56 protein-coding genes, 4 pseudogenes and 1 riboswitch are annotated in these 55,515 nt (G+C 39.2%); of the genes and pseudogenes, 2 read left to right on the plus strand and 58 right to left on the minus strand.

Annotated features, from left to right (window positions below; translation table 11 throughout):
* Positions 1-104 precede the first annotated feature (104 nt).
* The 52 genes and pseudogenes from glpK to K1I56_RS07845 form a co-directional block, all read right to left on the minus strand.
* Positions 105-1,613 (minus strand): glycerol kinase GlpK, encoded by a 1,509-nt coding sequence (glpK, locus tag K1I56_RS07590; protein WP_223325661.1) that lies wholly within the window; start codon positions 1,611-1,613, stop codon positions 105-107.
* Between the two features lie 187 nt (positions 1,614-1,800).
* Positions 1,801-2,472 carry an ankyrin repeat domain-containing protein gene (locus K1I56_RS07595; protein WP_070665947.1) on the minus strand — a complete coding sequence of 224 codons (672 nt, stop codon included), beginning with the start codon at positions 2,470-2,472 and terminating at the stop codon, positions 1,801-1,803.
* Positions 2,473-2,630: 158 nt separating this feature from the next.
* Complete coding sequence (locus tag K1I56_RS07600; RefSeq protein WP_223325662.1) at positions 2,631-3,386, minus strand: CPBP family intramembrane glutamic endopeptidase; 756 nt, start codon at positions 3,384-3,386, stop codon at positions 2,631-2,633.
* On the minus strand, positions 3,383-4,138 hold the full coding sequence (locus tag K1I56_RS07605) for a CPBP family intramembrane glutamic endopeptidase (RefSeq protein ID WP_223325663.1): 756 nt from the start codon (positions 4,136-4,138) through the stop codon (positions 3,383-3,385). The genes K1I56_RS07600 and K1I56_RS07605 overlap by 4 nt, the downstream gene beginning before the upstream one ends.
* 61 nt (positions 4,139-4,199) lie before the next feature.
* Positions 4,200-5,051, minus strand: a pseudogene (locus K1I56_RS07610) (CbrC family protein).
* Positions 5,052-5,118: 67 nt separating this feature from the next.
* Complete coding sequence (locus K1I56_RS07615; protein WP_223325664.1) at positions 5,119-5,532, minus strand: hypothetical protein; 414 nt, start codon at positions 5,530-5,532, stop codon at positions 5,119-5,121.
* A gap of 3 nt (positions 5,533-5,535) precedes the next feature.
* Positions 5,536-6,423 carry a DUF4300 family protein gene (locus K1I56_RS07620; RefSeq protein WP_223325665.1) on the minus strand — a complete coding sequence of 296 codons (888 nt, stop codon included), beginning with the start codon at positions 6,421-6,423 and terminating at the stop codon, positions 5,536-5,538.
* Between the two features lie 201 nt (positions 6,424-6,624).
* Positions 6,625-7,347, minus strand: coding sequence for an Ltp family lipoprotein (locus K1I56_RS07625; protein WP_223325666.1), 723 nt, complete (start codon positions 7,345-7,347; stop codon positions 6,625-6,627).
* Between the two features lie 158 nt (positions 7,348-7,505).
* Entirely contained in the window at positions 7,506-7,778 is a 273-nt protein-coding gene (locus K1I56_RS07630; protein ID WP_223325702.1) for a hypothetical protein, read from the minus strand.
* 107 nt (positions 7,779-7,885) lie between these two features.
* Positions 7,886-8,608, minus strand: a complete 723-nt coding sequence (locus K1I56_RS07635; protein ID WP_223325667.1) for an Ltp family lipoprotein — start codon at positions 8,606-8,608, stop codon at positions 7,886-7,888.
* Positions 8,609-8,759: 151 nt separating this feature from the next.
* On the minus strand, positions 8,760-9,071 hold the full coding sequence (locus K1I56_RS07640) for a hypothetical protein (RefSeq protein ID WP_223325668.1): 312 nt from the start codon (positions 9,069-9,071) through the stop codon (positions 8,760-8,762).
* A gap of 150 nt (positions 9,072-9,221) precedes the next feature.
* Positions 9,222-10,082, minus strand: coding sequence for a MerR family transcriptional regulator (locus tag K1I56_RS07645; protein WP_155199502.1), 861 nt, complete (start codon positions 10,080-10,082; stop codon positions 9,222-9,224).
* Positions 10,083-10,303: 221 nt separating this feature from the next.
* Complete coding sequence (locus tag K1I56_RS07650; protein ID WP_223325669.1) at positions 10,304-10,747, minus strand: 8-oxo-dGTP diphosphatase; 444 nt, start codon at positions 10,745-10,747, stop codon at positions 10,304-10,306.
* Between the two features lie 60 nt (positions 10,748-10,807).
* The gene (locus K1I56_RS07655; protein WP_223325670.1) at positions 10,808-11,347 is read right to left on the minus strand and encodes an RDD family protein; all 540 of its coding nucleotides are present in this window, start codon (positions 11,345-11,347) and stop codon (positions 10,808-10,810) included.
* Positions 11,348-11,429: 82 nt separating this feature from the next.
* Complete coding sequence (locus tag K1I56_RS07660) at positions 11,430-13,178, minus strand: glycoside hydrolase family 13 protein (RefSeq protein WP_223325671.1); 1,749 nt, start codon at positions 13,176-13,178, stop codon at positions 11,430-11,432.
* A gap of 394 nt (positions 13,179-13,572) precedes the next feature.
* The gene (locus K1I56_RS07665; protein ID WP_182322008.1) at positions 13,573-13,749 is read right to left on the minus strand and encodes a hypothetical protein; all 177 of its coding nucleotides are present in this window, start codon (positions 13,747-13,749) and stop codon (positions 13,573-13,575) included.
* A 119-nt stretch (positions 13,750-13,868) separates the two neighbouring features.
* Positions 13,869-14,888 (minus strand): DNA/RNA non-specific endonuclease, encoded by a 1,020-nt coding sequence (locus tag K1I56_RS07670; protein WP_223325672.1) that lies wholly within the window; start codon positions 14,886-14,888, stop codon positions 13,869-13,871.
* Positions 14,889-15,073: 185 nt separating this feature from the next.
* The gene (locus tag K1I56_RS07675; protein ID WP_223325673.1) at positions 15,074-15,517 is read right to left on the minus strand and encodes a GNAT family N-acetyltransferase; all 444 of its coding nucleotides are present in this window, start codon (positions 15,515-15,517) and stop codon (positions 15,074-15,076) included.
* 15 nt (positions 15,518-15,532) lie between these two features.
* A complete protein-coding gene (locus K1I56_RS07680; protein WP_223325674.1) occupies positions 15,533-15,970 on the minus strand; it encodes a hypothetical protein in 438 nt (145 codons plus the stop codon).
* A gap of 13 nt (positions 15,971-15,983) precedes the next feature.
* Positions 15,984-16,322, minus strand: coding sequence for a type II toxin-antitoxin system RelE/ParE family toxin (locus K1I56_RS07685; protein WP_223325675.1), 339 nt, complete (start codon positions 16,320-16,322; stop codon positions 15,984-15,986).
* Positions 16,315-16,608 carry a type II toxin-antitoxin system RelB/ParD family antitoxin gene (gene relB / locus K1I56_RS07690; protein WP_223325676.1) on the minus strand — a complete coding sequence of 98 codons (294 nt, stop codon included), beginning with the start codon at positions 16,606-16,608 and terminating at the stop codon, positions 16,315-16,317. Before relB ends, K1I56_RS07685 begins: the two co-directional genes overlap by 8 nt.
* A 259-nt stretch (positions 16,609-16,867) precedes the next feature.
* Complete coding sequence (locus K1I56_RS07695) at positions 16,868-17,605, minus strand: DUF4336 domain-containing protein (protein WP_223325677.1); 738 nt, start codon at positions 17,603-17,605, stop codon at positions 16,868-16,870.
* 32 nt (positions 17,606-17,637) lie between these two features.
* Positions 17,638-18,414, minus strand: coding sequence for an alpha/beta fold hydrolase (locus K1I56_RS07700; protein ID WP_223325678.1), 777 nt, complete (start codon positions 18,412-18,414; stop codon positions 17,638-17,640).
* A gap of 232 nt (positions 18,415-18,646) precedes the next feature.
* Positions 18,647-19,780: a hypothetical protein gene (locus tag K1I56_RS07705; RefSeq protein WP_223325679.1), complete on the minus strand. Its 1,134-nt coding sequence runs from the start codon at positions 19,778-19,780 to the stop codon at positions 18,647-18,649.
* Positions 19,777-21,243: a hypothetical protein gene (locus K1I56_RS07710; RefSeq protein WP_223325680.1), complete on the minus strand. Its 1,467-nt coding sequence runs from the start codon at positions 21,241-21,243 to the stop codon at positions 19,777-19,779. Before K1I56_RS07710 ends, K1I56_RS07705 begins: the two co-directional genes overlap by 4 nt.
* Positions 21,244-21,645: 402 nt before the next feature.
* Positions 21,646-22,137, minus strand: coding sequence for a phosphoribosylanthranilate isomerase (locus K1I56_RS07715; protein ID WP_223325681.1), 492 nt, complete (start codon positions 22,135-22,137; stop codon positions 21,646-21,648).
* Positions 22,138-22,225: 88 nt separating this feature from the next.
* Positions 22,226-22,978 (minus strand): CPBP family intramembrane glutamic endopeptidase, encoded by a 753-nt coding sequence (locus tag K1I56_RS07720; protein WP_223325682.1) that lies wholly within the window; start codon positions 22,976-22,978, stop codon positions 22,226-22,228.
* 219 nt (positions 22,979-23,197) lie between these two features.
* The gene (locus K1I56_RS07725) at positions 23,198-24,880 is read right to left on the minus strand and encodes an ABC transporter ATP-binding protein (protein WP_223325683.1); all 1,683 of its coding nucleotides are present in this window, start codon (positions 24,878-24,880) and stop codon (positions 23,198-23,200) included.
* A gap of 2 nt (positions 24,881-24,882) precedes the next feature.
* Positions 24,883-25,620, minus strand: coding sequence for an ABC transporter ATP-binding protein (locus K1I56_RS07730; protein WP_223325703.1), 738 nt, complete (start codon positions 25,618-25,620; stop codon positions 24,883-24,885).
* A gap of 135 nt (positions 25,621-25,755) precedes the next feature.
* Complete coding sequence (locus K1I56_RS07735) at positions 25,756-26,496, minus strand: hypothetical protein (RefSeq protein WP_223325684.1); 741 nt, start codon at positions 26,494-26,496, stop codon at positions 25,756-25,758.
* A 264-nt stretch (positions 26,497-26,760) separates the two neighbouring features.
* Positions 26,761-27,390, minus strand: coding sequence for a TetR/AcrR family transcriptional regulator (locus tag K1I56_RS07740; RefSeq protein WP_195323831.1), 630 nt, complete (start codon positions 27,388-27,390; stop codon positions 26,761-26,763).
* 147 nt (positions 27,391-27,537) lie between these two features.
* Complete coding sequence (locus tag K1I56_RS07745; RefSeq protein WP_223325685.1) at positions 27,538-28,821, minus strand: cellulose synthase; 1,284 nt, start codon at positions 28,819-28,821, stop codon at positions 27,538-27,540.
* Positions 28,822-28,896: 75 nt separating this feature from the next.
* Positions 28,897-29,241 carry a hypothetical protein gene (locus K1I56_RS07750; protein ID WP_001127479.1) on the minus strand — a complete coding sequence of 115 codons (345 nt, stop codon included), beginning with the start codon at positions 29,239-29,241 and terminating at the stop codon, positions 28,897-28,899.
* Positions 29,242-29,568: 327 nt separating this feature from the next.
* Entirely contained in the window at positions 29,569-29,814 is a 246-nt protein-coding gene (locus tag K1I56_RS07755) for a hypothetical protein (RefSeq protein WP_223325686.1), read from the minus strand.
* Positions 29,815-29,844: 30 nt separating this feature from the next.
* Positions 29,845-30,105, minus strand: a complete 261-nt coding sequence (locus tag K1I56_RS07760; RefSeq protein WP_223325704.1) for a hypothetical protein — start codon at positions 30,103-30,105, stop codon at positions 29,845-29,847.
* Between the two features lie 30 nt (positions 30,106-30,135).
* A pseudogene (locus tag K1I56_RS07765) lies at positions 30,136-30,600 on the minus strand (hypothetical protein); the annotation flags it as partial.
* Positions 30,590-31,588, minus strand: a complete 999-nt coding sequence (locus K1I56_RS07770; protein WP_223325687.1) for a hypothetical protein — start codon at positions 31,586-31,588, stop codon at positions 30,590-30,592. The pseudogene K1I56_RS07765 and the gene K1I56_RS07770, both read right to left, overlap by 11 nt.
* 117 nt (positions 31,589-31,705) lie before the next feature.
* Positions 31,706-32,332: pseudogene (locus K1I56_RS07775) on the minus strand (CHAP domain-containing protein); the annotation flags it as partial.
* Positions 32,330-32,493, minus strand: a pseudogene (locus K1I56_RS07780) (replication initiator protein A); the annotation flags it as partial. The pseudogenes K1I56_RS07780 and K1I56_RS07775, both read right to left, overlap by 3 nt.
* Positions 32,490-32,651: a hypothetical protein gene (locus K1I56_RS07785; protein ID WP_208448747.1), complete on the minus strand. Its 162-nt coding sequence runs from the start codon at positions 32,649-32,651 to the stop codon at positions 32,490-32,492. The pseudogene K1I56_RS07780 and the gene K1I56_RS07785, both read right to left, overlap by 4 nt.
* A 409-nt stretch (positions 32,652-33,060) precedes the next feature.
* Positions 33,061-34,419 carry a 23S rRNA (uracil(1939)-C(5))-methyltransferase RlmD gene (gene rlmD, locus K1I56_RS07790; protein ID WP_223325688.1) on the minus strand — a complete coding sequence of 453 codons (1,359 nt, stop codon included), beginning with the start codon at positions 34,417-34,419 and terminating at the stop codon, positions 33,061-33,063.
* A 62-nt stretch (positions 34,420-34,481) separates the two neighbouring features.
* A complete protein-coding gene (locus K1I56_RS07795; protein ID WP_223325689.1) occupies positions 34,482-35,798 on the minus strand; it encodes an LCP family protein in 1,317 nt (438 codons plus the stop codon).
* A complete protein-coding gene (gene pheA, locus K1I56_RS07800; protein WP_223325690.1) occupies positions 35,795-36,649 on the minus strand; it encodes a prephenate dehydratase in 855 nt (284 codons plus the stop codon). Before pheA ends, K1I56_RS07795 begins: the two co-directional genes overlap by 4 nt.
* Positions 36,640-37,125, minus strand: coding sequence for a shikimate kinase (locus tag K1I56_RS07805; protein WP_223325691.1), 486 nt, complete (start codon positions 37,123-37,125; stop codon positions 36,640-36,642). Before K1I56_RS07805 ends, pheA begins: the two co-directional genes overlap by 10 nt.
* Complete coding sequence (gene aroA, locus K1I56_RS07810; protein WP_223325692.1) at positions 37,118-38,401, minus strand: 3-phosphoshikimate 1-carboxyvinyltransferase; 1,284 nt, start codon at positions 38,399-38,401, stop codon at positions 37,118-37,120. The genes K1I56_RS07805 and aroA overlap by 8 nt, the downstream gene beginning before the upstream one ends.
* Before the next feature lie 171 nt (positions 38,402-38,572).
* Entirely contained in the window at positions 38,573-38,911 is a 339-nt protein-coding gene (locus K1I56_RS07815) for a YlbF/YmcA family competence regulator (RefSeq protein WP_003014453.1), read from the minus strand.
* Positions 38,912-39,011: 100 nt separating this feature from the next.
* Positions 39,012-40,118 (minus strand): prephenate dehydrogenase, encoded by a 1,107-nt coding sequence (locus tag K1I56_RS07820; protein ID WP_223325693.1) that lies wholly within the window; start codon positions 40,116-40,118, stop codon positions 39,012-39,014.
* 16 nt (positions 40,119-40,134) lie between these two features.
* Entirely contained in the window at positions 40,135-41,301 is a 1,167-nt protein-coding gene (aroC, locus tag K1I56_RS07825; RefSeq protein ID WP_223325694.1) for a chorismate synthase, read from the minus strand.
* Positions 41,302-41,307: 6 nt separating this feature from the next.
* A complete protein-coding gene (gene aroB / locus K1I56_RS07830; RefSeq protein WP_223325695.1) occupies positions 41,308-42,381 on the minus strand; it encodes a 3-dehydroquinate synthase in 1,074 nt (357 codons plus the stop codon).
* 160 nt (positions 42,382-42,541) lie between these two features.
* Positions 42,542-43,414, minus strand: coding sequence for a shikimate dehydrogenase (gene aroE / locus K1I56_RS07835; RefSeq protein ID WP_223325696.1), 873 nt, complete (start codon positions 43,412-43,414; stop codon positions 42,542-42,544).
* Complete coding sequence (aroD, locus tag K1I56_RS07840) at positions 43,404-44,081, minus strand: type I 3-dehydroquinate dehydratase (RefSeq protein WP_070660332.1); 678 nt, start codon at positions 44,079-44,081, stop codon at positions 43,404-43,406. Before aroD ends, aroE begins: the two co-directional genes overlap by 11 nt.
* Positions 44,078-45,241 carry a class I SAM-dependent rRNA methyltransferase gene (locus K1I56_RS07845; protein WP_223325697.1) on the minus strand — a complete coding sequence of 388 codons (1,164 nt, stop codon included), beginning with the start codon at positions 45,239-45,241 and terminating at the stop codon, positions 44,078-44,080. Before K1I56_RS07845 ends, aroD begins: the two co-directional genes overlap by 4 nt.
* A gap of 230 nt (positions 45,242-45,471) precedes the next feature.
* On the opposite strand from K1I56_RS07845, the gene K1I56_RS07850 reads away from it, so the two are divergent.
* Positions 45,472-47,631 (plus strand): LTA synthase family protein, encoded by a 2,160-nt coding sequence (locus tag K1I56_RS07850; RefSeq protein WP_223325698.1) that lies wholly within the window; start codon positions 45,472-45,474, stop codon positions 47,629-47,631.
* A gap of 51 nt (positions 47,632-47,682) precedes the next feature.
* Here the strand turns inward: K1I56_RS07850 and pulA are convergent, their stop codons facing one another.
* From pulA to K1I56_RS07870, 4 genes are all read right to left on the minus strand, one after another.
* Positions 47,683-49,992, minus strand: coding sequence for a type I pullulanase (gene pulA, locus K1I56_RS07855; protein ID WP_223325699.1), 2,310 nt, complete (start codon positions 49,990-49,992; stop codon positions 47,683-47,685).
* Positions 49,993-50,070: 78 nt separating this feature from the next.
* A complete protein-coding gene (locus tag K1I56_RS07860) occupies positions 50,071-51,033 on the minus strand; it encodes a diacylglycerol kinase family lipid kinase (protein ID WP_021153031.1) in 963 nt (320 codons plus the stop codon).
* Between the two features lie 9 nt (positions 51,034-51,042).
* A complete protein-coding gene (gene ligA / locus K1I56_RS07865) occupies positions 51,043-53,001 on the minus strand; it encodes an NAD-dependent DNA ligase LigA (RefSeq protein ID WP_223325700.1) in 1,959 nt (652 codons plus the stop codon).
* Positions 53,002-53,086: 85 nt separating this feature from the next.
* Entirely contained in the window at positions 53,087-53,596 is a 510-nt protein-coding gene (locus K1I56_RS07870) for a QueT transporter family protein (RefSeq protein ID WP_023917840.1), read from the minus strand.
* Positions 53,594-53,700: riboswitch (PreQ1 riboswitch) on the minus strand. (Overlaps the previous gene by 3 nt.)
* 28 nt (positions 53,701-53,728) lie before the next feature.
* On the opposite strand from K1I56_RS07870, the gene K1I56_RS07875 reads away from it, so the two are divergent.
* Positions 53,729-54,172 (plus strand): GtrA family protein, encoded by a 444-nt coding sequence (locus tag K1I56_RS07875; RefSeq protein ID WP_223325701.1) that lies wholly within the window; start codon positions 53,729-53,731, stop codon positions 54,170-54,172.
* A 25-nt stretch (positions 54,173-54,197) separates the two neighbouring features.
* Here K1I56_RS07875 and K1I56_RS07880 read toward each other — a convergent pair whose 3' ends face one another.
* Complete coding sequence (locus K1I56_RS07880) at positions 54,198-54,905, minus strand: B3/B4 domain-containing protein (RefSeq protein WP_070666048.1); 708 nt, start codon at positions 54,903-54,905, stop codon at positions 54,198-54,200.
* A complete protein-coding gene (locus tag K1I56_RS07885; protein WP_070595212.1) occupies positions 54,902-55,366 on the minus strand; it encodes a MarR family winged helix-turn-helix transcriptional regulator in 465 nt (154 codons plus the stop codon). The genes K1I56_RS07880 and K1I56_RS07885 overlap by 4 nt, the downstream gene beginning before the upstream one ends.
* Positions 55,367-55,515: the final 149 nt, after the last annotated feature.

Raw genomic sequence — 55,515 nt, forward strand, 5'->3', positions numbered from 1 at the left:
AGCCCTACTCAACTGTGCGGAGGTGGGACGACGAAATCGAATTCTAACGAATTACCGATTTCTGTCCCACTCTCTCTCATAAACTATTCATTTGATTGATCCCTTTAGTCATCAGACTCTGCAAATACTTGAGTGGCTTTGACTGCTTTCTTCCACCCCTTGTACAATTTCTCTTTGCGAGTTTCATCCATTTTTGGTTCAAAGATTTGGGCTGCTCCATGAAGTGATTTTAATTCTTCCAAGTCCTTCCAATAGCCTACGTTCAGACCTGCTAGGAAGGCTGCTCCTAGGGCTGTTGTTTCCAAGTTTTTAGCGCGAGCAATTGCAATTCCAAGAATATCTGCCTGAAATTGCATTAAATAATCATTTTTCGCTGCTCCTCCGTCTACTTTTAGAACAGGGATAGGAGTTTTGGCGTCTACCTGCATGGTGTCGATGATATCGCGTACTTGATAGGCAATGGATTGAAGGGTTGCCTTGATAAAGTCTTCCTTGGTTGTTCCCCGGGTAAGTCCGAAGACAGAACCACGCGCTTCTTGGTTCCAGTATGGTGCTCCAAGACCCGTAAAGGCAGGGACCACATAGATTTCATCCTGGTTCTGGGACTTCAAAGCATAGACCTCAGATTCAGGTGAATTGTCTATCATACGCAGGCCATCACGGAGCCATTGAATGGCACTTCCAGCGATAAAGATCGATCCTTCAAGGGCATAGTAGACCTTGCCATTGATCCCATAACCAATCGTCGTCAGCAAGTTGTTTTCTGACAACTGCATCTCTTCACCCGTATTCATGATGATGAAGGATCCAGTTCCATAGGTATTTTTAACCATACCAGGTTCAAAAGCCAATTGACCAAAAAGGGCGGCTTGCTGGTCTCCTGCCATCCCCGCAATCGGAACTTGTCCACCGTAGAAATGGAAAGGAGCTGTCTTGCCATAAATCTCAGAGTTTGAACGCACCTCAGGAAGCATGGCTTTAGGAATGTTGAGAATGTCCAAGATTTCATCGTCCCATTTCAGTTCCTTGATATTGTAGAGCATGGTCCGGGCTGCATTGGAATAGTCTGTCACGTGGGCAGCTCCATCCGTCAGCTTCCAGACCAGCCAAGTATCAATGGTTCCAAAGAGCAATTCGCCCTTCTCCGCACGCTCTTGCGCCCCTTCTACATGGTCCAAGATCCAACGAACTTTAGTTGCTGAAAAGTAGGCATCAATGACTAGACCTGTCTTTTGGTGGAAGGTTTCTACATAGCCTTGGTTTTTAAGTTCTTCAGCCAGTGGAGCAGTTTGACGAGATTGCCAGACAATGGCATTGTAAATAGGAAGGCCTGTGTTCTTATCCCAAACAACTGTCGTCTCCCGTTGATTGGTAATGCCGATCGCCTCTATTTGATTTGGCTTGATGCCACTTTCGATAAAGACCTCAGCGATCACCGACTGAACCGAGTTCCAAATCTCATTGGCATTGTGCTCCACCCAACCAGCCTGCGGAAAAATCTGAGTGAATTCCTTTTGACTAGAGCTGACTTGCTCGCCTTTTTTATTAAAAATGATAGCCCGCGAACTAGTGGTTCCCTGGTCAATCGCCATGATGAAAGTTTCTTGAGACATAAACTGCCCTCCTGAATTAGGTACTTAAAAATCTTGTTCTTTCATCAACTAGTATACTCTATTTCATCATGGATTTGTATCCATTTTTTAAAGAAAATTCGATCTAACATTTTCCTAGTACTTCCAGCTCTATCAGACCAAGCAAAAAGAGCCCTGAGGCTCTTTTAACTAGTAGTTCAAATGCTTATCAAGATCTGCTCTGATCTAACCGATTTAAGAACTCCATGGTAGGGCTGTCTTGGTAAAGTTCTTTAAGAGGAATGTTCTGATAGACCGCTATTTCGTCCGCAGTCACACCGTAACGAATTAATAGATCATAAATACGATTTAAATCATGACGTAATTCATCCGTTATGAGGACATTATCGCTTGTTTCTTTTGTTTTCCAATAATAAGATGGCAGCACTTCCTTGGTTTCAATTAAAATAGTTTGCAACAAAGTCCCACCATGGCTGTCCTTCTGAGAGATATCGGCCCCAAGTTCCAACATTTTCTCAAAAACCTTGAAAGACTTGTCAGCTTTTTCCTTAGACGAATACATCTCATATTGGCCATTCCAACGTTTGATCATGCGCCTGCAGTCAAATACAGCTCTACCACCCGCTGTTTGGAGGACTGGTTGACAAAACGGATTCAGCTCTGTCGGCTCTTCGATAAAGTTAAGATCTGCCCCTCTATCAATGAGTAAGTCTGCAATATCTAAATGTCCCGATTTGATAGCGACTTGAAGGAGCGACTGTCCCTGATCTCTTTTAGGTTTGTCACCCGAAACAGCATTGACTTCTTCAGGCTTTTTATCCAATATCTGACGAACTCCCTCTAGATCTCCTCTTCGCAACAACTGAAAGGTTTTTTGCATGGTTTTCCCCCTCTCTCATTATAGATAAGAATAACACTGTGTTGATACTTTGATCCTATCGCTAGGTTCTTCGTTAAACTGATTATAGCATTTTATGGACTCTACATTTAAGTCCTAAAGGCTAAAGATGACAGACTCCCACCGAAAGAGGTACAATTCTATTTCTCTGATTTTCGTGCAGCCACCAGCCAAGAGGCTACTAGGATTTCGAAACTAACCAGAAGGATAATCTGAGGAAGAGAACTTTGAACCAGCATAAGGACAGCCAGACTATCAATTAGCATATGAGCGAGGATACAAGGGACAGCTCCTTTCGAGTACTCCCTAAGTGCTCCAAATAGGAAGGTATTCCCTAAAATCATCAGGTAAAAGATGAGATAGTTGGACGAGCCAGCTGTAATCCAAGGGAGTTGATAGATAGGAATATGCCAGAGGAACCAGACAATGGAAAGAACCATCATTTTAGGTATAAAGTGCTTACTAAAGGAAAGATGATCTTGTAAAAACCAACGCCAACCGACTTCTTCTAGGCCTCCATATAATAAGGTCCAGGGGAAATAAAGGAAGAAGGCCAAGAGGGAGTTCCCAGTAAAGCGAACGTTCATAAGCAGGATGGAAATCCCATAATAGATGACGGGGATGAAGAAAGCTAGGATCCAAGATAGGGAACTTTCTTTTTGAAGAAAGACCTTTTTGAAAAATTCACCCAAGGAGTTGACTTCACTCAACACCAGAGAAAAGACAGCAGCCACAATCATGGGAATCAAGTTCATTAGGATAAACAGGAGCGACGCCCCCATACTAGTCCTATCTGGGAAACACCATAAGATAACTTGCCCTACTAGAAAAGTAGCAAGGAGGGCAGTCAGTGCATACCAGATAGCGACTGATTGTTTTGAAATAAATTTGCTCATTTTTCCTCCTTTAGAGTTATATACTTCTTTCTTGCAATCATGATTGCTAAACTAATAATAAGAATTTTACTGACTAGAGATAGCCATCCATCTTCATTCACTATAATCTGAGACAAGGAATTAATACAGGCATGGGTCATGACACAGATCCATAAATTTTGCGTTTTATGATACAAGGCCGATAAGATAAAACAGTTAGTTAGCAGTCCAACTAGAAACGGAAACAACTGAATGACAGCTAAAGAACCATCAATGTAGAAGTATAACAAATGCCAGCTAGACCAGGCTAAAAAGGTGATCAAAGTAGCTGAAAGATAAGGTATTTTTTCCTCCAAAGTTGGTTGAAAGAAATAACGCCAGCCAATTTCTTCAATCCCACCAAAAAGAAGAGCCTTGAAAAAGAGCACCACTGGCAAGACCAACGATTGAGTGGTAATCTTACCACCTAAGATAAATGGGAAAAAGTCGAGCAGCAAGAAAACAAGCACCAAACAATAATTTGCTAAACTGTCTTTGACTTGAAAAAAATCTTTGAGAAGTTGTTTGAAACTAGATTGATGGTAACTAATGCTTGCAAGACTGCCCCACAAAGCTGATGACAACCCACCTACAATAACAGCGATGATCCCCATTGGTGATGTAAAATCAACCTTCACTCCTCCTACTCTTAAAAAGCAAACCAAAAGGCTGACTCCGAATACTTGACCAAAGGTCCCTAACAAATACATAGATAGGGCTTGCTTTCTACTCATTCGTGATTCCTTTTCTATTCTTTCATCTAGTTCATGACTCTATTAGATTTGGAGCATCCCCCTAATCCGCATCAACCCAAAGATGGTATTGTTCACAGTGTAGACATCGAAAGAGATAGCCACACATAGAACCATCCTTGACTAAGTATTCAGCTACATCCTGAAATTCATCACGTGCCTCATATTCTTCCAAGACTTGCTCTGCAATGCCCATTTCTTCCAGTTCACGAGTGCCAACTGTCCCCAGATAGGCACAGTAGTCTTGGCAACAAGAGAGCTAATATTCGCCCTGCCAGCTGCTATAGCCAGGAGTTTGACAGAATAGGACCCGGTCTTTTTCCTTATCCATGACCCCTTGCCAATCAGCATCTTGGATAAACTCTGCTTCAAACTTTTGGGCAGCACGACCAGTAGAAATACAAGTTGGACAGAGATATCTTAGCTCTTCTACACAATAAGGTCTCAGAGCATAATAGATGGTGTGGTCTTCCCCACACGAAGGGCAGGTCTTAGGCTCCCCTTCCTTAAAGGCACCCGTCCCTAGTGGATCCGGATGATAGCGGAAGGTTGGCAATTCACTGACTTTCTCCTTATGAGCCTCTTTTTCTTTTTCGGTCAAGGGACGAGAGAGCGCAAAGCGATCTCCATGACTTAGACTCATCTTTTCTAAGTTGAAAAGTTTCTTAACTTGCTTGCGATCAGACTTGTCTACTAGCTCTGAGAAGAGAGCAAAGGCACTGGCATACAAGCCCAACTCCTGATACACATCCACCAAGACCTGCTTAGCTTCTGGAGTTTCCAGTAAGGTCAGCCGATCTGCAAATTCATAGAGAGCCAGCACGCTAGATGAATCCTTATCTTGCGCTTGGAACTGCTTTTTTAAGTGGATATATTCTTTCATAGAATCGTTCATAGAATTGCTCACTTTCGTTTTTACAGAGAATCAAATCCTAGTTTTGTTTCCTTCAGGTGATTGTATTCTAGCGTTGAAAATGTACTTTAAACCCATACTTACCAGCATTTTGCTTGAGTTTTTCAACCAACAGTTCATTCTGTTTACTTTTACCAAAAAAGAAGGGAATGGTCTTTCCATTTCTGAGTTCGATATAGAAAGCATAGCGACTCCCACCACCGGCGCGACCACGAAAAATTGCATACGTGATTTGCTTGATTTCTTTCAGTGGGATCCTGCGACGGCTGAAACACAGAGACACATGAATGTAGAAGACCCCACGATTAATATGGAAGGGAGCAAAGAAGGGACCGCCGCTACGTCTCACAATTGCCCTTCTTCTCAGGAAAAGGAGAAGACTGGAAACGAGCAAGAAAACTAGTACATATAGAATTGGAGTATACATCATCATCTTTCTAAACTCTAACACGCTACCCTTCATCCTCTATTTCATTTCAACCCATTTTTCATTGTCCATGATAAAAGGCTTAGCTAGACCTTCACCGGTGTAATCTTGGTATTTAGTCTCCAAGTATTTGTAGACATCTTCCTTGGTCGCAAATTTGATGGCTTGGTAAGGCTCTTCAAAGGTTAGCTTTTCAACAAAGAGATAGCCGTCCTTTGCAGGAACCAAGACACCGACGTGCCCTACAAAAAGGGTATTTCCGTCTAGGTTATCATGAACGATAACGGAAAGCATGCGGGCATTTTCATTGAACTTGAAGTGAGAAAAATACTCTTCCATCTTCTTGGCATGGACTTTGACATCCGTTGTCGCTTCTGTCGGAACTCGTGAATACAGAATGTTAAAAGCTTCCTTGTCTGACTCATCGAAGATCTTCCCTTTGTCAATGGCATCATTGTCCACGAACAAGAGTTCACTATCCGCTTTCATCTTAGGAATCCCGATGCGATTCTTCAGCAAGGTATAACTATTGATCCGGCAGTTGGTCCCGACGAAATCGCCCTTCTGCTTGGTCCACAAGTCACTGATCTTCTCGACATTGTAGTCTGTTTTCTTGAACTTGCTGAAGTCACCCGTCAAGCCAACAGATCCAACGATATTATCATAGTCCGTTACCAGACCCAAAAATTTATCTACACTGTCCTGATCCAAATAAGCAGACAAGAGAGTCCGCACTTCTTCGACACTCGCCTTGCTGTTGAGGTTGCTGTAGCTTCCCTTGTAGCGCTCCTTATCTGAACTAGATTTCTGTACAGTGGAACTTGCCTGCTTTTCCTTGTATTGCTTTTGGTTGCTACTACAAGCCACTAAAGCAAAGATCGCCAAGGCACAGCTAGTAAGGAGCATGAATTTTTTAGATGGTTTCATAAACTGGTTCCTTCTCTATTGATTAAAATGTTTGTTCTATAAATTTTTCATATCGATAATCCTTTTCCTCTATTATAGTTTAAAACTAGCTTTGCTCCAACTATTTTTTACGAAATGAGAAAAGTTTATAAGTAACAAAAAAGAGCTGGCAGACTGTCCAGCTCTTTAATATGTTACAAAAATCAAAATTAAAATTATCGTTTAATCAGACCAATCTATTTTGGCATGTTCTATTGCATACTCAGCTTCTTCTTGAGTAAATTTTCTATATTCAACAAGTATTTTTAATAGCCTTTCTTTCGTAATCTTGCCACTGTTTGCATAAGATTCCGCTTTTTTCACAGCTTCCTCTTTCCAATCGAAATGACCTTGTTCTATGGCATAATCAGCCTCTTCTTGAGTAAATAGATCAAGATTTACAAGTAGTTCAATTAATTTTTCTTTTGAATAATGAAACTCTTGATAATATTTTGCTTTTAAAAGTGCTTGCTCTTTCCAGTCTACATTAAGCTTATTTAAAGCGTACTGAGTAACATCCTCTGAATACCTGTCATACTTAGTAAGATAAATTTTAATTTGCTGCTGCGATAAATGCTTTTTTGACCAAGATTTAGCTTTTTCATATGCATATGTATAATCTGGATCTAGTAAAGTTGGAGGAAATAGTCTTTTCATAAACATATTCATTAATGATTCTAAATCATCCTTATTTCCATCACTTGAGGTAGAGTATTTTTCTACAGGATAAGTTTCTTTTGTCCATGAATAACTCGAATTATTATGAGCTTCTTCATAAGCTTTAATATAACTATTATACATAATAGCGAACATTCCTATCAACAATACAAAAATCGAAAAAATAAATATAACAAATTTTTTCATAGTGACTACCTTTACTTGTTTTTCTTCAATGGAATCCTTCATTCCTCTTGAACTACTTTCATTAGTATTATATCATGAAATATTCTTCATTTTTATTTACTAATGTAAAAGTCATTATACAATGTATAAAAAGCGACTGCAATATTTCAACTGCAATCACTCGTTCATTTGTGAGATAAAAAACAAAGTATTATAAAAGATTATTTAATCTTATGTTTGTTCATCTTTTCTTCAAAGATGCCTGTCATAATCTTGCGAAGCTCTTCTCCTTCTTTTTCAGGAAGATCCCCTTGACGTTTGGCCACGGCATAGAGTTCAGGGTATTGCTTGGCTACACGCTCAACTGTCTTAGTCGTCGCATGCCCTCTGACAAAGAAAGGAATACGCTTGATCCATTCTTGCGGGACTAAAGCGAGCAACTTCTTCGCTGCTTCTTTATAAGAAATCTCGGCAGTACTTAAACCCTGGTTGATTTGTTCTTGTTCTTTTTCTGTAAAGTTCTAAAAGTTAAAAATGTTTTTATTGACAAATTTGTTTGTAATGGAAGAACATTTAGATAAAAACATATCACTATTATATTTTAGTCATCCCAATCTATTTTGGCATGTTCTATTGCGTACTCCGCTTCCTCTTGAGTAAATTTTCTATTTTCAACAAGTATTTCTAATATCTTTTCTTTCGAAATTTTGCTAACGTTTGCATAAGATTCCGCTTCTTTCACAGCGTTCTCCTTCCAATCGAAATGAACTTGTTCTGCAGCATAGTCAGCCTCTTTTTGAGTAAATAAATCATCATTTACAAGTTGCCAAACTAAATATTCTTTTGAATAATGAAACTTTTGATATGATTTTGCTCTTAAAACAGCTCGCTCTTTCCAGTCTATATTAAGCTTATTGACAGCGGACTGGGAAGTATCCTCTGTATACGAGTCATACTTAGTAAGATAAATTTTAATTTGCTGCTCCGATAAAGGAGATTTCTCTGACCAAAATTTAGCTTTTGCATATGCCCCTTTATCTACTGGTTCTAGTAAGGTTATAGGAAAAAGTCTTTGCTTAAACATTTCCATTAATGATTTTAAATCTTCCTTATTTTTTCTATCACTTGAAGAAGCGTAGTTTTCTACAGGATAAGTTACTTTTGATCCTGAACGTGAACTTTTCCATTCATTATAACTTCTTTCATAACTATATACCATAAAAGCTACAAATACTACCATCATTCCAACCATCGTAAAAATAAATGTCAAAAATTTTCTCATAATGAACACCTTTATTTGTTTTTCTCCAATGGAATCCTTCATTCCTCTTGAACTACTTTCATTAGTATTATATCATGAAATATTCTTCATTTTTATTTACTAATGTAAAAGTCATTATACAATGTATAAAAAAGCGACTGCAATCTTTCAACTGCAATCACTCGTTCAATTGTGAGATAAAAATCATAAAGGATTATTTAATCTTGTGTTTGTTCATCTTTTCTTCAAAGATAGCTGTCATAATCTTGCGGAGCTCTTCTCCTTCTTTTTCAGGAAGGTCCCCTTGACGTTTAGCCATGGCATAGAGTTCAGGGTATTGCTTGGATACACGCTCAACTGTCTTGGTCGTTGCATGCCCTCTGACAAAGAATGGAATACGTTTGATCCATTCTTGCGGGACTAAAGCGAGCAACTTCTTCGCCGCTTCTTTATCAGAAATCTCAGCTGTACTCAAACCTTGGTTGATCTGTTCTTGTTCTTTTTCTGTAAAATCTTTTAATTCCATAGTAAATTCCTCATTTGTTTATCTAAGGACACATTATACACCTATGTAGGATAAAGTACAACTAAAGGAACTGAAAAATAGAGCAAGAGCAAGTCATCCCTCACTCTATCTTTTAGTCGTTAAATCTTATGAAGTATAGTTATCTTCCATTTATTGTGGAGCATCTCCTTTTTGTTTTAAGTAATAGTTACTTGCCTCCGTTAGTTTTTTATAATAATGATCGTAACTCTTACTAAATTGTCTAATCAGCGGAATAGCGAGTTCATAGTAGTGATGGTCAACCAAAAATGTTTTCAGTTGATCTTGAATGTGTTTCATTGGACTTGTTTTGTAATCATCACTGTTCAAATAACGATCATAGATAGAAATCATGTCCTTATGTTCATTATGCCACTTTTCATAATTTTCTACCGAAGCTATCTTAGCTTCATTAACTTCTTTTAAGGTCTTCATATTAAAACTAGAACTCAGTTCATCAACATAATCCTGTTCTTCTCTGCTTAACTCAAAGGTTGGAAGGCTATCTAAATACTGAATATACTTCTTAAATGCTTCTTCTCCACCTTTTGACAAGGGCTCCTGTAAAAAAGGTTGATAGGCAGCAAATAAGCATTGCCCCAAGTATCCTGGAAATGCTCTTTCGAGTCTCTTATAAATGGAGTCCTCAGCTTCGATGACCGCAAGTTTTTCATTGATCAGATCCGTGTCTGCACCTTTTATATAGAGATCAAACACTACTTTCCGTTTCTCATCACTTTCTAGTTCTTGCTCTTTTCTTCTGAGAATACTAGATGCAGTAGCCCCATCTGACTTCAGACAGTCCTTTATTTCTGTTATGCTTAGCCCTAATTTTTTAAACAAGGCAATCTTATTCAGAATCTCCACATCCTTTTCCGAATATTCCCTATACCCATTTTCTAGTCTTCGAGGATGAATAAAACCTTTTTCTTCATAGTATTCTAGTGCTTTTCGAGTTAAACCTGTTATTCTTTGAATATCATTTCTTAACATAATCTTGCACCCCCTTTACTATATGATACTCCTGTCCCCAAGGGGCATGTCAACCTTTACCTTATAAACAGAAGACGATCATTTTCCTATTACTTCCCTCCTTTATTATAACAAGGTTCCACGAATATATCAGTTTTTTATAAAAAGAAAAACAGCCAACCATTGGGTTAACTGCTAAAAAAAGTTATCAAGTTAATTATTAGAAGAATCAGTATACAAATTCACTTTAAATCGTACTTCCAGTCTTCTCCATTTTGGTAGTAGAAAAATTCAGACAGATCTTCTTCAAGAAAGATACGAAGCATATCCTCCATATCTAAGGAGAGGTCTAGTTTTGGCAATTCTTTCAGGTCCTCCCACCAGACTTCCCCCTCTTCAGAGGATATTAAGTCTCCGTCAAACTTTTCTGTCTTATAAAAGAAAACTACATAACGAATGCCGTCTTCTACCCAATCTTTCATTCCACAAATCTGGGGAGAAGCTATCCTTAAGCCAGTTTCTTCCTTCACTTCACGGATTACTGCTTCCGTAAATGATTCTCCCGCTTCGACATGACCACCAGGAAAGGTTATGCCTGGCCAATCTTCTTTTTTACGATCAATAACAAGAACTCTATCGCCGTCTCTTACCATACAAAGATTTGTAAACTCAACAGTCTCATTCATACAAATACTTCCTAACTATGTTTGTCTTTTTCTTTAAGGATAGGATAAACAATCTCTACCCTATTCTTTTTTGGGTTGGACTTGCGTATGGGCTATCAGATCTCCTAGATGCCTCTTATCTTTCCGAAACATCGTCATTGCCAGTAGCAAAACTGCAAGGAGAGTCGCCGAAATAGAAAGGATAATGGATAACACATCAAAATTACTATAGAAACCATGAATCGTGCCCATATGACCGAGTTGCCAAGGTAAAAATTTGATGACATTTCTAATCAAGCTTGCCTGCACTGTTTTTTTCTGGCAGACCAGTTCAAGTCCCGCTTTTGCCTTCCCAAAACTGCCATTATTTTTATAATCCAAGAATGTGAACAGGAGCGTGATTGGCAAAACAGAGGTGAAAAATACAAGCCACTGTGACTGAATTTCTGTAAACTCTGGGACACCATTAAAAAATATGATGTAAATAAGCATAGAAACTATAAACAGAAGGGCTAAATAAGCTAGAATGAAAAGATAATCGAATAGAAATTCTATCATTCTTTTTTTAACCGAAATAGGATTGTTTGCTAACATCTTCATCACCGTCTCCCCCTTTCTCATCTCCATTATCATATAAGGGTACGAATAAAGAAACCATTTATAAAAAAAGACTGAAATACCTCAATTTCAGTCTTCTTTCTTACTAATCTTCTCTATAAATAACAAATCCATTTGGTTGGATAACCAATTGATCATCAGAGATGCTCCCAAGACTGATCAGATCTGCCTGTCCTCTTTCTAAGACAACGTCTTTCTTGGAGTGGTTAAAGTAGGCTTTGAGCATGTTACCTTCATGCTGCCATTCTACTGCTACTACATCTAGCTCTACTTCTTCCAAGCTAACCTTGCCATACTGAATCATGCCTGCTACTTCTTTTCGGAGCTGGATCAAGTCCTTCATAAAGTTGAGCATGTCATTATCAGCTGCCACGCGCTCCCATGGCATGACACGGCGGCAATCAGGGTCTGGACCACCGATGAGGGCTAGCTCCGTTCCATAATAAATACATGGCGTACCCCGTTGCAGATAAAGGAAGGCGATAGCAGACTTGACAGACTGAAGATCGCCTTTGGCCGTCGTCAAAATGCGCTCTGTATCATGGGAGTCCAAGAGGTTAAACATCACCTCAGAGATTTGTTGCCTATAGTACATGGACTGGCTATTGATTTCCCAAATGAAGCGTTGCGTCTCCTTATGCCCCCGCAGGAAATAATCCTTGATACTTTCAGAGAGGGGATAGTTCATCACCGCATGGAACTCATCGCCCTTGAGCCAAGGTTGGGACGAATGCCAGATTTCCCCGAGGATATAGAGATCCGGCTTCTTGGCCAAGACCGCTTTACGGAAATCCCGCCAGAATTGATGGTCGATCTCATTGGCCACATCCAGTCGCCAAGCATCGATATCAAACTCTTCAATCCAGTAAGTCGCCACCTTCAAGAGATAGGCCTTCACCTCAGGATTAGCCGTATTGAGCTTAGGCATAAAGCCCGCAAAGGCAAAAGCATGGTAAGACAAGTCGCGACTATTCCACAGATTTTCTGAGGAGACAGGGAACTCTTTGATATGGAACCAGTCCTTGTAAATCGAATCCTCCCCGTATTTGACCACATCCTGCCATTGGGGTGAATCATAACCAATATGGTTAAAGACGGCATCCAGCATAATCTTCATCCCACGCGCATGGGCCTCTTTCACTAGCTGGCGGAAGGTCTCCTTATCACCAAAATGCCGATCAATTTCAAAATAGTCAATGGTATCGTACTTGTGGTTGCTTGGCGATTCGAAAATCGGGCAAAGGTAGAGCCCTGTAATCCCTAACTCCTGCAAATAATCTAAATGATCAGTAATGCCTTGCAAATCTCCACCAAAGAAATCCAATACTTGAGGAGCAATAGAGGCATCCCAAGGGCGGACGCCTTCTGGGGAAATGGCTGGATTCCCATTGGCAAAGCGCTCAGGAAAAATCTGATACCAAATCGTCTGCGCCACCCAATCTGGAACAGCACACCCATCAATCTCATGGATAAAGGGAAGCTTAAAGCCGTTCATGACAAAGTCTAAATTCTCCTTGTTGTAGGCTGCCACACCCCGATCCCCATACAAGACCTTCTCTCCCGCCGTGGACTCTAATTCAAAGAGGTACTGGATCCGTGCATGGCGAACCGATACCGACACTTGCCAATAATCAAAGAGGTCGTCTGTCGTCACCTTGTCCATTTCCTTAGTTGCCTCATAAAGATCCTCTATAAAAATAAAGGGATCCCCATAGTGCAAGACAATCCGTTTGATATCCTCTTTCTTAGTCCGGATGCGAATATGGAGCTGGCCATCCTTATAAAGATAGGCGTACTCCGATTCAGGCCGGTGATAAATCGCTGTTAATTCCATCTGTCTTGTCTCCTACTATACTCTCTTTTCATCATTTACCGTTTTATGCAAACGATTCCATAAACTATTTCTAGTATACTACTTTATAAAAACGTTTGCAAGATTCTGAGAGATAATTTTAGATTACTCACTTTTTATAATTGTATTGCACACAAAAAGCCCAGCAATTGGGCTTCAAGATCTTGGTGGAATTATTCTTAAATAGTTATTTCAATATTTTTATACAAAATGTCCGCCTTGTCACATCAAAGAGAGGTGGGCGGTCCTATTAATTACATTATACAGTTTTTACTAGATAATTCAAGTGTTATTCGTATTTTTTAAAATTTACTTACACAATTAATCATACAAACAGAAAATTAAACCTACAAATATGGTTCAAAAACAGATCATTCTAGTTTGCGCTTTCCAGAATGGCCTCTTCTCTCAGTCGCTCCACATCTTCTACCGTGGGATGCCATCCTTCAATCATATTGGTGCTCAGAGCAAACCAGACGCTCTTAAAAACCTTTTTGTTGTCAAAAATCACACCCATAATCATCATTTTTTCTTTATCTACATCTAAGGTCATATTCTACCTCCGTCCTATTATTATAGCATATTTTCAATCATTTTAGTTCTCCTATTTAGAACTTACCCTACACAAAAAGCCCAGCGATTGGGCTTTCTCATTATCAAAATCACTGATACTTATTCCTTACTTGTATGCCGCTTCCCAAGACTGAGCGCTTGTTCTTCTGACATCTGAACCACCTTAGAAAAATTGGTATTGCGAGGCATACTGTCCTTAGAGTACCAATAAACATCTGCACTGCCATTTCTGGCCACATAAACAACTGGAGCCAGTTGACGAGTTGGCTCTGTAGGCTGGACAGGTTGAACTGGCTGTGCAGGCACTGCTGGCTGACTCGGTTGAGGGGCTTGACTTGGTTGCGTCTCTACAGAAGGACTGGCAGGTTGTGGTTGACCACTTGGTTCCGTCGGCACTAAAGATGGCTTGGCTGTCCCCTTCAGATAGTCAATGGTCGCATTCTTGGAATAATTATCCAAGGTAACAGTGGTGATCCCATAAGCATCTACCGACTCTTTGGAACTACTTAAATTGATTGGTAGAAGGTTGCCATCTCGATCAATTCCTACATATTGCAAGGTCACCTGCCGAGGAATCAATTCATCCCCCGTATAGACTGGCGTCACCTTATAATCTAGCCAATAATTGGGGTGGGTAGCCAGCCAGCTATCGAGTCGTTTCTCGTAGTAGAGCATGCCTTCCACATTGCTATCTGCTGTCCCTTTATAATTCCCCGTATTGGTCCAGGCAGTTAGAGGAACCAGATTTTTCCCTTCATTGGTCAGTCCACTAAATTGATAACCAATCAAATGCCCTCTGTGGAACAGCCAGGCCTTCTTCCCTTTGTTTCCATAAGCAATCTTATAATTGTGCCAGCCAACCGGATTATAGTTGAGATGTGGTTCTCTTTTTTTCTTTGGCTCATCCTTGTCCTGAAGCTGAATATGGGCTGAGGTCGCACGACCTAAATGATCAAAATCCCCCAGTACAAGCTGCTTACTGCCATTAAAAGGCAGTAGATGAAGACTCTGGTAATCGAGGCCCGTTTGCTGAGCTTGAGCCCCTTGAACAATGGCCAAGGACATAAAAACCGAGACCATCGCAACAATAACATTTTTCAAAAATCGTTTTGTAACCATGATTGAAACTCCCACATTTCTATCTAGTGATATTATAGCAGAAAAAACGGTTACAAACACAGAAGATAGGCAATTTCTTCTCCTATGTCAATTAGATTTTTTAATGAGTTTATTTTTAATTTAATATTCTTTAGTATTTTAAATAAGGACTATTATTTTAATACATAAAATAATACACAACTATTCTAAAACAACTCATATTCATACCACTCTTCATCTACTTTCTGAAAACCCAAAGCCAAAAACATTCTTTGACTTTGAGTATTAAAAGGATAAATTTGAGCAGTTACCTTAACCATTTCTTTCTCTTTGGCCAACTGTATCATTTCAGAAATACACCGTCTTCCGATCTGTAAATTCTGATACTCTTTGCTGATCACTATAGAAAGCTCTGAATTATCTTGAAGTGTCACATCTCCAACTAACACTCCCTCATATTGGATATAATAGCAAGAACCATGTGAAGTTAGGTAATCATACATTTTATGAAGTTTTGTTAGATTGTAAATCTGATCAGTATTATCCACTTGTTTGCAAACCTCACTATCTTGATACCAAAGAAGGGAGATGTCATCATTCCTATAATAAGGGATAAGAGTGATCTTATCATCTACTATTCGATTCATCATTACTTGTTCTTATTTCTATTTAGAAGCTTCTTCCGATACTTCAATATTTCCCATCAACCAATTGGACATCTTTTTGCCCTTGTCTTTATAAGGGTTGGGAGGAAACAAGGTAAATGGGGGAATGCTGGCATCTGGGAAGAATAGTTCTACGCTTATCGTTCGCTCGCTATTATGATCGACGTAGGCTGTAAAATAGATATGGTAATTCCCACTCACATCACCACCATTATCATACTCACCTCTAGCAGTATTTGGTAAGAGCGTAACAGATTTTATGTCTTGCTTTTCCTGAGCTAAGTGTGCGATGATCTCACTCTTAATAGCAGCCTCATGATTTCTGACGAAATTCCCATCATCACTATATCCAGGATGCTCACTAAGAGAATAGAAAATAATAACCATCAGAAAAGGTAGGGAAATTAAAAAAATAATCAGCTTATTCGATTTTAACATGTGGGTCCTCATTCTACTTATAAAAAATCTTGACCCAATCCTGCTTTGCACTGAGTATACGAGCAACATACACTGTATGCTTCTCCATATAATAAAATGCGAGATAGTTCTCTATTGGCATATATCGATAGGTTTTTCCATCATTCGTCATCTCACCATAGCCCCGGCTTGATACTAGAGGACAGGCTTCTGGGAACAGTTCTAGGATCTCAAGAGCACTTAATAGCAAATCAACTTTGCCGTCTGCAGCTTGCTGGCTATAAAAATTCACAAGAATATAGTCGTGAATGTCACGCAAGTCCTGCTTAGCACGATCTGAAAGAAAGACCTGATAGCGCTTCAACTTAGTCAAGACCAAATTCCTTTCTCACATCGGCTACAGAAGTGACTTTTCCTTGAGCGATTTCCTGGTGCCCCACTAAAATCTCCTTCTTCAAATCCTCAAAGGCCACTTGATACTGCGTGTTCTGCAAATCACTTGAAACAAATTCTTCTGGATCCACAGTCCCGTTGGCAATTTTTCGAAGTGCTGCATTTAGGACATCTGACACAGAAATTTTTTCATCTGCAAGCACCTCTTTTGTTTTCTGGTAAAATATCGCATCTGCCCGAAAATTCACTGATTTCGTGTTTGCCATTTCTACCTCTCCTTTGTACATACAATTTGTATATACATTCTACCATACGAAAGAGAAGGGATTCAAGTGAAAAATGGATTCTTCTTTCACTAAATCTAATTAAGAGATACCGTTAGTTAATCTATATTCTTTCTCTCGTGTCAACTGATACCTCTTAGAATCAACAATTTAAGTAGATTCCACATCTTAATTTAACAACTCCAAGTAATTGTAGTCAATTATATTAGATATATTTTATTAATTTCTTTATAGTAAATTCCTATTTCTCTAGCCAAAAGAACGCTTGGTTTAACATCTCTTTTGTTTGTCCAATGATACACGGTCCATGAGAAATAATAATATTCTTAGGTTCCCATTTCTTTATTTTATGATAACTCTTCAATGCTTGTTTTTTACCAAATAAAAAGGTCATTCTTAAATCTCTTGGTGTTTTACCATTTGGATAGTGATTATCACCTATTTTTAACAGTAGCTTTTCAAAAATCGATAAATTTTCTGTTTCTATGTTTTCAATAAGATCCGTTAAAATTAGAGTTGAACTTTCAGTATGGAAAAAAACAACCTCTTTCACGTAAAAACTTCCCTCAAATGTTGTAAAACAAATTTCCTCGTTCCAATTGGCTTTCTCTAGTTCATGACCATAATATAAATTCATTCCCGATTTTCTGGCACGCTTTTGAACACCACTAGCTAGCCATACTTCTGCTTCCGGAAATAGTTGATGCCACTCATTTATATAACTATAATGTAAGACATTGGGTGCAATAAGGTGTTTTACCTCACCTAATTGCTTGATTTCAAAAAGTAAATTATCACTAGGCTTAATCGGCGAATGCACCCAAAGACCACCATTCTGCAGACGGATAACTGTCATTCTAGTTGAAAAAGGCACTTTGAAGAGTTTGAAATTCATCAGTACTTCTTCCCCATCTACAATCCAGAGGTTATCTGCTATCTTTTTTAAGGAATTGAGCGGACTATATTTTTTGACTTCCATGAAACTCTGCTTTCTAAATTAATAAAGTATAATCAATCGTTATTCTCCAAAAATGGTACCACCAAATCAATCCACTCTTGAGGCAGGTAAGCTGATAGATAGCCATGGTTATACCCCTTTGCTTCATACAGGATAGTGTTGGGATGTAGCTGCTGAAATAATTTCGCCGATGCTTTCACACAGTTTAATTCTTTTTCACCATAGATATACAGAACCTGGGCCTTGCTAGCAGAAATCGTCTCCTTCAGCTTGTAACGCCCCATATAGGTTTTGTAAATGGTCACCAATGTTTTGATAGGTGTCCTTGGCAGATCCTCTAAATAATATGCTTTTATCTCCTCTGGATAAGCCAGTTTAGGATAGAGTTTGTCCATCATGCTTAATTGAAGTTTGCAAGAGAATTTACTGAACATCAATTTACCAAATAGTGATACTAGAAAGATGCTGATTTTAGCTAACCTTGGTTGAGGAATACAGATGCTTCCATCTATGATGGCCTTCTCAGCTATCTCGCTGTCTAAGGATAAAAGTTCCATGGCAATTTGACCACCAAGTGAAACGCCACCGATCGCAAACACCTTTCCACCACAGTTTGCTTTGACATAGTCTAGGATCTCCAAAGCAGAATCTTCCGTAGAAACATAATCGAGTTGATATTCTTCGCCGTGGCCATTCAAAGTGGGTAGAATAACACGGTAGTCTTCTGACAAAATCCGTGCTTGACGAAGATAATTCCACCAAGAACTGCCACCGCCATGTATCAGTAAGATAGGAGGCAAATTCTTATCACCAAATTCATGGAATTTCATGTTTAAACTCCTTACTGTAGGGCTTTTAGTAATACTTTGCCGAGTAATCAGCACCAGGATACATTCTACCATACTTCTTCGGCGTAATTAGGATGCATCATAACATGCGTATATCGTATTTTCTCATTTCCACATATTTCTCACTGCTCATATGGGATTGGTCCTCATTGCTCTGCAAATTCAGTTAAATCAATAATATATATTTTTTCAACCTTTATACGGTAGTCCTTTTCTATTCCACACCCTCACTACCTCTTACTTTATATTTGAAATTTAATGCTTCCATAATTGCATTCATGATATCCAAATCAAACTCTTTCCTTGAGATATCCATCGATTTAATCATCTTCTTATTATTTCTAAGAGACTTCCATAATAGCTTTTTATCACGATCATAAAGTTCAATCTTATAAAGAAGATTTGCTAAAGACACAATAAAATCCTTGTGTTCTGTGCAAGTCTCTTTATTTATTTCTCTATCTTTCCAAGACATAAAGCTATCAAAATCTTCCTCAGAAAATTTAGGTAATAATCCTTGTATTGGATTTACTAGCAACTGCGTTGATGAAAGCATCAGATTTACATATGAACCAAGTGCATATTGCTGCGCTTCAGACATCTTATTATAATCTAACCCAAAACTTTCAATTTCACCTATGGCATCAGTTAATTTACTGTTCTCATCAATAATTCGACTAATACGTTCCTTTAATTCAATAATAGCAAGCTCATATGATTTTATATCTCTTTCACTTATAGCGATAAATACATTTTCTAAGTGGTTCTTATCACTCTTACTTTTCCAAAAGATTAATCCACTAGCTAATAAAGAGACACCAGCGATAGCCCATCCAACTGGACCTGCCAAAGCAAGAAAAGCATTTCCTGCTGCCATTCCGCCACCGCCTGCAGCAAGTGCTCCACCACCAAGCCATGCCAATGCAGCATTAGTAGCCGCAGCTCCGCTTAAAGTAGAGATAGCAGTACCAGTTGATGCAACTCCAAAAGTTGTAGCAACACCCATTGCTACTGTCGGCCCCATTGTTACTACTGCAACACCCAGTCCTGCTCCAGCTGCTCCTACACCTGCATTTTTTACTGTTACGTTTTTATAGTCCTTATCAATCTTATCTGCTTGTTGCTTCCAATTTAATCTTATCTGTTTTAATTCTTCATACTGAAGCTTCTGTTCACTAGGTACATTGCGTATTTTATCAAATTGTTCCTGTATGCTTGTTAATGACTTGTATAAACTTCTTGTATATTCTCCTAGCTCTCCAATGGCATTATTTGTTTCTTTGATTGCAGCCTGAGCTTTATCTTGAGCTACTTGGAGTTTTGATTTCTTCTGTTTCTTTTTACTCATTTTTCTTTCTCACTCCCTTTAAAATAAGAATCGATATCTGCTTTATTTCTAAGTATCTCATCTTTAGGAACATTTCTTTTTTCTGCCAAGATTACCGACTTCTCAAAGGCTTGAACATACATATCGCTTTCTTTTAGTTCTATTGTAAATAGCAGCAATGACTCATCATCATATATTTCAGCAAGGAACTTCAAACCATCAACATAATCAGCTAGTATTAATTTTTCACGTTTCAGGATAATTATTTTCTCCTTGATAACATGACGCTTTAAACCTCTGCTTGTCTCTCCATATAATGAAATCGTAAATCTTCCAATTCCAAAAATATTCAATCTCATTACAAATTCGGTGACATTTAAACTACCACCACCTTTAGTAAGCCCTCTTGCAATAGCATCTCCTGCGTCTATAGCACAGAAAGTACCATGTGCTACAGTCAACATTCGTTTTACTGTCGCATTCGAAAATGGTTCACATGACTTCCATAACAACGAAAAGGATCTATCGTCCTTTTTTGTCATTGAGAAATATCTGACTAGACGTCTTATTGAGTAAATAATCCTTACCAATAATTCATTAACAAAGACCGGTATAGCTTGTGCCGTCTGAAATCTTGCATCATAGCCTTGCTTATAAATATCGAGTGCTAATTTATTTATTGATTTATCAAATTCTCCAACAGGAAGATTCAACTTCCTCTTTATTGTAATAATATCATTTGTCCAGCTCCAGAAAGGTGAAGGAATTCCCATTCCTCTTCCTTTACTACTTGATGATCCTGATATATCTGAGATCAAGTGTCCAAACCAATTTACAAATCCACAGAACAGTTTACTTGGTATATTTTTACCTTCTAAATGAAAATCACCATCAAATTTAGAGAATGTGATCAATTCTCCTTCTGAAACAAAATGCGATGTATTTGTAAACTGATCTAGAATGGAAAAGAATAGCCCAAGTATTGTAGGATTGTGGCCTAACGACTTAAAATGATGATTGGTTGGCGTCAAATCCAACAATCCCTTCGCTATGTCTCCAATGCCATTTTGATCGTAAGGTATTTTGAACTTTTTCTCTAAGTGTCTAACTGCTGATGATAAATTTCCTTTGTCACCCGTCCATCCACACAATTTAGCAAAGTCTTCTGTTCTATTAGCAAACCACTTATCTGTAATTTCTCCAATTGGAGACTCTCCCGGTTTTCCTACCAAAAATACATCTATAACACCACATAGGGCTCCACTACACGCAGATAAAATGTAATCGGTCTTATCACATTCAGGTGTTAGCTTTTTCAAGGAATCTAAGCTTTCCTCTAATTTACTAGATACTAAATCAAGTTCACCTTCAGCTGTAGATAGTGCTGTCTTGATATCAGAAGCAAACTTATACCCATTTTCATTTATGCCGAGCTCCAACAACATGAACGGTTCATTATTTATCTTTTTATGAAATGTAGTCATCTGCTCCAATTACTCCTAATTCTACGGTTTCTATCGCATGTGCCGGAAGTATCCACTTCTACTTCACTGCTTCAATATGGAACAAGTACAAACTGAGATTTACTTAAATGAAATCCACTCTGCCTTTGATAGACAGGTTATGTGTTCTGTGCGAAGAACCTCTTCCAAAGGAAACAACATCCATAACTCCACTTAAAATTACAATTGAAAATTCTCTAACATTAATCATCTAATTAGCCAATCGTTTCTTTCAATAATAGATACGCTAATCTAAATTTTAGAATCCTTTACCTTACTAATTCTATTACTAGCCAATATCGTATAAATTAAATAACCAACAAAAATGATCATAAAAATAACATAGCAGCCAGTTTTACAACTTACTACTTTTCATATGATAATTTACAAATGTCTTTCCAGCCACTCTATCTTTTTAAAATCCTTATTGTTATTTTGTTCATTTCGATAAGAATCTTGGGAAGAAGCCTTGTAAATACTTAAAAACTGTTCCAAGCTTGGAACTCGAAAAGTGATGTCATCGAGATGAATCAGCTCTATATCCAATTCCGAAACTCCTGCAAAATCAGGTAAAGAATCAATACTTCCCAATTCAACGCTCAGACCATCCTTTTGGAATTCATGCTCATGAATATCTATTAAGACGTAGCCTAAGTCTTTCATCACTTTCATTATCTTGTCCCAGTCATAAATTCTGAGATGATCAGGTGCTTCCCAACCTCTAGGGTCACCAGGCACATGAATGTCAATGTCAGACGGCTCCCAATTTTCTTTCGTTCTAAACTCCAATCCCAAAGACCCCATCAGTGTCGGTGTAATTCCGACTCGATTTAAATGGAAACAAATAGTTTTAAATTCTTCAAATAAGAGACTCATGTTTACTCTAAACCTTTCATCTAAATGTTCGTTATTTCTACTTTATTACCTTGAACAAAATCATTTTCATTTTCTAGAGTATATCCAGTTATTTTAGATACAAAGTCTTTTCCTTACTAATTCTATTACTAGCCAATATCGTATAAATCAAATAACCAATAAAAATGATAATAAAAATAACATTAATTTTTAACACAAAATAGAGATTTAACAAATTTGCAAACGCATGAAATAATAGACAGTACCCCACAGATTTCGTTTGACGGTAAAGAAGTCCTAAAACAAAACTTAAAAATAATGTATATATAAATAATAAAATAAAAGGAAATCCTTGATGACTTTCTCCAACTATAAACCATAAAGGCAGATGCCAAATTCCCCAGATTGAACCGACAATCAAATTAGATTGCCAATAAGTATATTTTTTATCAAGTAATGGTTGTAATATTCCTCTCCATCCTAATTCTTCATGTCCACCACCAAAAAAAATTAGTTGTATAAAGAATAATGGCATCAGATAAATTGATACTCCATTTAATTCCAAGGAAGATACAGAAAATAGTATCAAAATTGCTAACAAATGAATAATGAAATAAATACTACTTTTTCCTTTCTTACTAAATAGAAAATGTTGAAATTTTATATTATTCCTTTTCAAATAAAAGCCACTTGCAATAGCTGGTCCAAGTGCACCTACTATATGTAATGATCTCCCTATAATCGTTTCTAATCCCAAAATATGAGATTGCGTAATTATGGCGAGAAGCCCCCATGTTATATAAGTAATTCCAAATGTAATATAAAGATAATTTTTTAAATTCCTTTTATCAATTTCTGTCATTTCATCTCCATATCTTGATTATTTTAAATGTAATATTTTCTGCTTCTTAGTTACTCTCGATTATAACTACCTATATTCTATCACAAAAATGCAAAAAAAGCCTTACAATCAAGGCTTTACAGTATCCCTTTCGTTACAAGGTTTTTACACTTTTACCAGCAGACCTACACACTCAACATGTGGTGCTAGTAAACTTCTATATTATAGAACGAAAGAGAATTACACACTCAACTCAAACAACTTATAAAACTCACCTCTCCTATCCATCAAATCACTGAAAGAACCATCTTCAACAATAACGCCATCTTTCATAAAGAGAATTCTATCGTATATTTTCAAAATGTTCTCATTCAACTTGTGGGTTACTACAAGTGCAGTCAAATTTTGAATATCCAAGATTGAACTTTCAATTTCAGTAGTTACTTGATTATCCAAAGATGAAGTAGCCTCATCCAATAATAAGATTGGTGTTTTTCGAATCAAGGCGCGCGCAATACTAACTCTTTGTTTTTGTCCGCCAGATAAATTTGATCCATTCTCTCCACATAAAGCTTGTAGACCTAATTCATTTTCTAAAACATAACTTTCTAAACCTGACTGCTGTACAGCTTTCTTTATTTCCTCATCAGTGAAGGATTGATTAAGAGTAATATTTGCTCTTAAAGTATCATCAAAGATATAAATTTCTTGCTGAACAATCGTCATCAAGTTATAAAGACTCTCTGCTGAAATAGCTTGTATATCTTGATTATCAATTGAAATATGTCCACTTGTTACATCATAAAAACGCAGCAATAGATTGAGCAAAGTTGATTTTCCACTCCCTGACATTCCTACAATTGCAATTTTTTCCCCTTTTTGAATCTTCAAAGATAAATGATTAAAAACCTTTTCTTCAGTATTAGGATAAGAAAAATCTATATTTGAAAAAGAAATATCATCATCGAAATATTCTTTCATTTTACCAGTTTGAAGTTCGATTACATCTTTTACCTCAAATGCATCTAGTGTTGCCTGACCTTCACGGAATTTACTCATTCCCATACCAACTTCATTTAGTGGCATTACTACAAAATTGACCAGTTGAACAATAGCTGTTACACTTCCAATTGTGGTATAGCCATTAAAAACAAGATACATTCCTCCACCAAAGGCTACTAAAAAAACAATCATCCCCGAAAGCTGCGAAATAACATTTGCTAAGACATCAAATTTTCCTTTCATAAAATATATCTCATCCAATTTTTCGCTTTCATTTCTGTAATCTTGACGGATAGCCTCTTTCACATTAAAACTTTTTATAACTAGAAACCCTGCTAAAATATCTTTAACCTTAGCTAAATACTTCTGATCGGCAATCATGGCACTCTTTTGAAGATAAGCTGATTTTTGTCCAATGAATCCAGAAATCATCATTGGAATAATGCTAGCAATGATAACCAATAAGGTCAAATACCAATTACCTATAAACATAGCTAGGAGCGAAAAAATCATTAAGGAAAGGTTTTTTGAAATATTAAAATACTGGTGTAGATAATCTTGCTCAATTTTCTTCATATTTTCGGTTAATACAGAAATAAATTTCCCTGATTTTTCTTTAGAAAAGTCTCTATAATCCCTATCTAAAATAGATTGGAACACCTTATTTTTGTATCTTGACATGATTTGCCTAACAAGTCTATTTTTCAATCGAAGAGATATAAAGTTGAGCCCTGCATATATGAAAATAACACTAGCTCCTACTAGTACCGCTTGAGTTAAGGCATCTTCATTTTGGGACATACCACTATCAATAATACCTTTAATAGAATAAGCAAAAGCAATATTAGTTAAAGGGACCAGTATATTAAATATCATGAAAGCATAAAAAGCCTTCTGATGATTCTTTATCAATTGTTTCATCCTTAATCTACCTCATAATTCTTAATTTCATTTAGAAAATGAGACATAAAATATTCTTCTAAGTTAATATTCTCTCTCCTAATCTCTTTCATAGAGACTTGTTCTACAATTTCTCCATTTTTGATAAAACCAATTTTATCTGCTATCTGTGAAATTTCCGATAATATATGACTCGATATTAGTATTGTAATTCCATGCTCCTTAGAAAGCGACAACAAAAGATTTCGAATTTCTTGAATTCCTATTGGATCTAAACCATTGATTGGCTCATCTAAAATTAACAATTTAGGTTTTGTTAGAAAGGCACGAGCTAAACCAAGCCTTTGCCTCATTCCTAACGAAAAATCTTTTACTTTTTTAGTCGTATTCTTTAATCCGACCATTCTTAAGGCTCTTATTATATCTGATTCAATAATATTTTTCCCCATATACTGAGCGTGAATTTCCAAAATTTCTTTTGCAGTGTAATTATCATAAAAAATTGGTGATTCAATAATACTTCCAATCTGACTTAGGATTTCTTCTCTGTGTTCTTGTAGATTTTTCCCAAAAATTTCAATACTACCTGATGTAATTGTTGATAAGGATAACATACATTTCATTAACGTTGTTTTTCCAGCACCATTCGGTCCTAAAAAACCATAGATTTCTCCTTCAGCAATTTGAAGGTTGATCCCACTTAAAATTTCTTCTTTATCAATTGTTTTAAAAACTTCTTTTATTTCAACAATATTTCTCATTTCTATCTCTCTTTCTATATCCAGCTTTAAATGCAAGAATTTTTCTCCCGGAGCATAAATACTAACTTATACAGTCTCTTTTTTTATAGAAATCATCAAGGAATTATCACTTTCCTTCGATTGAACTCAACTATGCTATTTGATACTAATATCTTGTCTTGAAATATTAAAAATTGAAAATGAAGTAATCATTAAGCTTATGAAACTTGCAAATATCAAAAAGAATAAATTATCAGCAATATTATTAGATAAACTTCCTGGACTTACATTTGAAAGTAATACTGCTAAACCAAGTCCTGTAAGCATTGTTATAGCTGTTGAATGCTTAATCATACCTAAAACAAATGGTAGTAACCCTATTAGTACTGTTGCAAACGTTATTCCAGCTAAGTTAATTAATTGACTAGCTAGAGGGATATAACTAGATTCAGTTACAACAGCCATGAATCTAATGAATAATTGAATCACTAAATGTGCAGAAAAATGGGCAATAAATGCTATTAGAATGACTGAAAGAATTTTTCCCCAAAGTAACTTTATTTTAGAAATAGGGTAAGAAAACAACTGAAAAATTGTTCTTCGTTTAAATTCATCAATAATAATCGTAGATAATAAATAAGATTCGAAAATCAAAAATGCTGCTTTTGTAAATAAAGATGAAAACAATGAAGCTACAATTGCCCAACCTTCCCATTTACCAGTAATTCTAATAACATTAGAATCCTGTCCAGTGAATTCTCCTAGTTTATTGTCAGTACCTAAACCCATAATAATGATTGCTGTAATACCTAACACTATAAATAAGGTACACAACCAGGCTAAAAATAATTTAGATTTAGAAACTTTATTTAATTCAATTTTAATAAGCGACAACATAGATTCTTTCCTCCGAAGTGTAAATAAAGAATAAACTATTCAAACTAATCTCAACAAATATTTAATACAATAGCACATAGATACATACTGTTGGTATGTATGTGCTAAAAAAACAAACATACCCATGGTATGTAAAATAGGATTTTAATAACACACATAAAGTATGTTATTTTTTTAAGTATCAAAATGTAAAATAGATCGTTCAATTGATATTACATAGATAGAAATTAGTATTAACAAGCATGTCATGCAACTACTTATTTCCTATTTTTTTAAGTGATCAAATAACTTGAAAATAACCTCCATCATTTCATTAGTAATTAACTGTACCCCTAGACCTTCAAAAGTAAGTTTAATGAAATTCATTTTACGCTTTAATTCCACTAATGAAAAAACGGAAATTTGAAAACCAATCCAAATATTTAGAGTTAAAACAATTAAATCTGCTAGCTCTTCTGGATATTCTGTTTTAATAGACCCATCTTCAACACCTTCGTAAACTTTTTCTCTAATTTCGGGTAAAAAATCAGAAAATAGACCTAGATACTGCTCTCCCAATAAGCGTGGACTTCTTAGCATAATTGAAGCAGAGTAGACGAGCCTTTGGTGTTCAAAGTTAGAGAAAGAATCCATCAAAGAATTTTGTATCTTTTCTAATCCAGTATTTCCTCTCCAATTATAATTTAAAATTTCTTGATTATTTTCGCTAATGATCGTTTGCAAAATATCATATTTAGACTCAAAATGATGATAAATAACACCTTTCGTCAATCCACCTAAGCCATCTATGATATCTTGTATTGACGTATTATCAAATCCTTTTTCTAAAAATAAATCTTTAGAGACCTCTAGTATTTTTTTTCTAGTTTCATGTGAGTTTCTATTTCTTGCCATTCCAGTCCCTTTCTATCATACCAATGGTATGTAACTTCTATTGTAGTGGACGAAACTAATAATGTCAAGTTCTTTATTGGAATATAACAAAAAGCCTTAATTCAAGGCTTTTTGTTATCGCTTCCCTAAAATGTTTTAACGAAAAAGTTACCAGTAGTACCTTTTCTTACTTAGATATTGTTCTTTTTGTTCTCTAGAATTTTCATGATTTCTAATTCCTAGTAATTCGTCTGTTGAAGAAACTATTGGGTCAATCCAGTCAGCTTTGGATCTAATCCAATCAATTTCCTCTTTATTAAGTTTCCCTGCTATCTCCAATTTATCAGCCATCAGTCTTAAATCATTTGCTGTTTGAAAATCTTCCAACATATTAAGAAGTGACTTTGTCCGCTTCTTCTCTTCTTCGATTCTTTTTTGTAATTTTCTTTTTCGCTCCTGCTCCTCTTCGTATAGTCTTTCTCTCTCTTCACGTTCAAGTCGTAAGTTCTTAACTTTATAATACTCTTGGTAAATTAAAACAATTATTTCTGGTATTGATTGTTCAAGTGTAAATTCTTTAGTATCTTTAATGTATTTACCATCTATTATCTTAAATCGAAATTTTCCGTTTGGTATATAGTCATACTTCTTTATTCTTGGTTTAAAAGCATATCTATTAAACTTAACGCTATCATTGTAGTCTGCTAGTTCTTTAGCTTCTTCTTTTGTTAATTCATGAGTTACTTTGTCTGTTGATTCTATAACTTCAAAACGAACAATATCCTTTTCAATTTGAATATCCCAATTTGAAGTTACTTTATCTCCGATTTTTTCAATTACAGTAACTAGTGTATCTAAAAAGCGATATAAACGTGGAAGAGAATTTAGTGAAATACTTTTTACAAATTTAGGTTCTTTTAAATCATTATATCTGTGCCTAGAATCAAAGTAAGGATAAGAAGCTGCTTTTTCCCTCTTACTCCACTCTGTAATTTTATCTCTTAAATTAGCTACAGATTTATGTAGTCTCTTATTTGGATCCTGGTTTAGGTTTGAAACTACTTCAATAATACGCTCTATTTTATCGTCCTCTATAAATGATAATGAACTTCTTATACTAGTTGTATCAAGTTTAACAGTATCTTCGTTTTTATCCTCCGTACTATCTTCTTTATGTTTAGCAGCTTTAATTCTACTGTTCTTTAAACTTTTTCTATCAATATGAACCTCATTTACGTCATTTTGTGGTAATGGAACGATAAGTTCACTTAAGTCTTGTCCAGCATTCTTACGATACCAATAACTACCCTTTGGAATTGGGATTTCAAATTCTTTACATTTCTTGAGTAAGTCAGAATAACTTAAATCATATTTCAATGAAACTTGTTTCGCACTTATCTCCCAGATTTCTTCATAGAGTTCTTCTCTAGAAAAGCTCTTTATCATCTTCATTTGAAACACCTTTACCCTTATATTTTACATCACCATTTTTATATTTACCAAGCGAAAACGCAAATTCAAAAACTTCTAATTCTTCACTTCTGCATTTTCGCTTAATATAAAAAGTAAATCTTGTTTTAAACCGTTAAATTCCTCTATAATTTTATCTAAACTAGTTTCAATATTCTCAACACGGATCTCTGATAGTTTTCCATGGTTGTATGAAATCATTCTTTCAGCGATAATATGATATGACCAACTCTCAGTGAAACGTCTGTCTCTTTCTTCGTTATGGATAGCAAAACCAATTGGAAGAAGATTATTTCTAAGACCTATCGCAACTGCTTGTGAACTTATGCCTAAATAATCACCAGCAATTTTTAATGTGATTTTATTTAATTTTCTAATATCTTCGTCGGTATATTTCGGCATGTTAGTACTCTTTTGTTATAATTCAAAATGCAATATCATCTATGTAAAAATATCTTAATACGATGCTATCTAGTCGCTTTCCCTAATAATAAAATTAATATGTAGCATACCATACTCTAAAAGCTAATTATCTAAAAGCTATTCAATGAAAATTGATTCTCAATCAAAAACAATCTCTTCAAATTCATAGTTACGATGTTTTCTATGAAATCCTAAAAATATTTTTCGGTAAATTACCTTTTACTATAGTTCTTTTCTTTTTCTGTAAAGTGAAAAACACCATTTAAAAGTAAATCCATTAGTTGGCTCCAGACTAGACGTAAATAGTTATTTATTATCTAAATCAAAACCAATCTGCCAAAATCCCATATCAAGAATTTTCATTTGAGGATATAGCATGTCAGCAACAATAAATTTTTTGGGGACTGAATCTAATTGTTCTATGTTGTTCTCATAAAAAATTACTAGTTGTAAAATAGATTTAATGTTATAGGTTCCAATGACAACCTTTTGTGATTTTAATCCAAAAACAAAATATCTATCAAAAGCTGGTACACAACCGAGTGTGGCCATTTCGATATATCTATGTGATTACAATTAATTTTAACTATCTAGAAAATCTTTCAAAATTTCAAAAACTTCATCCCTATTCAATAAAATATCATCATTTTGAGGAATAGTTGATATCACAGACTCAAGTTCTATCACAAAACGGTGCATATCTGCTTTCACCGTGTCACTAGAGGTTATATTTGACAGTTTTTCACTCCCTACTAATAGAGCTGTTAATCGAGTAATATCGTTCAAATGTTTTTTTATGGCTTTACTTAAACCTTGAATACCTGTGGCAGAGCGTTCTCTCATATCCAACCAAGCTTTAGCCTTGAAAATAATTAAACCACGATTACTCAACACCGAGTATCCCTGAATGGATTCTTTTTCATGCACCAATATATTATAATAATCCTTATCCAATAATAAGGCCGACAAACTAGCATCTTCATCAAAATGTAAGGGTGTTTCTCTCCCCTCCTTCTTTAATGGGTATTCTGGTAAAATACTAAATAGTTCAATCATAGAAGGAAACTCAGGTTTATTTGTTGTAAATCGAAATAATTGCGCTTTTTCATCCTTCTGACTTCCTTGATATTCTCCCAATTCTAAAAAGTGATTCAAGGTATCATAAAATTCCTTATTTTTTAATTCATCTATGATGACCATATCATAATCTTTTGTTGTCCGACTTTTAAACCCTTGCGAGTCCAATACAATAGAGGTTGCAGTCCCTCCAATCAAAACATAATAGTCTTGAAAATTCGCAAACATTTCTTGAAAAATAGCTTTCGTATTAGCTGGCATCATCTTCTCCTAGATACTGTAATATATTATTTTTTAGTACTTCAATCTCTTCCTCCACACGTGGATCATCATCATCTTTTAAGGTCAAATAAAGAGAAATAGGATCTACAAACTGTCTATCTTGATTTTCTTTAAAATCGTTCCAAAATTCAGATACAAAAGGACTATATCGCCATATCTCTAATACCTTGCCTTCTAAAACATGCTGAGAAAATGGCAAGGATAATTTATTGAATTGTCTATGTGATATGACATAGCTACTATTTTCATCCGATTCAGCTAAAAAAGTCAAATAGGATAAAGCATACGTACCACCGTATAGAAGCCTAGAAGCAGATTTTATATTCTCTAGATCTATATTGGGCAATAAGAGCCGTTTTTTGATTGGATTAAATAAATAGGACTCTGATTTTAAGAATAATTCTTTCTTTGATGCAGTATAGGTGTAAAGTTTTTTTGGCTTATTTAACCAATCTAAAGTTTTAAAAGTCCTCAAACATCTATAAATCGTTGAGTTTGGAAGTCCAGTTACCTGTGAAAGCATATCAACATCTACTACTTTTTGACCTTTTGTCAATAAAAAGGCAATCCAAGTTAATTGTTCGCTAGGTGTTAATTCTTTAGATGTTGCAACATCATCATTAGCATTCAATACTAATCCCAATGGAGGAAAAAAGAGATTTCCCTTGAAATCTACAAAAGGAACTCTAGCTTGAAGGAGTTGTTTTTTTTCAATGTCAGATAGCTTTGAAAATACCAAAATAACGTCCATGCTAGCTTTTTCACCCATAATACGAGCTTGAGTAACAAATGAGTCTAAACTTCCTCTTCTCTTTTCTTTAATCAATAAAAATGACTCCTTATGAAACTTCATTTGGACATATTGAAATCTTTTTTCAAAACTAATTGGTAAAGTTAAAGCTATTTTTTCAACACTTACATTAATATAAAACGATTGAAAAATAGAAATTATCTTTTGAACATTCATTGTTTTTCCTTTTTATCATTTTTTACGTATTTTATCAATTTAAATGATAAAATGCAAGTTTTTTGATAATAAAAAGCGACTTACAAAAACTATATGTCACCAAAATATTAGAAAATTTCAAGTAAAGACTCTCTGTTTCGTCGTATAAGCAAAATTCATGGCACTATCTACCTGAGAAAACCGTCTACCATCAAAATTAGTTTCTGATAGCAGAAATGAATCATCTGGATAGACCTTCTAGACGAAAGACACATGACCATATAAAACAAAGGTTCCATAACTGGCTATCGACAAAGGAGATCATAGCTCCAGCCCTTGGAATAGAGCCTATGTCACCATCCAGAATTGCAGCGGTTGCCACCTAGTCTTGAGCAATTCCCATGGTGTTGATATTAGGAATCTTTTCCCCATTTCTGCCCTTGAATTTTAATCCTAACTGCTTGATCCGACCTGCTACTTCCCAAGTACACTAGCCATAGCATCGCCACCTCCTGGAATCGAGTTATCATAAAGTTCCCCTCGTACACTTTCAAAAGCCTTAGAATCACTTTGAGCCGTACCTCTGTTTGGCTGACAAAAGCCCTTTTCAATATAGTAATACCACTCTATATCTCTTGTCTGGCGTTCGAGTAACTTATCTCCTGAATTACCCTACCAGAAGGTTAGAAAGAACTGGGCGAGAATAACTGAACTACCCGTATTTCCAAAGAAATCATTAAGCCAATTGGTATAATGGGGATTGTCCTCCCAACTAAGACTAAGAGACAGCTCTTGGCGGTCTTTAAGAACCGCATAAATCACCTTGACTTTCATTTCCATATCCCCCGTTCATCCTCAAAGAGAATCTTTGGAATCTTGTAATAGCGCTCAGACGTTTGATATTGATTTGCTGTAATCCATTTCATGAGATACCTCCCCACTCTTTTATCTCCAGTTCACCACTTGGTTGGATTTGAATCAAGCCACTCTTTTCCAAATCAGCCATCACAGCTGTTGCTTCAACAATATCCAGGACAATTTGTCGGACTAGATAAGAAATCACGATATAATGTGATGACGGCATTTCTTTCTACAAAATTTCTCCTTAAACGCAAAAAAAATCGAGAACCATATAGAATAGTTCTCGGTTGAGATATAAATATTTATTATTGTATTCATTTTTCTGATATGCGGGCGATATCCACAAATACATTTACTTCTATGTACCATTTTAGGACTTTTTTGATGTCAAAATTGCCTTTATCTACAAAGACAAAATACTTGTACAATAACTTGAAATCAAGAATTTACACCCATTTAGTCGTTATAGCAACACTACGCACTCAGCGGTTCGCTGTTACCGTATCATTTCGTCGGTTTCCCTCCTCATTCTACGAATCCTATTACATGGGCAGATCATATACTTCTACTTCGCTAATGCCTCAACATGGTGCGTTTGTGGGACTCAAAAGGTTCAGTGAACCTTTTGAGGATTAACTCCGTTTCACTAACAAACTAACACACTCGACGTGGTGCGTTTGTGGAAACAGATCAACCGGTTGGACTTTCTTCAATTCATAGCCCAACTCTTGATAGAGTTTGATATCACGCGCCATGGTGGCGACGTTACAGGAGATATAGGCGATGCGGTCAGCGCCTGTTTGGGCACTTGCTTTGATAAAGCTTTCGGTCAAGCCCTTGCGTGGGGGATCGACTAGGATAGCAGTTGGTTGGATGCCTTCCTTGAGCCAATTCTTCATGGCATTTTCAGCTGTATCGCAGACATAGTGAGCATTGCTGATATCGTTTAATGCAGCATTCTTCTGGCTATTCTCCACTGCTTCGGGGATGACTTCTACGCCATAGACTTCCTTGACATGTTTGGCAACGGATAAGCCAATGGTCCCAATTCCGGAGTAGGCATCAATGACCACATCCTCTTCTCTTAGTTCTGCAAAATCAATAGCTGTCTGGTAGAGCTTCTCTGCCATTTCTGTATTGACCTGGTAAAAGGCTGGGCCAGAGATTTGGAAGCTATTGCCCAACATTTGGTCGGTAATGTAATCTTGACCATAGAGAAGCCGCCATTCTTTTCCAAAAATCGCATTGGTATTCTGGTCATTGATATTTTGCATAACGGATTTGATGGCTGGGAATTGCTTGATCAACTGCTCGATCAACTGGTCCACACGGAAAATCTTGGGACGAGTGGTCACCAAAATGACCATGATTTCTCCTGAATGGTGACCTCGGCGGACCACAAGATTGCGGATCAAGCCAGATCTTTCTTTTTCATCATAAGGCTTGAGGTCAAAACGACGAATCAAATCCCTAAGCGCCAAGATTACTTGGTCAATGACTGGATCTTGGATATAAAAGTCTTCAATCGGCATCAAATCATGAGAGTTCTTCCGAAAGAAGCCTGTTTCGACCTGACCATTGACACGACGGACAGGGACTTGGGCCTTGTTGCGGTATTGGACAGGGTGATCCATCCCCAAGGTCAGGGGTACTTCGATATCAGAGATTCCTGCCATTTTATATAGACTATCCTTGACCTGCTTGGCCTTGAATTTTAGTTGCTCCGGATAAGCCAGGTGACCTAAGTCGGCGATTCCGCTTCGTAAATAGGCAAGATCAAGCTCTTCATTACGATGAGGGGATTTTTCTAAGTACTCCTCTACTTTTCCGTAACCGATCTTTTTGTTGACTTTAAGCACGCGCATGCGGACAACTTCTCCTGGAAGGGCATTCTCCACAAAAGAGACCAGGCCATCGACCTTAGCCACTCCTGCTCCTTCGTGGGTCAAATCGACAATATCAACGGTTACAATTTCATTTTTCTTTAACATAGTGTTCTATCTTTCTACAAATTAAAAGGGGTGGAGTTCAAAACTCCTATCCCCTTATTATATCATCTCAGTCCCATTTGGTACAATTTCTTTTTATAAGCATCGAAATCGACGAGCAAGCCTTGGCCACCGTACATATCGTAGGCATCGACCCAATCCCCATTTTCTGGGATGGTCACTCGTTCAATTCCTTTTCCAGCACTTCCAACCAGGCCAAGTCCATTGGTCAATAGGAAGGAGAAAGGTACATTGGTAGACGTCATAGCAAAGACTTTCCCAAGGGCTTCTGATCCCGTAAAGAGTTTGGTTGGATCCTTGATCTGGTGCATAATGGCAGACATGACCTCTTGCTGGCGACGGGTCCGGCCAAAGTCCCCTTCATCATCCTTACGGAAACGCGAGTAATTGAGAAGGGTCCGGCCATCCATCCGTTGCTTTCCAACCTTGATGGTTTGCTGCGGAACGACGCCGTCTTTCATATTCAAATCGTCTGGCACTTCCACTTCACTGACCTTTTCGCCATCAACCGTTGAAAACTGCGCATTCATCTCGACCCCATTTGGGAAGAGGGTATCGATCGCTGTCGCAAAGGTCTTGAAATCGACCATGGCGTAATATTGGATGTCAATATCAAAGTTATCTTTGAGCATCTGACGCACCAATTCAGCCCCTTGGTTGTTATTTTGCTCCCCAATGGTAAAGGCAGTATTGAGCTTCTGGTCATAGTAGCCATCATATTCAGGAATATTTTGCTGGCTCACTCCATCGATATGGACCAGTGTATCCCGCATGAAGCTGACCATCTTGATCTTGCCTTCTTTGTTATTGACGTTGACCACCATGATGGAGTCTGTCCGAGTCTCATCTGATTTCTCACCGATCCGACCATCTGTCCCCAAGATCAGGATATTGACCCCATCTCGCGACTTCTTGCCGTTAAATTTCTCGACGACAGCAGGCTTGGCATCTTTCCCAGCTGGTTTACTGTTGAGGCCTTTCACAAACATAAAGACCATGCCACCGATAATGAGCAAGAAAAAGAGAGCTATCCACTTGAGGATCCGCTTGACGCGGATCTTTTTCCGTGGTTTCTTAGGTAGATCGCTCGTCGCAGCGACTGCTTTTTTCTTTGTTTTTCTGCTACGTGATTGGTAAACAGGAAGGTCACCAATCGGTTCAGCAATCTCCCCTTGCACTTCTTCAGTAGCAGCTACTTCAGGCTGTTTAAGGGGGGCTGTTTCCTCATAAACTCCTTGGCTTTTTTTGAGCAAATAATTGTATTCTAGTTGTTCTCGTTCATTCAAATAATGAAAATTTGAGTATAAGTACTCTAATCGCTTTCGCTCATGGTGAGATAGAAAGTTGGATTCGTTACTCATCTTTTCTCCATTCCGTTATCTTTTATGGTATAGACCTGATACTGCCCCAAGACTTTTGTCTGAATACCCAAACTGTCTAATTCTTGATAGGCAAAGTGCACAAGATCAGGCGCTTCATTTAGGAGGTCAATAATGAAAAAGTATTCTCCTAAAGCTGTTTTTAGGGGGCGACTTTCAATCTTGGTTAAATTGATTCCCCGCCAAGCAAAGGTGGACAACCCCTTATAGAGGGCTCCTGCCAAGTTACTTGGCAAGGTTAAAGCCAAGCTAATCTTTTGACTCGAAAGATTCAAAGTTTCTGAAATCAAGGGCTCTTTTGCCCCTAGAATCCAAAAACGCGTGTAGTTGTCCTCGATTTCTTGGATGTCTTTGGCCTGGACTTCCAAACCGTACTCACTTGCTGCTGCCAGAGGGGCAATAGCTGCAATCTCCAATTCTGTATGTTCTGCTACATAGCGGGCTGCATAGGCTGTTGAAGCCGTCATTTCCATGGCCACATCTGGATAATGGGCCCTTAGAAAAGCCTTCCCTTGGGCCAAGGCCTGTGGATGCGAATAGACCGTTCGAATAGGCCGATCTTTTCTAGCCACCAAGAGCTGTTGCTTGATGGGATAGACCACTTCTGCAACGGCCTGGATGGTCCCTTGGTGAAAGAGGTAATCGATGGTCTCGTGGACACTGCCTTCGATAGAGTTTTCAACTGGGACGACTGCAAAATCAATTTCTTGATTTTCATAGGCCTTAATAACATCTGTGATCGTTCGATAAGCGATGCGTTCAGAAGTTGGAAAACTATGAGTCACCACATCGTGAGTAAAAGATCCCTTGGGACCTAGATAGCCTACAAGCATCGAATAATCTCCGCAATTTCTTCAGGTGTTTTGTCCTTAACATCCACAATATGGGTAGCAATATCCTCATACAAAGGCAAACGGCCATCAAAAATCTTCTTGAATTCTTCTTTGGTATTGTTTAAAAAGAGGGGACGTTGCATAGCTTTGTCATTTTGAATGCGACTGTACAAGGTTTCAAAATCCACGCGCAAATAAATGTTGTATGGATTTTTTTCCAAGAGGGCACGGTTATGTGGATTGACGACAATCCCGCCACCAGGGGAAATAATAGCTGTCTCGTTTTCCAATAAACGCTCTAACATCTCAGCCTCGCGATGACGAAAGGCTGCTTCTCCTTCCACTGCGAAATAGTCATTGATCGACATACCGATCTCTTCAACAATTAATTCATCCATATCATGGAATTTTGGATCAAGAATGCGACCAACAGTCGTTTTACCTGTTCCCATAAAACCAAGTAAAATTTTAGCCATGCAGTAAGGTCTCCAAATCTTCAAAAAAACTAGGGTAACTGGTGTTGATGGCCTCTGCCCGATCCAGCACCACATTTCCATCACTCACCAATAAGGCAGCAATGGCAGCCATCATCCCAATCCGGTGATCTCCAAAGGTCTCTAGGTCTGCTCCATGTAAGGGAGTCGGACCAGTGATGATCATGCCGTCTTCCGTTGGCACGACATTGGCTCCCATAGCATTGAGGCTATCTGCTACGACCTGGATGCGGTCCGTTTCTTTCACACGAAGCTCTTCAGCATCCGCAATCACGGTCTGGCCATTTGCTTGTGTCGCAAGTAAGGCGATAATCGGCAATTCATCAATCAAGCGTGGAATCAACTCCCCATCAATCCGCATCCCTTTTAAGGACGAAGTCATGACAGTAAGACTTGCCGAGACAGCTTTTTCATCCCGATCGTCAATGGTGAGATCTCCCCCCATTTCCTGGATGACATCGAGAATCCCTGTCCGCGTTTGGTTGATGCCAACATTTTCAATCTTGATCACACTATCTGGAAGGATGAGTCCAGCCACTAACCAAAAGGCCGCACTAGAAATATCTCCAGGAACGATGACTGTTTGACCCTGGAACTCTTGGCCACCCTGGATGTGGATAGTTTTTCCGTCTACCTGGATCTCCCCACCAAATTGGCGAATCATATCCTCTGTATGGTCACGCGTCTTTTCCTTCTCGATAATCGTCGATTCACCCTCAGCCTGTAGAGCAGCAAAGATGAGAGCCGACTTGACTTGAGCCGATGCGACTGGCAAACGGTAATGAATGGGGTGAAGCTGATGGGTTCCTTTTTCATGCAAAGGCGGGCAATCACGCTCTCCCTGGCCAGCAATTTCTACTCCCATTTGACGCAGTGGAATCGCTACACGATCCATAGGCCGTTTGGAAAGACTATCGTCTCCGACCATGGTCACTGAAAAATCCTGGCCCGCTAGGACACCTGATATCAAACGAATAGAAGTCCCTGAATTACCCATATCAAGGGGAGCTGTCGGAACTTGTAGGCCCTGAAAGCCTACCCCTTGAATCCGAATCACATCCCCGTCATCCTGGATGGAGACTCCTAAATCTCGAAACACCTGGATTGTAGAGAGCACATCTTCGCCTCGCAAGATATCATAGACCTTGGTTTCGCCCTTTGCAAGACTTCCAAAAATAATGGATCGGTGACTGATGGATTTGTCACCAGGGACACGAATGGTTCCCTTTAGACCCTTGCTATTGGTTCTTAATTTCATTGCCTTCTCCAGATGCTTTTCCTCATATTCTATCATAATTAAGGTATGAATTCAATTTTTGATCAAAAATTTGGAACAAAAAACGAATGTTTCCTAGCTTTTTTTGAGCTTCTTTTGATCTAGTGGCGAACGAAAATACCAGAGTCGAAATGACAACTCTGGTAGAAATTTCTACTTGTATAAATCTTGAATCGGCTCAAAGATGATCTTTTCAAGATCTGCAAGATAAATAGACAATTGCTGTTGTTTGGTGAAAAATTCATTCACAATCGGACTTGCTTGGATTTTTTCCATATAGTCCTTCATTTCTTGTTGCACAGCTTCTGTTGGAAGTTGACCGGATTGCATCAAGCCTTGCAATTGATTTTGGAAAGCGACGTATTCGTCAAACAGTGTTTTCGCTTCTGGATTTGCTTCGATCGCTTGTTTGCTTTCTACGACAGCCTTATATTCAGGAAGGTCTCGCAGGGTCCGAGAGAGTTCATTTGCTACATCATAAATATTTGCCATTTTCTGGGCTCCTTTACTGATAAGATACTTCTATTATACTGCTTTTCCTTCAATATTCCTAAAATGAAGCAAGCCTTTTGACGCAAATCCTTCTGTAGACTTAGCGAGCAAGGACGGTATAAGACGTCGCTTGGCTGATCAATGTTTGAGCCCGCTCTTGATCCTCTGCATTTTTGAAGGTCAGCTGCAAAATCCCGTGGATATCTTCACGATTCTCTTCATTAATGTGAATATTGACCAAGGAAATCCCTTGTAAGAGTTGTAAGATTTCGAGGATCACACCTTCCTGATCGGGGACATCGATAAAGAGATCATAGGCACTATCACGTCCAGCACGCTGATGGATCTGCATTTCTTTTCGGTGCTTCCGCCCTTCTTGGAAAAAGGACCAAATGGCCTCCTCGTTATCTGCTTGAATGGTCTCAGCCACCTGATCCAAACGCTCTTTGAAATCTGCAATCCGCTCTAATATCGCTTGAGGGTTGGACAAGAGAATAGAGGTCCACATGCCTGGCTCACTTTCCGCAATTCGTGTCATATCCCGAAAGCCACCAGCCGCAAAACGGCGGGTCATTTCATGATCTTCCCCATAAGCTACGGCCTGCTCGACCAGTGTCGAAGCTAAAATATGAGGAAAATGGCTGATCTGGGAAGTCACCCGATCGTGTTCCTCGGCGTCGATTTCAATAAAGCGGGATCCCAATCCACTCAGAAGCTCTTTCAACTCTTCCATGGCCCCCCCTGTCGTCAAGCTGGAAGGGGTAAAAATATAATAGGCATTTTCAAATAAGGTTGCATCTGCTGCTGCAGCACCTGTCTTATGACTACCAGCCATGGGGTGTCCTCCCACAAAGCGTACATCCTTATCTGTAAACACTTTTTCAGCTTGTGCGACAATTGCTGCCTTGGTAGAGCCTGCATCTGTCACTAGTACCTGGTTCTTCAAATTCAGGCCAGCTAAGGTTTCTAAGTAAGACTTGGTTTGCTTAATCGGAAGGGCCAAAATAATGATATCCGCTAAAGGGGCAAAGGATGCGAAATCATCCGTCACTTGATCCACCATTCCTCTTTCAAGGGCGATGGTTCTAGAGGCTTCACTCCGATTGTAGCCAAGAATGGTCACATTTGGGTGGGCCCTTTTAATCCCTAGCGCGAGGGATGCGCCAATCAAGCCCAAGCCTGCAATATATACAACTTTCTTCTCCAAAGGAAAACTCTTTCTCTTAAAAATTCTTAGTAAATTCCCGGTGCTTGGCAACGGCTTCTTTCAATTCTTCCAAGTTATCGGATGAGAATTTTTCAAGCACTTCTTTAGCAAGGACTGTTGCGACCACTGCTTCCATTACCACACCTGCAGCTGGTAGAGCCGTTGGATCGCTGCGCTCAACTGTTGCCTTATAAGGCTCATGGGTTTCAATATCCACACTCATCAAAGGTTTGTAGAGGGTCGGAATAGGCTTCATGACGCCACGAACCAGAATGGGCTCACCGTTGGTCATGCCCCCTTCAAAACCACCAAGATTATTGGTGCGACGGGTATAGCCAGTGTCCTGAGACCAGATGATTTCATCCATGACTTGACTCCCTTTTAGGCGACCTGCTTCAAAACCAAGACCAAACTCCACTCCCTTAAAGGCATTGATAGAGACCACCCCTTGAGCGATTTTGGCGTCCAATTTCTTGTCCCATTGCACATAGGATCCTAGTCCAACAGGCACACCACCAACCAAGGTTTCCATAATTCCCCCGATGGTATCACCATCTTTTTTCACTTGGTCAATGTAAGCCTTAACGGCTTCTTCTTGTTCTGGCACAACAATCGAAACTTCCGACTTCGCTGCCTTTTCCTTGATTTCTGAAACGGTTAGATTCTCGGGAATTGCAATCTCGATTCCCCCAAAATTAACAATGTGGCTGGCCACTTCAACGCCAATCTCTTCTAAAATCCGTTTAGCAACCGCACCAACGGCTACACGCATGGTCGTCTCACGGGCAGAAGAACGCTCTAAGGAATTACGAAGATCGTCAAAACGGTATTTAATCCCTCCGACTAGATCGGCATGACCAGGACGTGGCTTGGTGATCTTACGCAGATTTTTCTTTTTCTCTTCGACCGGTGCTACATTCATGATCTCCAGCCATTTTTGGTGATCCAGATTGGTCACGTTCAGCGTAATCGGACCTCCCATGGTCAAGCCATGACGGACCCCTGATGTGATCTCAACACGGTCACTCTCGATTTTCATCCGAGCACCACGACCATAGCCACCTTGTCGACGTTTGAGCTCTTTATTAATATCCTCTTCAGATAAAGGAAGGCCTGCCGGAACCCCCTCGATGATGGCTGTTAGTCGAGGCCCATGGGACTCTCCTGCTGTTAAATATCTCATACGACCTTATTCCTTTCTTTCTAAAAAGTCCTTCATTTCTTGAAGAGGGATTTGATGAATCGCTGCTTGCCCCAACTCTGGAACAATTACTAATTTCAAGCTAGTTCCACGCGCTTTTTTGTCATGGGTCAAGGCTTGATAAAGGGCTTCTTTATCCCAGTTCTCATAGGTCACCGGAAGACCAAATTTCCGGCACATTTCTTCAATTTTTTGAGTGATTCCTTTTGGCATCAGGCCCTTTTCTTCTGCAACTCGGGAGAGCTGCACCATGCCCATACTGACGGCTTCTCCATGCATAACTTGCCCATAACCAGCTGTCGCTTCAATAGCATGCCCAATGGTATGCCCAAAATTGAGATATAGTCGAATGCCATTGTCCAACTCATCTGCCACAACATGGTCTCGCTTGACCAGACAAGAATGGGAAATGATGCTCTCTGCATGCTCTAAAATACTCTGGACAGAACCATCCATGGCTTCCAATTCTTCCCAAAGTTCAGTATCTTGGATGAGGCCGTACTTGATGACTTCGCCCATCCCCTCGATCAATTCACGTTGCCCCAAAGTCCTCAACACTTCAGGATCAATAAACACACCATCTGGTTGAGCAAAGGTCCCTACCATGTTTTTGGCAAGCGCTGTGTTGACTCCAGTCTTTCCCCCGATAGAAGAATCCACCTGTGCGGTCAAGCTAGTCGGGATCTGAACAAAGGAAATTCCCCGCATATAGGTCGAGGCAGCAAAACCAGCCAAATCACCAACTACGCCACCCCCAAGAGCGACGATTCCATCACTGCGCGTCATACCTTGAGTAGCTAGAAATTCATAAACTTTTGAAACAGTGGTTAGATTCTTACTAGCTTCCCCTTGAAGAAACTCAAAGCGCACCACTTGAAACCCAGCTTTCTCAAGGCTCTTCTCTACGATAGAGGCATATAGCTTAGCCACGCGGTTATCGGAAATGATGGCGACTTTTTTATCGCCCCAAAGAGTGCGCAACCAGTCTCCAACCTGGTTGAGACCACCTCTTTCAATCACAATATCATAGGAATGTCCTGGAATAGGTACCGATACGTTCATAGGAATCTCCTTCGCGTTTTTCTTTGATTCTATCTTATCATGAAATAGGGCACATGTCTCAATCAAAATGAAAAAGAGACTAGAGCAAGACTGTTTTTTAAAAATCAGGTCTTGTCTAATCTCATAAAGCTTTTTCAATAGGAAAAGGTAAACCCCTCTCTTAATCACATACAAATTGACGATATTCTGTTGTCAAAGCTTTCCATACAGACTCTGTAGGAAATACTTTCCCAGTCATTAATTCAAAGGCTGCTTCAGCTTGATAAAAGAGCATTCCCAGCCCATTTACCCTCTGGTTTCCTTGATTCACTGCTAATTGCAGAAAGGGGGTCACTGCCGGATAGTAGGCCATCTCTACGATTAAGGCCTGTGGGGGAAAGGTCAAGTGACTCGCTATCGGAAGAGACTCACTATCCATGCCTACACCAGTGGCATTTAAGATGAGATCGGCTTGATTAAAAGAGTTTTGAACTTCTTCATCTTTCTCAATCGCATACAATTCTATCATGAAATCAAAGGCATCTTCTAGCAACTGAACCTTGGAACGATAATGAACTAATCTCTCCTCTCTCACAAAGACAAGGATACGTTTCACACCTAGATGAATGGCCTGTGCAATAATCGCTAAAGCTGCACCACCTGCGCCTAAGAGAACCATTGTTTTTCCCTCAATAGAGAAAGCAGGAGGTAAACTACGAAAGAAACCAATTCCATCCGTATTATAGCCTTTCAGCTTGCCATCACGGTGAACAATGGTATTGACAGAACCGATCTTTCGGGCCATCTCATCCACTTCATCTAAGTAAGGAAAGACCTTCTGCTTATAGGGCATGGAAATATTGGCTCCAATCATATTCAACTTACGAATTTGGCTGATGGTGCTTTCTAAGTCTTCTTCAGCAATATCCCAAGCTAGATAAGCAGCATTGATCGCTGTTAATTCATAGGCTAGATTATGGATGAAAGGAGAAATACTATGACGAATGGGATGGGCAATGACCGCTGCCATCCGAGTATATCCGTCAATCTTCATTTAATAACTCCCGAATTCTTCTCATATTTTCAAGAGGAATTTGACCTGGGGCGCTTTCATCTCCGACTCTAGCATAAGACCAGGAAGAGCCTGTCAAATCAGCTGTCAAGCGCGAAATCTTCCCGACCTTGCCCATGGAAATGGTTACATATTCTTGCTCAGGATTCAGCGTCTTGAAACCACGCGTATAATTCATCAAGTCAAGAACATCTTGTTCATTGTGGGCCATGACAGATACTTTGACTAATTTTGGAGAAAAGCTGGTCAATTCCGATAAGATCTCCATCATATTTTCCGGTGTCTCTTGGAAATTGTGGTAGCTGAGAACAAGATTTGAAAACTCCAACATTTCCTCAAAGACTTCACGGTGACTATAAAACTCGAAATCGATATAATCTGGATGATAGATAGATTGAATATCTTTCAGAATCCCAACATATTCCTCGTTGGTCAGCTCCATCTCTCCACCTTCAGCTCGAGTCCGCAAGGTGAATAAAATCTCGCGTCCAGCAAATTTTTCAAATACTGCTGGAGCAACGGTTAAGATCTCGCTTTTTTCTAAAAAGTCCGCACGCCACTCAATAACATCTGCATCCTCGTAACGCGAACCATCTAGTTGTTGCGCCTCTTCTAAGGAGCGAGGCATAATCGAAACAACTAACTTCATACATCCACCCTAATCGTAAATACTTTTAAGTAATTACTACTTTCTTCTTTCTTGTTCCATCGAAAATCTCCCGGAAGGCCGTATTCCGCTACATAGCGATGCTTACGGCCTTGAAATCCCTTTTCGATTTGTTTTTTAAATTTTTCTTTGGTCACATTTGCCGCATTGGTACTGAGAATCAAGGTCCCACCTGGATTTAAAATCTCGAGGGCCTCGCTGACCAATCGATGGAAATCTTTAGCGACTGAAAATGTCCGTTTTTTATTCCGCGCAAAGCTAGGCGGATCGAGCACGATCACATCATAGCTTAGGTCATGGCGTTTGGCATATTTGTAATAGTCAAAGACATCCATCACGACAAAACGATGAGCATCCAGCGTCAAGCCATTTGCCACAAAATGCGCTTCTGATAATTCTCTACTTCTCTTAGCCAGATCGACCGATGTTGTCTCAACTGCTCCACCCATTGCTGCAGCAACAGAGAAGGCCGCCGTATAGGAGAACATATTGAGCAAGGACTTGCCAGCTGCTAAGCCCTCTACCAAGCTACCTCGAACTTCATGCTGATCCAAAAAGATCCCCGTCATCAAACCATCATTGAGAAAGACCTGGTAAGAAACTCCATTTTCAAGAATCAAAAATTCTTGCGGAGCTTCTTCTCCATAGACATGAGCCGATTCATAGTCCAAGCCTTTAAAGCGAATCTTTTCATAGCCACCTCGGACTTTAGGAAAAACTTCTTGAAAGGCTGCTAAAATGATTTCCTTGATCTGATACACATAAAGGTTGTACCAAGAAAAGACAACAAACTCATCATATAAGTCAACCGTAAAGCCGCCAAAACCATCTCCCTCTTGGTTAAAGAGACGAAAAGCAGTTGTCTTCTCATCTTCATAATAAGAACGGCGGTATTGCTTGGCTTTGATGAAAAGCTCCATAAAAAAGGCTTGATCAAAAGCAACCAACTCTTGAGAAACAAACCATCCAATCCCTTTATTTTGTTCAGATAAGTATCCGACTCCGAGAGATTGTCCATCTCCTGAAAGCAATTGAACAGCTTGATCCAAGGTAGGAAGCGAATCAAAGTCTTGCTTTTCAAGAAGCGATTGTCCTTGTTTTAATTTTCGAGCTACTTGCCGACTGACTGTGAGTTTTTTCATACCCTCTATTATAGCAAAAGTCTGCAGTTTTCACAAAGGGAGGCTTTATTTACTGGAACTTTTTTTACCATTTTATCCTAGCTCTCATCATTTAGCTTTAAACGATATAAAATACCGGATCTCTCCTATTTCTTTCCTCTTCTTTACAGTCATTTTTTTCTTTCTCCATAAAAATGTGGTATACTTGTATATGAAAATTTTTAGGAAATAAGACAAGGAAGTAACATTTTGTGAAAAAAATTACGAATTCGATACTCAATTTCATGAGTACCAGACTAGGATTTGTCTTGACCCTTCTGCTGCTCTACTGGTTCAAAACCATGTGGGCCTATTCAGTTGATTTTAATTTAGACATTCAGGGACCTTATCAGATCTTTCTAGCAGTGATCAACCCATTGCCGATCAGTCTGCTCTTCATCGGTCTAGCACTCTATATTAAACGAACCAAGCTCTTTTATAGTTTGGCCTTTGGGATCTACCTTCTCTTATTTATTTGGTTGATTTCCAACTCCATCTATTATCGAGAGTTTACAGACTTCGTAACGGTCAATACCATGTTGGCTTCGAGCAAAGTGTCTGCTGGTCTCGGAGCTGCTGCTTTAGAATTATTCCGCCCTTGGGATGTGATCTACATTCTAGATTTCCCTATTCTAGCTTTCTTCTTCTTTAAGAAATGGATTCGTATGGACAATCGTCCCTTCAATAAACGAGCTAGTTTTGCGGTTACCTCTTTATCGGCTATGCTCTTTTCGGCCAACCTTTTCCTTGCAGAAATTGACCGACCTGAGCTCTTGACTCGTGGGTTCTCAAACTACTATGTCGTTCGTGCCCTAGGCTTGCCAGCCTTTCTGGGTTATAGCGCTAATCAGACCTATGCTGCCAACAAAGAACGTTCCAAAGCCTCCGAAGCAGATTTAAAACCGGTGGAAGAATATATCCAACAGCATTACGCTAAGCCTAATCCTGAATACTTTGGAATGGCCAAAGGCCGTAACGTCATCTACATTCACTTGGAAAGTTTCCAACAATTCTTGATCGATTACAAGTTGAAAGTAGACGATAAAGAATATGAAGTGACGCCTTTCTTAAATTCCCTCTATCATTCGAAGGAAACCTTTGCCTTTTCGAATGTCTTTAACCAAGTCAAAGCAGGGAAAACGTCCGATGCTGAAACCATGATTGAAACGGGGCTCTTTGGACTCAACCAAGGTTCCTTTATGGTGAACTATGGCGGAACCAATACCCAACAGGCTGCACCATTTATTCTTTCAAAAAATGGTTACAATTCTAGCGCTGTTTTCCACGGGAATGCTGGAAGTTTCTGGAATCGAAATACAGCCTATAAACAATGGGGCTACAATTATTTCTTTGATGCTAGCTACTTCACCAAACAAGACAGCAGCAATTCCTTCCAGTATGGTCTTAATGACAAATACATGCTCAAGGATTCCATCAAATACCTCGAGAGATTGCAACAGCCTTTCTATACGAAGTTCATTACGGTTTCCAACCATTATCCTTATACGACTAGCTTGTCAGGAGATGATCTTGGCTTCCCTCTTGCTAAGACACAAGACGAAACCATCAATGGCTATTTTGCGACCGCTAACTACCTGGATTCTTCGATCAAAGCCTTCTTTGATTACCTGAAAGAATCTGGTCTTTACAAAAATTCCATCATCGTTCTCTATGGGGACCACTACGGAATTTCAAACTCTCGTAACCCAGCTCTTGCTCCTCTACTTGGTAAGAACTCTGAAACGTGGTCAAGCTATGACAATGCCATGTTGCAACGCGTACCTTATATGGTAGTCGTTCCAGGTATGGATAAGGGTAGCATCATTGATACCTATGGTGGCGAAATTGATATGCTCCCAACCTTGGAACATTTGCTAGGTATTGAATCCAACAAATTCCTCCAAGTTGGTCAAGATATGCTCTCACCAGATCATGATCAAATCGTCGCCTTCCGCTCCGCTAACTACTTTGTAACTCCTGAGTATACAAGCTATAGTGGCCGGACCTATTACACTAAAACAGGTGAAGAAATCACGAACCCAGACGAAAAAACCAAGGAAGAACTGGACAAGATTAGGGAAGCTGCTAACCTTCAATTGAAGATTAGCGATAGCATCCAGACCGGTGACCTCCTCCGCTTCTTCAAGGGCAATGATCTTGGAAAAGTCAATCCAGAAGATTATTCCTACACCAATTCCTTCAAGGCATTGAAGAAGATCGAAAAAGAAAAAGGTGACAAATCAACCAGCCTTTATAACCAACGTAGCAACCAGTCCACTGTCGATCTCTTCAAGGCACCAACTTATAAAGAATTGCACCCAGAAGATGATAGTTCTTCCTCAACTGAGACGAGTAGCAGTTCCTCAAAATAAAAGCAACCCCTGAGTAAAAACTCAGGGGTTTTGCGATTTCTTAAAAAAGTATCATACCTTACTTTTATCTAAGACTTCAAAAATAGAAGCTGTTAAATTCTCCACATAGAAGGGACGTTTATGGCGACTATTACCAACCATTAATTTCAATTTATCTGAATTTTGGAGGTAATATGGAAGCCCGCTGGCGTTGAAGATGACCAAGTACTTCTTGTCTCCTGTTAGTTCATAGATGACAAGACCACTGGTATCTGTCGCAGATTGGATAAAGACTTGTTGGTAGATGTTATCATAGCTTTCAAGCCCTAAGACAGGAAGACTGGTCTTCAAGGCGATCAAGCTTCGAATGTAGGCGATCGATTCCTTATTCTGACTGATCAAATCCCAATTGACCTGATTCACAAAATCTGGAGCATTGTAAGAATTCATGGCCCGCTCACGATCCAAAGGTGTGATCTCTCCATCAGGACCTGTCGCTACCAATTTAGTCCGCATAAACTCTTGACCCAATTGCATAAAGGTCATACCCTGGAAGAGCAGATTCATGGCCGTAGCCAACTCTGAGCGCTTGACCAAGCCTGCTACTTCTTCATTTGGATGGAGGGTCTGAAGCAAGTCAAAGAGATTATAGTTGTCATGAGCTTCCACATAATTTAAGACCTGGCTAGGCGTCGAATAATTTACAAGTTCCGCACTACCTAGAACAGCACGCGCAACGATGTTCTCTGTTGATTTTCGGCTGACAAAGCCACGTTTGATGGAACCATAAACCTCAGCCCCTTTAATAGCATCGCGCTCCGTGTCGTTAAAGAATCCAATACGTGGCAATTGCGCCGCATTGTCTTTCTTAGCCTTATCCTCTGGTGCGAGACCGGTTCCCATGTCCCAACCTTCTCCATAAAGGAGAATGCGAGGATCCAGAGCATCCATCGCCTCCCGAATAGCATTCATTGTCGTCACATCGTGAATGCCCATCAAATCAAAGCGGAAACCATCGATCTGGTACTCTTTTACCCAGTGCGTAAGGGAATCAATCATGTACTTGCGGTACATTTCATGCTCACTTGCCGTCTCATTACCGACACCTGTCCCATTTTGGAAGCGCCCATCTGGCTCCATCCGGTAATAATAATCCGGAACTGTATTTTGGAAAGGACCATGCTCAGTTGAGTAGGTATGATTGTAGACCACATCTATGACTACAGAAATCCCAGCTTCATGATAAGCACGGATCATAGTTTTAAGCTCTTTCATGGTTTGTTTGGGATTAGATGGATTTGTTGAAAAACTGGTTTCTGGTGCAGAATGATTCTGAACGTCGTAACCCCAATTGTAGGTCACACGACCTTCTTCATCGTACTGTTTATAGCGATCAGATATCGGCTGTAATTGCACGACATTGACCCCTAACTGACGGATATAATCAAAGGCAGTCGCATCGCCATGGCTATTGACGGTCCCTTCTTGGCAAGCCCCCAGATAGGTCCCACGCAAAGACTCGTCCACACCTGATGTCGGTGACTTGGTCAAATCCCGAAGGTGCATCTCATAGATCACTGCTTGACAAGGATTATCCAGGCGCCAGGGAGTCACATCGGCGCCTTTTTTAGTGCCCCAATCAAACTGACGATCTGCTCTTGAGAGAATGGCTGAGCGCATTCCATCGGCTGTCGTTGCAATGCTATAAGGATCGCGCGTCACTTGAGTCTGGTGTTCAAAATGCACACGATATTGATAAGCCATGCCACTTAAATTTCCTAGAAAATCTAGAATCCAAACACCTTGGGTGTTTTCTGGATGGTAGCTAGACTCTTGTTTGCCACGCATCATTGGAATAGTCTTCCAAATAGGCGCATCCAACTCTGTTGATTGATAGAGCAACAATTCAACTTTCTTAGCAGTAGGGGCCCACAGCTTAAAGCAATACTCCCCTTCTTCGTCACGATAACCAAGCCAGCCTTGATAAGCCCATTTGGTGTCAAATTCCTTGGCATGGGTCGCCATATCGTAGGCATGAGGCTGACGATGACTATAAGCATGACTCGTCAAAGCAGCTTGCAATGAATAATAGACAGTATCGTCCCCATCGAGAATCCAAACTTCTCGAACATACCCTTCTGGTAAGAGTTCGATTTCAAAATCACGGGTTTGGGTGAGCCAATCTCCTTCTTTAACCAAGACATGACCCCGGCTCAAGGCATCCTCACTCTCGTATACCAGATTTCCCTCTACTCCAAAATAATCTAACTTGGAGAAAGAGACTGATTTTCCTTCTACTTGATCCTGCCACTGCCACATATCATAGGCAAAATAATTTCCTTTTTGCTTATGAAAATGAAGCTTTACATGGTATTGTCGCATAACATTTTCCTATTTCCAATTTGATACCGAAGGAACCATTCGCTCGTGAAACACATACATGGTTCCAACTATTTGTTTTTATTCTTCAGATGTGTGAACCAAAGCATCGTTGTTGATTTCATCAATATTCGCAAAGAATTCCAAGTGATTATGAAAGACTTCCAATTCAACTGGAGTATCTCCCCCATATTCGCCATCTAGATTGATGCGGAATGGTTGAGCATTTTTCCCTAACATTTCGATCGACAACTTCTTGGTCTTGAGATATTCTACATTTTCATCGTGCACATGCTTGCCTCCATTAATAGCCTGAATCATCAAGGACAACATGTTAAAGAGCTTAGCAGTTTTTACGATAATCAAGGTGAAGTTTCCATCATCGAGCTTAGCATCTGGTGCGACACTTTCAAAGCCAGCAATCGAGTTGGTCAAGGCCACAAAAATCATAGACGCTGGCCCTTCAAAGACACCATTGTCGTGCTCAATCCGCACCTTACGAGCCTTGTTTCGCGGCAACATTTTAGCAGCTTCTGCCACATAGGCAAAGTAACCCAAGCGAGATTTGACACTGCTTGGGACACTGAAGGTCAATTCTGTCATGGTCCCTGCTGCAGCAATATTGATAAAATACTTACTGCCATAAGCACGACCAATGTCCATTTGAATGGTTTGATTCTTTTCGATAATGCGGGCAGCTGCCACTGGATCTCCCATCGGGATCTTCAAGGCACGCGCATAGTCATTGGTTGTGCCGGTTGGGATAAAGGCCATCTGCGGACGATTCTCCAGACCTGCAACTCCATTGACCACTTCATTAATCGTGCCATCTCCACCAGCAGCAATGATTAAATCAAAGCCTGCTTTGGCGGCTCTTTCTGCTTCATTTTGAGCAGAAAATGGTTCTGGAGTCGTTTGATAGGCGCTTGTTTCGTAGCCTACATCTTCGAGTACATCCAAGACTTCCGCAATATTTTTCTTGATAATTTCTTGCCCAGAGGTCGGATTATAAATTAAACGGGCTTTTTTGATTCGTTCTACCATAAAGATCCTCTACAAACTTTCAAGCCAGGCCTCATCTTCTACCTGGATTCCTAATTCTTGTGCTTTGGTTAACTTACTACCAGCGTCACTACCTGCAACGACCAAATCTGTTTTTTTGGAAACTGATCCAGTTACCTTAGCGCCCAGACTTTCTAATTTCGCCTTCGCTTCTGAACGCGTGAGGCGTTCTAGCTTACCAGTTAAAACGACTGTCATTCCTGATAGGGCTGCATCAGCAGCGACTTTTTCACCAAGATAAGAAAGATTGACTCCAGCTTCTTTTAGCTCTTGCAATAGGCGCTTGGATCCTTCTTGCGCGAAATAAGTCTTGAGACTTTCAGCCACGACCATACCGAGACTATCAATGCTGGAAATTCGTTCTGGATCTGCTGTAGCCAATTGATCGAGGTCATGGAATTCTTGGAGCAAGATTTGACTAACCTTGCTACCAACATGGCGGATCCCCAAACCAAAGAGTAACTTTTCGGCTGAATTCTCTTTTGAAACTTGAATGGCTTCATAGAGTTTTTCAGCAGATTTTTCTTTAAAGCCTTCTAAGGTCAATAGATCCTCGACTGTCAGACGATAGATCCCAGCTACATCCTCTACCAACTGAGCTGCGAAGAGTTTCTCTACAACAGCTGGACCCAAGCCTGTGATATTCATAGCATCCCGACTTGCAAAGTGGTTCAATCCTTCCTTAATCTGAGCTGGACAGAGCGGATTGATACAGCGAAGGGCCACCTCATCCTCGAAATGAAGCAACTCACTCTGGCAGCTCGGACAATGAGTTGGAATGGCTAATGCTTGATCAGATACCCGTTTATCTTTGACGACACGTAAGACCGCTGGAATGATATCACCAGCCTTGTAGACAATGACGGTATCTTCCTGATGAATATCTTTTTCAGCAATATAGTCCACATTGTGCAAGGTTGCGCGACTAACGGTGGTTCCTGCTAGTTGGACTGGAGTTAGATTGGCAGTTGGTGTCACAACACCGGTCCTTCCAACGGTCCAATCCACCGATAGGATTTTCGCTTCTTTTTCTTCAGCTGGAAACTTATAAGCGACAGCCCATTTTGGAGCCTTGACGGTAAAGCCTAGTTCTTCTTGAACAGCTAGGTCATTGACCTTGATGACGATCCCATCGATATCATAGGGAAGATCCTCTCGAAACTGAGCTACTTTTTGGATAAAGTCCCAAATTTGCTCCATATCCTCTGCCAACACTCGCTCTTGGTTCACGACAAACCCTAAGCGAGCTAATTTCTCAAGCACGCCTTCCTGACTGCTTTGATCAGTGGGACTCACTTCTTGATACAAGAAGGTCGCGAGATTTCGCTTGGCCACGATTTTCGTATCCAATTGGCGAAGCGTTCCCGCAGCAGCATTCCGTGGATTGGCAAACTCAGGCTCGCCATTTTCTTGACGGATCTGATTGACCCGATCAAAGGAAGCCCGTGGCATGTAGCACTCGCCTCGAACTGTGATGTTCACTGGCTCTGGTAACACCAAAGGAATGTCCTTGACCCGCTTGAGATTCTCTGTAATATCCTCACCGACAGAACCATCCCCACGTGTTGCTCCTGTTACAAGGACACCATTTTCATAGGTGAGGGAAATGGACAAGCCATCGATCTTCAACTCGCATACATAGCTGATAGAAGGAAATTCCTTACGAACACGCTGATCAAAAGCTTCTAATTCTTCACGTGAAAAAGCATCCTGCAAACTATAAAGGGGATACTGATGCTGGTATTTAGTAAAACCTTTTAAAACCACACCACCTACACGGTGAGTTGGACTCTCTGGTAAGATCTCATCTGGATGAGCTGTTTCTAGTTCCACCAACTCCCGATATAATTGATCGTATTCACTATCTGAAACAGATGGAGCGTCTTTTGTGTAATACTCATAAGCATAGCGATTGAGTAATTCCACTAATTCTTTCATTCTGGTTTTCATGTTCTTATTTTATCATAAAATCTTAATTTAGCCTTGAATTTACTGCATTCTTAGCATGAAAAAAAGGAGCCAGAGCTCCCTTTTCTTATTTTGTAAAATCAATCCGTTTAGAAAGTTGATTGATCACAATCGCTCCAAAAATCAAGGATGCAAATTCCCCCACTCCCATGGTCAACCAGTTATAGAAGAATGGTTGGCCTTGAAGGTAATAAAGTTCCAAGGCAATCGTAAACATGGAAATGGAAAAGAAAATCGCAAACAAGAAATGGTCCAACCGAATAAGACCGTCAAACAAGAACTTGTTTTTAAAACGACCAAATAAAATGAGTCCGAGTCCTAAGAAGACAAAGGTCGAACCTCCACCGACAAAGACATCGATCCATCCAAAACTAAATAAGTTAGCAATCATACAACCAAGAGTCACTCCAATCAAGTACTTCTTATTGTAGAAGGCTAAGAAATTCATCATCTCCGAAACACGGAATTGATAGCCATAGTAGGCCATAGCATTGAGAGGTGGGGTAATGGTCAATACGATATAAATCGCAGCAACAATGGCAATTTGTGCCATATCACGAGCAGTTAACTGTTTCATCTATTCTCCTTTAGCGGTTTTCCCGCGTTTAATATGCTTGGCGAAAGGATCTTAAGCACCAAGGGTCGAAGGTTTGATTTCTTCAACTTTTCAAGTATAGCATATTTTGAGGTTTTATGGTAGACTGAATTTATGAAAACACTAATTAAAAAATTTTTTGATAATGAAATTTTATCCTATCTCTTTTTTGGAGTTGCCACAACCCTTGTTTCCGTCGGAACCCGCCTCTTCATCTATCATGTGACTAGTGACGAACGATTAGCGACAGCTATTGGAAACATTGCTGGGATCCTCTTTGCCTTTGCGACCAACGATACCATTGTCTTTAAACAAGAAAGAAAGGGCTGGTTTCAGCGCTTGATCCGATTTGCGATTGCGCGCTCTGGGACCTTTATTCTAGATATGGCCTTGACCGAGATTTTTGTCAAGCAATTCCCAGGAATTATCGGGCAATTTGTCCACAATAACAAGAGTCAGATCAATCTAATCGAAACCCTCTTTGCACAAGTGGCCATTGTGGTCCTCAATTACGTCTTTAGTAAACTCTTTGTCTTTAAAAATAAAAACAAGGCTTGAAACGATTGTTTCAAGCCTTATTACTTTAAACTTCTATACTTGCATGTTCTGCACTTAATTGATAGATGGTGCCTTCAACCCCAAAATAATCCTTAGCTAGATCTTTCAATTCCTGCATGGCTGTTTGTGCCCGTTTGGCCTGCTCCTCGTTGATGGCTTCAATGACTAAAATAGCGTCCTTGGTATCTTCAGTTAGCATGGTTCTTTGAGCCTCACGCCAATTCAAACAACGGCAAACGGCGCCTTCTTGGTCGTAGTAGATGATCTCCCCTTCCAAAGCTGGCGCATCTTCGTCAGCTCCTAATGGAAAGAAAGGTTCGCCTCCCTTCGCTTGACCTAGAGAGAGGCCACCCACCAATTTATCCATATCTTCTCCCCCACAAGGAAGGGCATAGGCCATCGACACGCTATTGTAAAGATCCACCAAAGGATTAATCGGATAGAATTCACGTCCCTGGTGAACCCGTTTTAAGAGTGCCTCGATGGAAGATCGGGCTCCTTTTTTTGTTTTAAACTTGCTAAAAGCTTGGCGCCACTCTTGAACGAACTCACTCTGGGTATAGTTTTCTTCATCAATAAATTCCCATGCTCTCTTGGTACCCTTGTCCAACAATTCTTTAAAATAAGGATCCTTGGCTTCATCTACTGTATTATCAATACCATACAAGGACATCACTGTAATTCTAGCTGTTGGAAATAAATCCCAAAATGCTTGATCGACTGTCACTTTCATTGCTTTACCTCACTATAATTTCTTTTTTGACCTTTTTTGACTCGCTCCCAATCCAAGGTGATATTCTCTCTAACTCGGATGAGATAATCCTCTAACTGTGCGACTTCTTCTTTGGAAAATCCTTTTAAGGCAGTTGTCTCAGAGTAAAGATGTTCCCCTAAAATGAAGGGGTAAATCTGCTTACCTTTTTCAGTTAATTCCCATTCCTTGATTTTATGGTTTTCACCCCTTGGACGCTGCTGAATCAGTCCTCGTTCTTCTAATTTTTTTACAGACCTTGCAACGGTGGATCGATCTACTTTCAAGACTTCAGAGAGTTCTTCCTGAATCATTCCAGGTTGCTCGGCAATTCGCACCAAGTAGAGGTATTGACCACGCGCCAGGTCCAAATCTCGAAATTCAATATTTGCTATAGAATCCAGTGCTCGCGCAATGATGCCAATCTCACGCAAAATACTCATCTCACTCCTCCTTTCCTATTGACAATAGCATAACACATTTTTATTGCAAATGCAATAAAAATAGGTAAGAAAAAAAGAGGCTGGGACAAAAGTCCTAGCCTCTCAATTATTTTTGAATTGTCGAGCAAGACGCAGTGGTTGAGTGGGCT

Origin of the sequence: Streptococcus parasanguinis (assembly GCF_019929185.1) — a bacterium.
In the GTDB taxonomy this organism is placed as follows: Bacteria; Bacillota; Bacilli; order Lactobacillales; family Streptococcaceae; genus Streptococcus; species Streptococcus parasanguinis_O.

Bases quoted from the DNA above. Each gene is read 5' to 3' on its own strand.
- K1I56_RS07670 (WP_223325672.1), bottom strand. From the start codon at position 14,888: ATGGTTACAAAACGATTTTTGAAAAATGTTATTGTTGCGATGGTCTCG.
- K1I56_RS07660 (WP_223325671.1), bottom strand. From the start codon at position 13,178: ATGGAATTAACAGCGATTTATCACCGGCCTGAATCGGAGTACGCCTAT.
- K1I56_RS07805 (WP_223325691.1), bottom strand. From the start codon at position 37,125: ATGGCTAAAATTTTACTTGGTTTTATGGGAACAGGTAAAACGACTGTT.
- K1I56_RS07750 (WP_001127479.1), bottom strand. From the start codon at position 29,241: ATGCCGAAATATACCGACGAAGATATTAGAAAATTAAATAAAATCACA.
- K1I56_RS07680 (WP_223325674.1), bottom strand. From the start codon at position 15,970: ATGTTAAAATCGAATAAGCTGATTATTTTTTTAATTTCCCTACCTTTT.
- K1I56_RS07695 (WP_223325677.1), bottom strand. From the start codon at position 17,605: ATGGAAGTCAAAAAATATAGTCCGCTCAATTCCTTAAAAAAGATAGCA.
- pulA (WP_223325699.1), bottom strand. From the start codon at position 49,992: ATGCGACAATACCATGTAAAGCTTCATTTTCATAAGCAAAAAGGAAAT.
- K1I56_RS07795 (WP_223325689.1), bottom strand. From the start codon at position 35,798: ATGAGTAACGAATCCAACTTTCTATCTCACCATGAGCGAAAGCGATTA.
- rlmD (WP_223325688.1), bottom strand. From the start codon at position 34,419: ATGTTAAAGAAAAATGAAATTGTAACCGTTGATATTGTCGATTTGACC.
- K1I56_RS07870 (WP_023917840.1), bottom strand. From the start codon at position 53,596: ATGAAACAGTTAACTGCTCGTGATATGGCACAAATTGCCATTGTTGCT.
- K1I56_RS07740 (WP_195323831.1), bottom strand. From the start codon at position 27,390: ATGGCAAGAAATAGAAACTCACATGAAACTAGAAAAAAAATACTAGAG.
- K1I56_RS07735 (WP_223325684.1), bottom strand. From the start codon at position 26,496: ATGTTGTCGCTTATTAAAATTGAATTAAATAAAGTTTCTAAATCTAAA.
- K1I56_RS07720 (WP_223325682.1), bottom strand. From the start codon at position 22,978: ATGACAGAAATTGATAAAAGGAATTTAAAAAATTATCTTTATATTACA.
- K1I56_RS07815 (WP_003014453.1), bottom strand. From the start codon at position 38,911: ATGGCAAATATTTATGATGTAGCAAATGAACTCTCTCGGACCCTGCGA.
- K1I56_RS07650 (WP_223325669.1), bottom strand. From the start codon at position 10,747: ATGAATGAGACTGTTGAGTTTACAAATCTTTGTATGGTAAGAGACGGC.
- K1I56_RS07710 (WP_223325680.1), bottom strand. From the start codon at position 21,243: ATGACTACATTTCATAAAAAGATAAATAATGAACCGTTCATGTTGTTG.
- K1I56_RS07635 (WP_223325667.1), bottom strand. From the start codon at position 8,608: ATGAAGGATTCCATTGGAGAAAAACAAATAAAGGTGTTCATTATGAGA.
- K1I56_RS07705 (WP_223325679.1), bottom strand. From the start codon at position 19,780: ATGAGTAAAAAGAAACAGAAGAAATCAAAACTCCAAGTAGCTCAAGAT.
- K1I56_RS07600 (WP_223325662.1), bottom strand. From the start codon at position 3,386: ATGAGCAAATTTATTTCAAAACAATCAGTCGCTATCTGGTATGCACTG.
- pheA (WP_223325690.1), bottom strand. From the start codon at position 36,649: ATGCTTGTAGGCTATCTAGGTCCCAAGGGATCTTTTACTCACGATGTG.
- K1I56_RS07665 (WP_182322008.1), bottom strand. From the start codon at position 13,749: ATGACCTTAGATGTAGATAAAGAAAAAATGATGATTATGGGTGTGATT.
- K1I56_RS07785 (WP_208448747.1), bottom strand. From the start codon at position 32,651: ATGCCGTCATCACATTATATCGTGATTTCTTATCTAGTCCGACAAATT.
- K1I56_RS07875 (WP_223325701.1), top strand. From the start codon at position 53,729: ATGAAAACACTAATTAAAAAATTTTTTGATAATGAAATTTTATCCTAT.
- K1I56_RS07655 (WP_223325670.1), bottom strand. From the start codon at position 11,347: ATGAGAAAGGGGGAGACGGTGATGAAGATGTTAGCAAACAATCCTATT.
- K1I56_RS07745 (WP_223325685.1), bottom strand. From the start codon at position 28,821: ATGAAGATGATAAAGAGCTTTTCTAGAGAAGAACTCTATGAAGAAATC.
- K1I56_RS07675 (WP_223325673.1), bottom strand. From the start codon at position 15,517: ATGATGAATCGAATAGTAGATGATAAGATCACTCTTATCCCTTATTAT.
- K1I56_RS07885 (WP_070595212.1), bottom strand. From the start codon at position 55,366: ATGAGTATTTTGCGTGAGATTGGCATCATTGCGCGAGCACTGGATTCT.
- K1I56_RS07620 (WP_223325665.1), bottom strand. From the start codon at position 6,423: ATGAAACCATCTAAAAAATTCATGCTCCTTACTAGCTGTGCCTTGGCG.
- K1I56_RS07845 (WP_223325697.1), bottom strand. From the start codon at position 45,241: ATGAAAAAACTCACAGTCAGTCGGCAAGTAGCTCGAAAATTAAAACAA.
- K1I56_RS07725 (WP_223325683.1), bottom strand. From the start codon at position 24,880: ATGAAACAATTGATAAAGAATCATCAGAAGGCTTTTTATGCTTTCATG.
- K1I56_RS07755 (WP_223325686.1), bottom strand. From the start codon at position 29,814: ATGGCCACACTCGGTTGTGTACCAGCTTTTGATAGATATTTTGTTTTT.
- K1I56_RS07615 (WP_223325664.1), bottom strand. From the start codon at position 5,532: ATGAAGGGTAGCGTGTTAGAGTTTAGAAAGATGATGATGTATACTCCA.
- aroB (WP_223325695.1), bottom strand. From the start codon at position 42,381: ATGAACGTATCGGTACCTATTCCAGGACATTCCTATGATATTGTGATT.
- aroD (WP_070660332.1), bottom strand. From the start codon at position 44,081: ATGAAGTTAGTTGTTTCGATTATGCCTCGCTCCTTAGAAGAGGCGCAA.
- K1I56_RS07880 (WP_070666048.1), bottom strand. From the start codon at position 54,905: ATGAAAGTGACAGTCGATCAAGCATTTTGGGATTTATTTCCAACAGCT.
- aroA (WP_223325692.1), bottom strand. From the start codon at position 38,401: ATGAAATTAAGAACCAATAGCAAGGGTCTAAAGGGAACCATTCGTGTC.
- aroE (WP_223325696.1), bottom strand. From the start codon at position 43,414: ATGAAGATTGACGGATATACTCGGATGGCAGCGGTCATTGCCCATCCC.
- K1I56_RS07700 (WP_223325678.1), bottom strand. From the start codon at position 18,414: ATGAAATTCCATGAATTTGGTGATAAGAATTTGCCTCCTATCTTACTG.
- relB (WP_223325676.1), bottom strand. From the start codon at position 16,608: ATGGCAAACACGAAATCAGTGAATTTTCGGGCAGATGCGATATTTTAC.
- K1I56_RS07730 (WP_223325703.1), bottom strand. From the start codon at position 25,620: ATGAGAAATATTGTTGAAATAAAAGAAGTTTTTAAAACAATTGATAAA.
- K1I56_RS07605 (WP_223325663.1), bottom strand. From the start codon at position 4,138: ATGAGTAGAAAGCAAGCCCTATCTATGTATTTGTTAGGGACCTTTGGT.
- K1I56_RS07595 (WP_070665947.1), bottom strand. From the start codon at position 2,472: ATGCAAAAAACCTTTCAGTTGTTGCGAAGAGGAGATCTAGAGGGAGTT.
- K1I56_RS07860 (WP_021153031.1), bottom strand. From the start codon at position 51,033: ATGGTAGAACGAATCAAAAAAGCCCGTTTAATTTATAATCCGACCTCT.
- ligA (WP_223325700.1), bottom strand. From the start codon at position 53,001: ATGAAAACCAGAATGAAAGAATTAGTGGAATTACTCAATCGCTATGCT.
- K1I56_RS07770 (WP_223325687.1), bottom strand. From the start codon at position 31,588: ATGAATGTTCAAAAGATAATTTCTATTTTTCAATCGTTTTATATTAAT.
- K1I56_RS07760 (WP_223325704.1), bottom strand. From the start codon at position 30,105: ATGAGAGAACGCTCTGCCACAGGTATTCAAGGTTTAAGTAAAGCCATA.
- K1I56_RS07625 (WP_223325666.1), bottom strand. From the start codon at position 7,347: ATGAAGGATTCCATTGAAGAAAAACAAGTAAAGGTAGTCACTATGAAA.
- glpK (WP_223325661.1), bottom strand. From the start codon at position 1,613: ATGTCTCAAGAAACTTTCATCATGGCGATTGACCAGGGAACCACTAGT.
- K1I56_RS07645 (WP_155199502.1), bottom strand. From the start codon at position 10,082: ATGTTAAGAAATGATATTCAAAGAATAACAGGTTTAACTCGAAAAGCA.
- K1I56_RS07715 (WP_223325681.1), bottom strand. From the start codon at position 22,137: ATGAGTCTCTTATTTGAAGAATTTAAAACTATTTGTTTCCATTTAAAT.
- K1I56_RS07640 (WP_223325668.1), bottom strand. From the start codon at position 9,071: ATGGAATTAAAAGATTTTACAGAAAAAGAACAAGAACAGATCAACCAA.
- aroC (WP_223325694.1), bottom strand. From the start codon at position 41,301: ATGAGATATTTAACAGCAGGAGAGTCCCATGGGCCTCGACTAACAGCC.